The sequence below is a fragment of the Xanthomonas sp. NCPPB 3442 genome (assembly GCF_056725145.1).
Genome location: NZ_CM161514.1, coordinates 3556829 through 3614499 on the forward strand (window position 1 = coordinate 3556829; position 57671 = coordinate 3614499).

The 57671-nt window shown below is 63.4% G+C and carries 40 protein-coding genes and 1 pseudogene (1 of these 41 cut by a window edge); 10 read left to right on the plus strand and 31 right to left on the minus strand.

Features of this window, described 5'->3' with window-relative positions; genetic code table 11:
• Positions 1 to 12 precede the first annotated feature (12 nt).
• From AC1POX_RS15400 to rlmD, 7 genes are all read right to left on the minus strand, one after another.
• Complete coding sequence (locus AC1POX_RS15400) at positions 13 to 567, minus strand: hypoxanthine-guanine phosphoribosyltransferase (RefSeq protein WP_057680931.1); 555 nt, start codon at positions 565 to 567, stop codon at positions 13 to 15.
• Positions 567 to 1571, minus strand: a complete 1005-nt coding sequence (gene nagZ, locus AC1POX_RS15405; protein WP_008574267.1) for a beta-N-acetylhexosaminidase — start codon at positions 1569 to 1571, stop codon at positions 567 to 569. The genes AC1POX_RS15400 and nagZ overlap by 1 nt, the downstream gene beginning before the upstream one ends.
• Positions 1572 to 1677: 106 nt before the next feature.
• Complete coding sequence (locus tag AC1POX_RS15410; protein ID WP_372356356.1) at positions 1678 to 3318, minus strand: cryptochrome/photolyase family protein; 1641 nt, start codon at positions 3316 to 3318, stop codon at positions 1678 to 1680.
• Positions 3319 to 3435: 117 nt separating this feature from the next.
• On the minus strand, positions 3436 to 4470 hold the full coding sequence (locus tag AC1POX_RS15415) for an NAD(P)/FAD-dependent oxidoreductase (RefSeq protein WP_031421790.1): 1035 nt from the start codon (positions 4468 to 4470) through the stop codon (positions 3436 to 3438).
• A 16-nt stretch (positions 4471 to 4486) separates the two neighbouring features.
• Complete coding sequence (locus AC1POX_RS15420; protein ID WP_338334544.1) at positions 4487 to 5170, minus strand: DsbA family oxidoreductase; 684 nt, start codon at positions 5168 to 5170, stop codon at positions 4487 to 4489.
• A 220-nt stretch (positions 5171 to 5390) separates the two neighbouring features.
• A complete protein-coding gene (locus AC1POX_RS15425; protein ID WP_122273141.1) occupies positions 5391 to 5888 on the minus strand; it encodes a CYTH domain-containing protein in 498 nt (165 codons plus the stop codon).
• Positions 5889 to 5967: 79 nt separating this feature from the next.
• Entirely contained in the window at positions 5968 to 7302 is a 1335-nt protein-coding gene (gene rlmD / locus AC1POX_RS15430) for a 23S rRNA (uracil(1939)-C(5))-methyltransferase RlmD (protein WP_338334545.1), read from the minus strand.
• A 158-nt stretch (positions 7303 to 7460) separates the two neighbouring features.
• On the opposite strand from rlmD, the gene AC1POX_RS15435 reads away from it, so the two are divergent.
• Positions 7461 to 8183: an Hpt domain-containing response regulator gene (locus AC1POX_RS15435; RefSeq protein ID WP_008574276.1), complete on the plus strand. Its 723-nt coding sequence runs from the start codon at positions 7461 to 7463 to the stop codon at positions 8181 to 8183.
• 400 nt (positions 8184 to 8583) lie between these two features.
• On the opposite strand, the gene recO is transcribed toward AC1POX_RS15435, so the two are convergent.
• The 10 genes from recO to rpoE form a co-directional block, all read right to left on the minus strand.
• Positions 8584 to 9306: a DNA repair protein RecO gene (gene recO / locus AC1POX_RS15440; protein WP_014089687.1), complete on the minus strand. Its 723-nt coding sequence runs from the start codon at positions 9304 to 9306 to the stop codon at positions 8584 to 8586.
• A gap of 137 nt (positions 9307 to 9443) precedes the next feature.
• Positions 9444 to 9932 carry a hypothetical protein gene (locus tag AC1POX_RS15445; RefSeq protein WP_011346820.1) on the minus strand — a complete coding sequence of 163 codons (489 nt, stop codon included), beginning with the start codon at positions 9930 to 9932 and terminating at the stop codon, positions 9444 to 9446.
• Between the two features lie 314 nt (positions 9933 to 10246).
• Positions 10247 to 11149, minus strand: coding sequence for a GTPase Era (gene era / locus AC1POX_RS15450; protein ID WP_011346819.1), 903 nt, complete (start codon positions 11147 to 11149; stop codon positions 10247 to 10249).
• Positions 11146 to 11826: a ribonuclease III gene (rnc, locus tag AC1POX_RS15455; protein WP_031421783.1), complete on the minus strand. Its 681-nt coding sequence runs from the start codon at positions 11824 to 11826 to the stop codon at positions 11146 to 11148. Before rnc ends, era begins: the two co-directional genes overlap by 4 nt.
• Positions 11816 to 12223 carry a DUF4845 domain-containing protein gene (locus AC1POX_RS15460; protein WP_016850781.1) on the minus strand — a complete coding sequence of 136 codons (408 nt, stop codon included), beginning with the start codon at positions 12221 to 12223 and terminating at the stop codon, positions 11816 to 11818. Before AC1POX_RS15460 ends, rnc begins: the two co-directional genes overlap by 11 nt.
• The gene (lepB, locus tag AC1POX_RS15465; RefSeq protein ID WP_011346817.1) at positions 12224 to 13024 is read right to left on the minus strand and encodes a signal peptidase I; all 801 of its coding nucleotides are present in this window, start codon (positions 13022 to 13024) and stop codon (positions 12224 to 12226) included.
• A gap of 105 nt (positions 13025 to 13129) precedes the next feature.
• Positions 13130 to 14920 carry a translation elongation factor 4 gene (lepA, locus tag AC1POX_RS15470; RefSeq protein ID WP_011346816.1) on the minus strand — a complete coding sequence of 597 codons (1791 nt, stop codon included), beginning with the start codon at positions 14918 to 14920 and terminating at the stop codon, positions 13130 to 13132.
• A 184-nt stretch (positions 14921 to 15104) separates the two neighbouring features.
• Positions 15105 to 16682, minus strand: coding sequence for a DegQ family serine endoprotease (locus AC1POX_RS15475; RefSeq protein ID WP_277574037.1), 1578 nt, complete (start codon positions 16680 to 16682; stop codon positions 15105 to 15107).
• 109 nt (positions 16683 to 16791) lie between these two features.
• Positions 16792 to 17688: an RseA family anti-sigma factor gene (locus AC1POX_RS15480; RefSeq protein WP_372356357.1), complete on the minus strand. Its 897-nt coding sequence runs from the start codon at positions 17686 to 17688 to the stop codon at positions 16792 to 16794.
• Positions 17685 to 18305, minus strand: a complete 621-nt coding sequence (rpoE, locus tag AC1POX_RS15485; protein ID WP_003488227.1) for an RNA polymerase sigma factor RpoE — start codon at positions 18303 to 18305, stop codon at positions 17685 to 17687. The genes AC1POX_RS15480 and rpoE overlap by 4 nt, the downstream gene beginning before the upstream one ends.
• Before the next feature lie 236 nt (positions 18306 to 18541).
• Between rpoE and AC1POX_RS15490 the strand changes: the two genes are divergently transcribed.
• The gene (locus AC1POX_RS15490; RefSeq protein ID WP_109290629.1) at positions 18542 to 20623 is read left to right on the plus strand and encodes a 3-hydroxyacyl-CoA dehydrogenase NAD-binding domain-containing protein; all 2082 of its coding nucleotides are present in this window, start codon (positions 18542 to 18544) and stop codon (positions 20621 to 20623) included.
• A gap of 216 nt (positions 20624 to 20839) precedes the next feature.
• Here AC1POX_RS15490 and AC1POX_RS15495 read toward each other — a convergent pair whose 3' ends face one another.
• The 6 genes from AC1POX_RS15495 to AC1POX_RS15520 all read right to left on the minus strand — a co-directional run bounded on the left by AC1POX_RS15495 (position 20840) and on the right by AC1POX_RS15520 (position 27752).
• On the minus strand, positions 20840 to 21805 hold the full coding sequence (locus tag AC1POX_RS15495) for a cation diffusion facilitator family transporter (protein ID WP_008574302.1): 966 nt from the start codon (positions 21803 to 21805) through the stop codon (positions 20840 to 20842).
• 215 nt (positions 21806 to 22020) lie between these two features.
• A complete protein-coding gene (gene mmsB, locus AC1POX_RS15500) occupies positions 22021 to 22923 on the minus strand; it encodes a 3-hydroxyisobutyrate dehydrogenase (protein WP_170811189.1) in 903 nt (300 codons plus the stop codon).
• Between the two features lie 150 nt (positions 22924 to 23073).
• Positions 23074 to 24261, minus strand: coding sequence for an enoyl-CoA hydratase/isomerase family protein (locus AC1POX_RS15505; RefSeq protein ID WP_372356358.1), 1188 nt, complete (start codon positions 24259 to 24261; stop codon positions 23074 to 23076).
• Positions 24261 to 25058, minus strand: coding sequence for an enoyl-CoA hydratase (locus AC1POX_RS15510; protein ID WP_218551008.1), 798 nt, complete (start codon positions 25056 to 25058; stop codon positions 24261 to 24263). The genes AC1POX_RS15505 and AC1POX_RS15510 overlap by 1 nt, the downstream gene beginning before the upstream one ends.
• Positions 25055 to 26236, minus strand: coding sequence for an acyl-CoA dehydrogenase family protein (locus AC1POX_RS15515; RefSeq protein ID WP_031421777.1), 1182 nt, complete (start codon positions 26234 to 26236; stop codon positions 25055 to 25057). Before AC1POX_RS15515 ends, AC1POX_RS15510 begins: the two co-directional genes overlap by 4 nt.
• Positions 26237 to 26246: 10 nt before the next feature.
• A complete protein-coding gene (locus tag AC1POX_RS15520; RefSeq protein ID WP_372356359.1) occupies positions 26247 to 27752 on the minus strand; it encodes a CoA-acylating methylmalonate-semialdehyde dehydrogenase in 1506 nt (501 codons plus the stop codon).
• A gap of 138 nt (positions 27753 to 27890) precedes the next feature.
• Between AC1POX_RS15520 and AC1POX_RS15525 the strand changes: the two genes are divergently transcribed.
• From AC1POX_RS15525 to AC1POX_RS15545, 5 genes and pseudogenes are all read left to right on the plus strand, one after another.
• Positions 27891 to 29276 carry a helix-turn-helix domain-containing protein gene (locus AC1POX_RS15525; RefSeq protein WP_109290627.1) on the plus strand — a complete coding sequence of 462 codons (1386 nt, stop codon included), beginning with the start codon at positions 27891 to 27893 and terminating at the stop codon, positions 29274 to 29276.
• Between the two features lie 514 nt (positions 29277 to 29790).
• Positions 29791 to 32484, plus strand: a complete 2694-nt coding sequence (locus AC1POX_RS15530; RefSeq protein ID WP_372356360.1) for a TonB-dependent receptor — start codon at positions 29791 to 29793, stop codon at positions 32482 to 32484.
• Between the two features lie 184 nt (positions 32485 to 32668).
• Positions 32669 to 33880 carry a glycoside hydrolase family 53 protein gene (locus tag AC1POX_RS15535; protein ID WP_127165628.1) on the plus strand — a complete coding sequence of 404 codons (1212 nt, stop codon included), beginning with the start codon at positions 32669 to 32671 and terminating at the stop codon, positions 33878 to 33880.
• Positions 33877 to 36444 (plus strand): beta-galactosidase GalA, encoded by a 2568-nt coding sequence (gene galA / locus AC1POX_RS15540; protein ID WP_277574045.1) that lies wholly within the window; start codon positions 33877 to 33879, stop codon positions 36442 to 36444. Before AC1POX_RS15535 ends, galA begins: the two co-directional genes overlap by 4 nt.
• 172 nt (positions 36445 to 36616) lie before the next feature.
• Positions 36617 to 37724: pseudogene (locus tag AC1POX_RS15545) on the plus strand (IS3 family transposase).
• 154 nt (positions 37725 to 37878) lie between these two features.
• Here AC1POX_RS15545 and AC1POX_RS15550 read toward each other — a convergent pair.
• The 8 genes from AC1POX_RS15550 to AC1POX_RS15585 all read right to left on the minus strand — a co-directional run bounded on the left by AC1POX_RS15550 (position 37879) and on the right by AC1POX_RS15585 (position 50967).
• On the minus strand, positions 37879 to 38232 hold the full coding sequence (locus tag AC1POX_RS15550) for a hypothetical protein (protein ID WP_031421772.1): 354 nt from the start codon (positions 38230 to 38232) through the stop codon (positions 37879 to 37881).
• A 166-nt stretch (positions 38233 to 38398) separates the two neighbouring features.
• Positions 38399 to 40327, minus strand: coding sequence for an alpha-L-fucosidase (locus AC1POX_RS15555; protein WP_277574240.1), 1929 nt, complete (start codon positions 40325 to 40327; stop codon positions 38399 to 38401).
• Positions 40328 to 40745: 418 nt separating this feature from the next.
• Positions 40746 to 41848 (minus strand): IS3 family transposase gene (locus AC1POX_RS15560; RefSeq protein WP_481108586.1). Its coding sequence is split into 2 segments (ribosomal slippage): positions 40746 to 41590 and positions 41590 to 41848, totalling 1104 coding nucleotides; the frame shifts between segments, so codons are not numbered across the junction.
• A gap of 474 nt (positions 41849 to 42322) precedes the next feature.
• Positions 42323 to 42628 (minus strand): hypothetical protein, encoded by a 306-nt coding sequence (locus AC1POX_RS15565; protein ID WP_372356362.1) that lies wholly within the window; start codon positions 42626 to 42628, stop codon positions 42323 to 42325.
• Positions 42629 to 42653: 25 nt separating this feature from the next.
• Complete coding sequence (locus AC1POX_RS15570) at positions 42654 to 43808, minus strand: RHS repeat-associated core domain-containing protein (protein WP_277574242.1); 1155 nt, start codon at positions 43806 to 43808, stop codon at positions 42654 to 42656.
• A 249-nt stretch (positions 43809 to 44057) separates the two neighbouring features.
• Positions 44058 to 44549 (minus strand): hypothetical protein, encoded by a 492-nt coding sequence (locus AC1POX_RS15575; protein WP_372356363.1) that lies wholly within the window; start codon positions 44547 to 44549, stop codon positions 44058 to 44060.
• Between the two features lie 20 nt (positions 44550 to 44569).
• The gene (locus tag AC1POX_RS15580) at positions 44570 to 47668 is read right to left on the minus strand and encodes an RHS repeat domain-containing protein (RefSeq protein WP_277574243.1); all 3099 of its coding nucleotides are present in this window, start codon (positions 47666 to 47668) and stop codon (positions 44570 to 44572) included.
• A 524-nt stretch (positions 47669 to 48192) separates the two neighbouring features.
• Positions 48193 to 50967, minus strand: a complete 2775-nt coding sequence (locus AC1POX_RS15585) for an RHS repeat protein (protein ID WP_277574244.1) — start codon at positions 50965 to 50967, stop codon at positions 48193 to 48195.
• Positions 50968 to 52028: 1061 nt separating this feature from the next.
• Here AC1POX_RS15585 and mutS point away from each other — a divergent pair.
• The 3 genes from mutS to katG form a co-directional block, all read left to right on the plus strand.
• Positions 52029 to 54584 carry a DNA mismatch repair protein MutS gene (gene mutS / locus AC1POX_RS15590; protein WP_372356364.1) on the plus strand — a complete coding sequence of 852 codons (2556 nt, stop codon included), beginning with the start codon at positions 52029 to 52031 and terminating at the stop codon, positions 54582 to 54584.
• A gap of 287 nt (positions 54585 to 54871) precedes the next feature.
• On the plus strand, positions 54872 to 55486 hold the full coding sequence (locus AC1POX_RS15595) for a DUF937 domain-containing protein (protein WP_184422321.1): 615 nt from the start codon (positions 54872 to 54874) through the stop codon (positions 55484 to 55486).
• Between the two features lie 430 nt (positions 55487 to 55916).
• Positions 55917 to 57671: the 5' portion of a catalase/peroxidase HPI gene (gene katG, locus AC1POX_RS15600; RefSeq protein WP_372356365.1), read on the plus strand. Its footprint extends 492 nt past the window's final position; the window shows 1755 of its 2247 coding nt (coding positions 1-1755); the start codon lies at positions 55917 to 55919; its stop codon lies beyond the right edge, outside the window.

The window sequence follows — 57671 nt, forward strand, 5'->3', positions numbered from 1 at the left end:
GGATTTGCAGCGTTACTGCTTCATCGCATAGATGGCAGGAATGCCGCGCAACTGCTCGTTGACGTCCATGCCGAAGCCGAATACGTAACGGTCGGGCACTTCCACGCCCACGTAGTCGGCAGTCACGCCCGGCACGCACCGGTCGTGCCGCTTGACGGTCAACACCGCCACGCGCACGTCAGTGGCGCCCTGCTCCAGGCACCACTGGCGCACGCCCTGCAGCGTGTAACCCTCGTCGAGAATGTCGTCGACCAGGATCACGCGGCGGCCGAACAATGCGGTGGCCGGGCGGTGCTTCCACACCAGTTCGCCGCCGGTGGTTTCGCCGCGGTAACGGGTGGCATGCAGGTAATCGAACTGCACGTCCTGGCCACGTGCGCCCAGCTCCAGCGCCAGCTGGCCGGAGAACGGCAGCGCACCGTGCATGATGGTGAGGTACACCGGCACTTCGCCGGCGTAGTCGCGTGCGATCGCATCGGCGATGGTGGCAACGGCGGCATCGATGGCCGGACGGTCGACCAGCAGATCGGCTTGGGCCAGGGCCTGGGAAATGGTGAGCGTGGACATCAGGCAGTTGTTCCGAAATGGGCAGAAGGAGGAGTGGTAAATGAGGCGTCGGTGCCGGCGAGCAGGCCATCCCAGCCTAGTGCGCCGCGGCCGATCAGGCCGATCAATGCAGCGGTATTGAGGCTGCGGCCCTGCACGGCCTGCAGCGATTCGGCGACCAGCTCCGGATGGCACACCAGCACCACGTCGCAGCCGGCATCCAGATGCGCATGCACCCGGCCCGCCACACCGCCGGCACTGAACGAGGCAGCCATGCCGATGTCGTCGGAAAAGACCACGCCGCGGAAGCCCATCTGGCCGCGCAGGATCTGCTCGATCCAGCGCTGCGAATAGCCGGCCGGCTCCGGCGCGACCTGCGGGTAGACCACGTGCGCCATCATCACGGCGTCGGCGCCGGCCTCGATCCCCGCCACGAACGGCACCAGGTCTTCGGCCTGCAGCACCTCCAGCGGCCGCGGGTCGCTGGCGTGATCGACGTGGGTGTCTTCCAGCACCGTGCCGTGGCCGGGAAAATGCTTGAGCGTGGCGGCCATGCCGGCGCCGTGCAGCGCCTGCACATAAGCACGCGTGAAGGTGGCCACGATCTGCGGGTCGTCGCTGAAGGCGCGATCGCCGATGGCGCGGTTGCCGCGCCCCAGGTCCACCACCGGGGCAAAGCTCAGGTCCACGCCGCTGGCGCGGACCTCGCTGGCCATCAACTGCGCATGCGCGCGCGCGGCGGCCAGTGCAGACTCCGGGTCATGCGCGTACTGCGCACCGAAGCTTTGCAGCGGCGCCAGCGCGCTGAATCCTTCGCGAAACCGCTGCACGCGCCCGCCTTCCTGGTCCACGCAGACCAGCACCGGGCGTGGCGCGGCGGCGCGAATGGCAGCCGACAGCTCGGCCACCTGGGTGCGCGAGGCGAAGTTGCGCTTGAACAGCACCACGCCGGCAACCGCATCGTGCTGCAGCCAATCGCGTTCCTGCGCGCTGAGTTCGGTACCGGCAACGCCGATCAGAAGCATGTTGGGGACTCCCGGGCCAGGCGCCACGGTGGCGCAGCGCGGCATTGTCGCAGATGCGCGTGGCAGCGTCAGATCGCGCATTCAGCTGCGGGCGCTGCCGGCAGGCTTACAGCACCTCGAGGTGGGCGCGCCAATGCGCGGCCTGGGCCTGCACCTGTGCCAGCACTTCGGGGGCCATACCGTCGAGCTGGCGGTACGGCAGCGCCAGGCGTTCGTTGACGCCCAACAGCGGGCGCTGGCGCTGCAGAAAGTCCCAGTACAACGCATTGTACGGGCAGGCGTTCGGCCCGACCCGCAACTTGCGCTGATACCGGCAACCACCGCAGTAATCGCTCATGCGATCGATATAGGCCGCACCGCTGATATACGGCTTGCTGCCGAGCAGGCCGCCATCGGCGAACTGGCTCATGCCCACCGTATTGGGCAGCTCCACCCACTCGAAGGCGTCGATATACACGCCCAGGTACCAGCGATGCAGCGCCTGCGGGTCCAGCCCCGCCAGCAGCGCAAAATTACCGATCACCATCAGCCGCTGGATGTGATGCGCATGCGCATTGGCCAACGAATTGCCGATCGCATCTGCCAGGCAGCGCATGCCGATCTGCCCGTCCCAGAACCAGTGTGGCAGCGCTGCATGCTGATCGAGATGATTCGAGTCCGCATAGCCGGGCATCTGCGACCAATACACACCGCGCACGTACTCGCGCCAGCCCAGAATCTGCCGGATGAAGCCTTCCACCGCCGCCAACGGCGCATGCCCTTGCCGCCATGCCGCTTCGGCGCGCGCGATCACTTCGCGCGGGTGCAGCATCTTGACGTTGAGCGCGAACGAAAGCAGCGAATGGAACAGGCGCGGGCTACGCGTGCTCATCGCATCTTCGTAGCGGCCGAAATTGGGCAATGCATGCGCGATGAAAGCGTCCAGATGCTGCAAGGCTTCGTCGCGATCCAGCGGCCATGGCAGGGCGTGCGCATTCGGTGCGCCAAAACTGCGCACCCCGGCGGCTTCGATCGTGCGCCACAGCGCGCTGTGGTCGTGGGTCGTGCGCCAATCCTGTGGGGCAGGCGGGTCGCCCGGCCACGGCGCACGGTTGTCGTGATCGAAGTTCCAGCGCCCGCCTTCCGGCTCGCCCGCGGCATCGAGCAGGATGCCATGCTGGCGCCGCATGCGCCGATAAAACACTTCCATGCGCCACGGGCTGCCGGCGCGAAAACAGCCGGCGACTTCACTGCGTGCGGTCAAAAAATGTTCGCTGCCGAGCATGCGCGTGGCAAAGGGCTGCGCGGCGCTCCAGTGCTGTAGTGCTTCGTCCAGCCGCCATTCGTCCGGGGCCTGGTACTCCAGATGGCCGGCGCGGTAATGCGCCATCAACGCCTCGAGGTTGTGCGGGATCGACTGCCGGTTGCTGGCGTTGTCGATCGTCACATAGCGCACCCGATGCCCGGCACGCCGCAGGCCGGCAGCGAACGCGCGCATGGCCGCGAAGATCGCCAGGACCTTCTGCGCGTGATGCAGCACGTAGTCGGTTTCCTGCCGCACTTCCATCAATACATAGACCACGCCTGCATCGCGCGTCGCGAACCAGCTGTGTTGCGGATTGAGCTGGTCGCCCAGAACCAAACGCAGCGTATGGGCCGGCGTTTGTGGGGTGGTTTGCGCGACAAGTGCGCTGGAATCATGCATCAAAGTGACGCCCGATGATGCGGGGCGCATGGGCGCGTCCGTGCCGACGCGGCGCGTGGGCATGTCTTGGACCCGAAAAAAACACTCGAATCACCGGCAACGCATGCACCAACGACTGCCATGACCGCGGTATGGACTTGCATCGCACTGCCCTTTAGTTCTGCGCTGCCTGGCACAGCGTCAGTGGCCAGCGCTGTACAGCACATCGCCGGCAGACACGCGCCGGGCCAACGCCATTGCGCTCTGCCATGCGCCCTCCACCTTGCCGCCGGCCAGCCAGTCGCCGCACATGCCCAAGCCCAGCTGCGCATCCCAGACGCAGCCAAGCTGCAATGCCGGGTCGCTGCTGGCAACCTTCCAAAAAAAAGCATCGCAGGACTGCGGCACTGGCAACCCGAGCGCTGCAAGCTCCGGCACCAGGCTGGCGCTGACGTGCCCAGGCATGGCATCGCACTGCGCCTGGCTCCACTCGGCCGTTGCATGCGCCAGCCAGGTCTCCGCACCCGCACGCGCGGGCTTGCTGGAGTTGCGCGCCACCCAGCGTAACGCGCCGGCATTGACGAACAGCGCATCGTAGCCCGGATCGATGGGCGCATCGAAGTGCGCCATCACCGCCCACGCAGGCTGCATGCGCACCTGCTCGGCAATCGTCGCCAACGCAGGCGCAGCCTGCGCGAGTAACCCAGCCGCACTCGGCGCCGGGACGGCCAGCAACACCGTATCGAACAGATGCTCTGCAGCGGCTTGCGACACCGACAGGCGCCATCCCTGCCGGCTGCGCCGCAGCGCGCGCACCTCGGCACTCAGACGCACATCCAGCTGCGCGGCAAGCGTACGCGCCGGTGCGGTCATCTCGGGCACACCCACATAGCGCATCAGCGCGTGCTGGGATCGGCGCAACTGCGTGCCGTCCCAGCTTGCGATGCGCGCCTGCCAGGGCGCGGCAATACCGGCATCGATCCAGGCATCCACGACCGCTGCAAATGCAGGATCGCGCGCGGTGAAATACTGCGCTCCGTGATCGCATTGCCACTGCTCGGCGCTGTAGTGGCGCATGCGGCCGCCCGGGGTCTGCGCCTGATCGAACACCGTCACTGCATGGCCTTCCATCTGCAGTTGCTGCGCGCAGGCCAACCCCGCCAGCCCGGCGCCGATCACGGCGATCGTCTGTGCGCGGTCGGGCAGTGTCATGCCATCGCGCACGTGCCGGTGCATGCGGCAGGCATGCGGGTCACACCGGGCAGCCGTCAGGCCCGCAGGCATCGGGCCCGCCGACGGGCGTCGATTCGGCCGCCAACTGCAGCAGCGCCTGCGCAAAACTTTCCGGCGGTTGCGCGCCCTGGATCAGCGCACGGCCGTCGATCACGAAACTGGGCACTGCACGGATGCCCAACGCGGCGGCCTGCGCTAGCTGCGCTTGCACCTCGACGGTGCCTTCGTCCGATTCCAGCATCGCCTGCACACGCGCCGCCGTAAGGCCACCGGCCTCACCGGCACGCACCAGCGTGTCGGACGCGCCCACGTTTTGGCCTTCGGCAAAATGCGCATGGAACAGCGCTTCCATGACCGCATCCACATCGCCCTCGTGGCTGGCCAGCCAGATCAAACGATGCGCACGCAGGGTGCTGACCTGCACCTGCCCACGGCCGAAATCCAGCGGCAAGCCTTCCGCCTGCGCGGTGGTCTGGGTCTGCGCCAGGATCTGTTCGACGCGTGCCGTACCGCCGAACTTCGACGCCAGGGCCGCGCGCAATGGCGTGGGCTCCAGGCCGGCATCCGGATCAAGCTGGAACGCGTGGTAATGAATGTCCAAGGCCGGCGCCTGCGCGCCAAGTGCCGCAAGGGCGGCCTGGAAACGGCGTTTGCCGATCCAGCACCAGGGGCACACTACGTCGGACCAGATGTCGATGCGCATGAGCTGGGATTCGTTTGTGGGATTGGGATTGGGATTGGCAGAGCATAGACGGGATTCTGCAATCGCAAAGCGTTTGCCAATGCCGAACCGGGAAGCGATGATCAAGCAAGGCGGCCTGGCGCCGCGCACTCATCTGTTCTACGCATCAGCGATCCACCTCACGCATCAGGCCTCCAAGGCACCGGGCTGCGTGTCCGCCTTTGCGAGTCCAGATCCCGCATCACAAATCCTCTTTCCACTGCTTGAATGGATGCGAGGCCAGGGCCAGGTTGTAATAGCGCACGTCGTCGGTGACTTCGGCCCCAATCCATTCCGGCGTGGCGAATGCTTCGTCGGAGCGTTCGAGTTCGATCTCGGCCACGATCAGGCCGGCGTTGTCGCCGATGAATTCGTCCACTTCCCACACATGTCCCTGGTAGGCGACCAGATGCCGGCGTTTGTCGATCAGGCCGCCTATGCACAGCGCCAGCAATGCGCGTGCATCAGCCAGTGGAATCGGATATTCGAACTCCTGCCGCGTATGCCCTACCTCGCGCGATTTCAGATTGAGAAATGCGCTTTCGCCCTGAATCCGCACCCGTACCGAGGCATTTTGCGTGCCACTGCGCAGCGCCGCCTGGTCGTTGATATAGCCCTGCGCCATCGGAATCACCGCATGCGCGGCGTCGCGCCAGCCATCGCCGGTAACCAGGAATTTGCGTTCTATCTCTACAGGCATGGGAATCGGGAATCGAGAGTCGGGAATGGCAAAAGCATAAGCCGTTCGCCGTTACGATTCCCGATTGCCTCCTCCCGATTCACCGCCTCTCAAACACCGCGATGCTTTCCACGTGCGCGGTGTGCGGGAACATGTCCATCGCGCCTGCGCAGACCAGCGTGAAGCCCTGCTCGTTGACCAGATAGCCGGCGTCGCGCGCCAGCGAGCCCGGGTGGCAGCTCACATAGACGATGCGATCGAACGTTTTCAACGGCAGCTGCTGCAGCACTTCCAGGGCGCCGGAGCGCGGCGGGTCCAGCAGCAGCTTGTCGAAGCCCTGGCGCATCCAGGGTGCGCTGCGCTGATCCTGGGTCAGGTCGGCGGCGTGGAACTGCGCATTGTCCAGGCCATTGCGCTGGGCGTTCTCTTTGGCCCGTGCCACAAGTCCGGCGTCGCCTTCCACACCCACCACCTCACGCACCACGCGCGCCAGCGGCAGGGTGAAGTTGCCCAGGCCGCAGAACAGGTCCAGCACGCGGTCGTCGGGCTTGGTCTCCAGCAGCGCGACCGCATGGGCGATCATCTTCTGATTGAGCGACGCGTTGACTTGAATGAAATCCAGCGGCCGGAACGCCAGTTCCACCTCCCACTGCGGCAAGCGGAACGATAGCGGCACGTCCTGCGGCCACAGCGGATGCACGCTGTCCACCCCGCCGGGCTGCAGGAAAATCGCAAAGCCGTGCTCCTGGGCAAAGGCGACCCAGGCCTGGCGATCGCGCTCGCTGAGCGGCTGCATATGCCGAATGGTCAAGGCCACCGCATCGTCGCCGGCGATGAATTCGATCTGCGGAATGTCGCGCTTGCCGTCCATGCCTTCGATCAGCGCGGCAAGCAAGGGGATCTTCTCGCCGATCTGCGGAATCACCGTGTAGCAGATCGACAGATCGGCCACGAACCGCGGGTCCAGCTCACGAAAGCCGACCAAGGTCTTGTCCTTCTTCTCGACGCGACGCACCGAGAACCTGCCCTTGCGCCGATACCCCCAGTTGTCGCCGGTCAGCGCGGGCAGCACGGCTTGCGGAGTGACGTGACCGATACGTTCCAGGTTGTCCATCAGCACGCGCTGTTTGGCCACGATCTGCTGCGACTCCTCCAGATGCTGCAACACGCAGCCCGCGCAAACGCCAAAGTGCGGGCAGCGCGGGGTGACCCGCTGCGGCGAGGCCTCCAGCACCTCCACGGTCTTGGCCTCATCGAAATGCCGGCTACGGGCGGTGGGTTCGGCGCGCACCAACTCGCCCGGCAAGGCGCCGCTGATGAAGGTGACCTTGCCGCCCTCGCCGTCGCGGCGGGCGACCCCGCGGCCGTCATGGCTCAGGTCGGTGACCGCGGTCTGGAAGGGGGTACGGTCGAGACGGTTTCTGGTTCTGGCCACGTGGCGACAAGCTGCGGGCAAAAAGGGTGCGTATTGTCGCAGATGCGACCGACGGAGGCCGCGCCGGTCAGCGCAACAATTGTCGCGCCCCGCAAACACAGGCAAACTTCCGCTGCGCGCGACAAATCAGGACGCGGCATCGCTGACAAGGAGGCAGCATGAACATGGCCACACGCCAGGAACCCCACCCACGCCTACTGCTGGTGGAAGACGACCCGATCAGCCGCGGGTTCTTGCAGGCTGTGCTTGAAAGTCTTCCGGCCACGGTCGACTGTGCCGATTCCCTTTCTTCCGCACTCGACCGCGCGCGCGAACGTCGCCACGACCTCTGGCTGATCGACGTCAACCTCCCCGATGGCACCGGTAGCGGGCTACTGCGTGCATTGCGCCTGCTGCACCCGGACGTGCCGGCACTGGCGCACACCGCCGACGCGACCATGTCGATGCAGCACAGCCTGCAGTCCGACGGGTTCCTGGAAATGCTGGTCAAACCACTGACCTCCGAGCGCCTGCTGCAGGCGGTGCGGCGCGGCCTGGCACGCGGTCGCTATAGCGTGGCCCCGGTGGGCGTGCTGGACATCGCCGCCAGCGACTGGGACGAGACCGCTGCGCTGAGCGCGCTCAACGGCCAGCAGCATCATCTCAATGCCCTGCGCGAGCTGTTCCTGGCCGAGCTGCCGGGCACCCGGGATGCGGTGGATTCGGCCTTGCAGATCAGCGACGAACAGGCACTGCGCAGCCATCTTCATCGGTTGCAGGCCAGCTGTGGCTTCGTCGGCGCGGCGCGGCTTGCCGGCGCAGTGCGCCTGCTGCGTGGCGACCCGCACTCGCGGACCGCACGCACCCAATTCCACGCGGCGGTGGCTGCATTGCTGCATTGAGCGAATCGAGCGCAGCACCTCCTTGCCAGAGGAGGTGTGCCAGACGCCGGCGTCGGTGTGCTTCCGGCTCGCCGCCGCGGTCGATGCATCGTCATCCTGTCGATCGAGCTGCGTATGGCAGGTAGCACCGGCTCCAGTTGCTGGCGTTTGACTGCCTGGATGATCTACAGCTCGACGCAGGGCGTATGCAGTTGCTGCTCGCCCGGTCCATGTCGGTGACGAGAGTAGCGCTCGTGGTCGAGGGCAGGCGAAGGGCTTTCTAAACCGACGGGCACGGGTGCTGCCTGCCGGTTTTCCGAGCGCCCGCTTCGCTCAATTCGCTGCTGGCTCGTGGGATCGCCGGTCGCTGCTGAACTTTTGTCCAGCGCTATCACGCATGGGCCTCCAGCACTCCGCGCCATCAACGACGGCGCGCCAGGTCCTCGAGCATTTCCCAGGATTTCAGGCCACGCCCGCCCAGATGGTGCAGCAGTACCCCGCGCATGCTGCGCCGCAGGCCTGGCATGTCGTCGGCATCCGGCATGACGTCTTCGCCCAGCGCCAGCAGCGCCGCACCGGTGACGGTTTCGCGGCGGTCCTGGGCTAGCCGTTCGCTCAACACGCGCAAGGCGCCCTCCTGCGGATCCAGCCGATACCGCGCCGCCGGGTCGATCGGCTGCCCGTCGCTGTCATGCTGCAGATCGAAGGCGAACCCCAGCCCGTCCAGCACGTCGCGCTCGAACCGGCGCAGCCCCCACGCCAACGGCAGATCGGACGCCAGGTAGGTACGTGCCTGCGCATAACAGGCATAAAGTTCAGGCACCGGATCGTTACGCGGGGCCAGGCGCAGCAGCAATTCGCTGATATAAAAACCGGCCAGCATGGTGTCGCCGACCAGGCGCGGCGCGGTGTCCAGCGCTTCGGCCTGGCGCAGCTGGGCCAGCTCGCCGCGCTGCACGGCACTGAACTGGATGAGCTGCAAGGGCTGCAAGGCCGCGCGCAGCGCCTGCTTGCGCGGCCCCTGCACACCGCGCGCCAGCAGTCCCACCCGCCCGTGCTGCTCGGTCAGCACTTCCACCAGCAGGCTGGTCTCGCGCCAGGCCCGTACGTGCAAGACGAACCCGCGCTCGTGCTCGATCAGCATCTTAGGTCCATGCGTTGCAGCCCTCGATCAGCCGAAGCCGTGCAGGACCATCCCATTCCCAGGAACCAGGGTCCTCACGCAGCCGTACGTCCCACATGCCGAAGACGGTCAAGAAGGACACACGACACAGGATTCCGCTACGACATGCCATCTGCAGCAATACACTGCCTCAATCGATCTCTGGCTTGATGACCATCGTGCCACTCGATTTCGAACACCTGCTTTTTATCGATAAGTAACCTGTAATGCGCCTTGTCCTCTATCCCGCCAAGCAATCCCTCGGCACTGGGGACTGCGAACGCAATCGTGGCTAAATCCGTGCCTGGAGTGAGGTAGTGAAACGCGCGCACGGTTTGCGGCCTTCCGTCGCCATCGTCCAGAGTGACTTTGATCACACCGTCTTTCTTAGGCTGCGGTAACCCGGCTCCAGTGAACGCCATCGTTGCACGGCGATAGTCACCCGCAGGGCCGGCCAGGGTCACGAGGCCCTGCAGATTACCGTAGGCCGCAACGCAGTTATCGCCAGGTTTCGAACCTGCACGGGGCTCGAAATGCTGCCAATAGCCATCACGGAAACGCCGATAATTCGGATCGCTCGCGAGCTTGGCTTTCTCGCTCAATAGCATCTGAGCCATACCCAGGGCAGCGGTTGCCCGTGCCTTCAACGGATCAGGTTCTGGCTGCGCCGCAGCTGTTGAGGCGGCATCGTCACGAACACATAGAGGTGTAGGCGCGACACCAGGCCCACCCGGTGCCATCCCCACCCTTCGCTCACCTGATCCGGCCGAATTTGAGCATGGAAAGGTCTGTGCGTGACTGGCAAACGGCAGCAACAACAAAAACAGCGCCGCAAATAGCGTCCGACTCGCACCACAGGACTGCATACCGCAAAAGTTCGTCTTACTGCACCACATTGTGAACCTCCTTGTTTTTACCGAAATTATTCGCTGTAGCCGAACGCCTTCAGCGCAGCCTCGTCGTCCGACCAGCCTTCGCGCACGCGCACCCAGGTTTCCAGGAACACCTTGGCACCGAACAGGCGCTCCATCTGCAGGCGCGCCTTGCCGCCGATTTCTTTCAAACGGGTGCCGCCCTTGCCGATCACGATGGCCTTCTGGCCTTCGCGCTCGACCCAGATCACCGCACCGATGCGCAGCAGCGCCCCATCTTCGGCGAAGCGCTCGATCTCGACGGTGGTGGCGTACGGCAGCTCTTCGCCGAGCTGACGCATCAGCTGTTCCCGCACCAGTTCGCCAGCCAAAAAGCGCTGGCTGCGGTCGGTGATCTCGTCTTCGCCAAACATCGCCTCGGCTTCGGGCACGAGCTTGAGCAGGTCGCCGACCAACGCGTCCAGGCCCTTGCGCTTGAGCGCGGACACCGGATGCACGGCGGCGAAGGTGCGCCCCTCGCTGACCTGGGCCAGGAACGGGAACAGCGCGGTCTTGTCCTTGAGCCGGTCGACCTTGTTGACCACCAGCACCACCGGCACGCCGGCGTCGCTGAGCACGCGGAACGCCAGCGTGTCTTCCTCGTCCCAGCGGCCGGCTTCAATCACCAGGACCGCCGCGTCCACGCCCTCGAGCGAGCCGCGCGCAGCGCGATTCATCACCCGGTTCATTGCGCGCTTCTGCTCGCGGTGCAAGCCCGGTGTGTCGACCAGCACCAGCTGCCCTTCCGGGAAGGTGGCGATGCCCAGCAACCGATGACGCGTGGTCTGCGGCCGGTTGGAGACGATGCTGACCTTCGCGCCGACCAGGGCGTTGGTCAGGGTGGACTTGCCGACGTTGGGCCGGCCGATCACCGCAACGCTACCGCTGCGGTGGGGGGAAGAGGTTTCGCTCACGTGTTTGAATCCAGTTGTGCGATGACAAGAGTCGCCGCCTGTTGCTCTGCGAGGCGACGCGAAGTGCCCTGGCCCTCGGCGCGGGCGATGGGCTGCTCCAGAATGCAGGCGACGTGGAACTGCTTGGCATGCTCGTCGCCGCTCTCGCTGATCAGCGCGTAGGTGGGCAGCGGCAGTTGCCGTGCCTGCAGCCATTCCTGCAGCCGGGTCTTGGGATCCTTTTCTGCCTTGCCCACCGGCAATGCCGCCAGCGACGCTTCGAACCACGGCAGCACCACTGCACGGCAACGCTCGAAACCGCAGTCCAGATAGATGGCTGCGACGATCGCCTCGACCGCATCGGCCAGGATCGAATCGCGCCGGTGACCTCCGGATTTCAGCTCGCCTGGCCCCAGCGTGAGGCGCTCGCCGAGGTTTAACGTGCGTCCGATCACTGCCAGCGCACCTTCGCGCACGAGCTCGGCACGTGCACGGGTCAATGCGCCTTCGTCGGCCTTGGGCCACCGTTGATACAGCGCCTCGGCGATCAGCAGGTTGACGATGCCGTCGCCGAGAAATTCCAATCGCTCGTTATGCGGCGTCCCGGCGCTGCGATGCCGCAGCGCCTGGGCGAGCAGAGCCGGATCGGCGAATGCGTGCCCGATCGGATCACCGCGTTGGAAGGTTCTATTCGACACCGCGCTTCGTCAGATCCTGTGCCGTATCGAACTTGCCGACCACATCCAGATTGCCAACCAGCTCGCGGCGGACTTCGTAATTGACCTTCATGCGCCAGCCGCCTTCGATCCGCTCGAACTTGACGTCTTCCTTTTTGACATTTTCAGAATAGTTGATGTACAGGCGCTTGAAGAACATGTCCTGCAACTTGGACGGATCCATGTCGGAAGTGCCTGCTTCATTTGCCAAGCCCTTCATCGACGTACGCACTGCGTAATATTCCTGATACATCGGGAACAGCTTCATCCCGATGTACAAACCGAACCCCACTACCGCCAGCACCACCACGAACGACGTCAACGTCATACCGCTTTGCTTGCGCTTCATTGTGCTTCCCCTGGCACGCCGTGCGTGCATTTACTGGATTCCAGTCCCGATCCGCGATGGATCGAAACTCCCCTTGCAGAACCACCCTTCGCAATTGAGCCAGATCAGGAACGCCTTGCCGCGCAGATTGGCTTCCGGCAGAAAGTGCGTCTGGGTCCAGAACCGACTGTCCTCGCTGTTGTCGCGATTATCCCCCATCACGAAATAGCTGTCCGCCGGTACGGTCCAGTCGCCCTGCCCGGCCGGCATGTTGCGGTCCAGCCATTCCAGCACGGTGTGCGTGCGGCCCGGCAGGTCCTCGACCAGCAGCGTGGTGCCGGTCATCTCGGCGCCCTTGCCCTTGCCGATGTACTCGCCCTTGACCGTGTAATGCATCGGCTTGTCGTTGATGTACAGCGTATCGCCGTGGAAGCCGATCCTGTCGCCCGGCAGGCCAACCACGCGCTTGATCCAGTTCTGGTCCGGCGCGTGCGGCGGCTTGAACACCACCACGTCGCCGCGCTTGGGCTCGCCGGTGGGAATGAACTTGGTATTGGTGATCGGCAGACGGAAGCCGTAGGCGAACTTGTTGACCAGGATGAAATCGCCGATCAGCAGGTTGGGCATCATCGAACTGGACGGAATCTTGTACGGCTCGGCCACGAAGCTGCGCAGGATCAGCACCACCGCCAGCACCGGGAAAAAGGCGCGCGAGTAATCGATGATCGCCGGCTCGCTGTCCAGCAACCCGGCACGCGCCGCACGGCGCTTGGCCAGAAACAGCTTGTCCAGCAGCCAGATGAAGCCGCTGCCCAGCGTCAGGACAACCAGGATGATTTCAAACCATTTCATTGATGTTCCTTCGGAACGGGATTCGAGATTTGAGATTGGGGATTAGTAAGAGCAAGAGGATGGGCAAGCCGTTGCCAATCCCGAATGACGAATCCCGAATCCCTGCTACTTGTCCATCTGCAGGACGGCCAGGAAGGCTTCCTGTGGAATCTCCACGCGGCCGACCTGCTTCATGCGTTTCTTGCCTTCCTTCTGCTTCTCCAGCAGCTTTTTCTTGCGCGAAACGTCGCCACCATAGCACTTGGCCAGCACGTTCTTGCGCATCGCCTTGACCGTGGAGCGCGAGATGATCTGCGAGCCGATCGCGGCCTGAATCGCCACGTCGAACATCTGCCGGGGAATCAGGTCTTTCATCTTTTCGCACAGCTCGCGGCCGCGACGATCGGCGTGGCTGCGGTGCACGATCAACGACAACGCGTCGACCTTGTCGCCGTTGATCAGCACGTCCACGCGCACGAACGGGCCGGCATCGAACCGCACGAAGTGGTAATCCAGCGAGGCATAGCCACGGCTGACCGACTTGAGCTTGTCGAAGAAGTCCAGCACCACTTCGGCCATCGGCAGCTCATAGCTGATCTGTACCTGGCTGCCCAGGTAGTTGATGCCGATCTGGGTGCCGCGCTTTTCCTCGCACAACTTGATGATGTTGCCGATGTACTCCTCGGGCGTGAGGACGTTGGCGCGAATGATGGGCTCGCGGATTTCCTGCACCAGGTTCAACTGCGGCAACTTGGCCGGGTTGTCCATGTTGATGACCGTGCCATCGGTCTTGAGCACTTCATACACCACGGTGGGGGCGGTGCTGATCAGGTCCAGGTTGTACTCGCGCTCCAGGCGCTCCTGCACGATTTCCATGTGCAGCATGCCCAAAAAGCCGCAGCGGAAGCCGAAGCCCATCGCTTCGGAGCTTTCCGGCTCGAAGCGCAGCGCGGCATCGTTCAAGCGCAACTTGTCCAACGCTTCGCGCAGATCCGGGTAATCCTCGGCATCGACCGGGAACAGGCCGGCGAACACGCGCGGCTGCATTTCCTGGAAGCCGGGCAAGGCATGCGGCGCCGGATCGCCGGCCAGGGTCAGGGTGTCGCCGACCGGGGCGCCGTGCACGTCCTTGATGGACGCGTTGATCCAGCCCACTTCGCCGGCGCCCAGCGCGGGCAGTTCCTTACGCTTGGGGGTGAACACGCCAACCTTGTCGACCAGATGAGTGCGCCCGGTAGACATCACCAGGATCTTGCTGCCGGGCTTGATTTCGCCCTGCATCACGCGCACCAGCGAGACCACGCCCAGGTAGTTGTCGAACCAGGAATCGATGATCAACGCCTGCAGCTTGTCGGTCTCGCGCGGCTTCGGCGGCGGGATGCGATGCACGATCGCTTCCAGCACCAGATCGATGTTCAGACCGGTCTTGGCGCTGACAGCGACCGCGTCTTCGGCATCGATGCCGATCACCGCTTCGATCTCGGCCTTGGCGCGGTCGACATCGGCGGTGGGCAGGTCGATCTTGTTCAGCACCGGCACCACTTCCAGCCCCTGCTCCACCGCGGTATAGCAGTTGGCCACCGACTGCGCTTCCACGCCCTGCGCGGCATCCACCACCAGCAGCGCACCTTCGCATGCAGCCAGCGAGCGGCTGACTTCGTAGGAGAAGTCGACGTGCCCGGGGGTGTCGATGAAATTCAGGTGGTAGGTCTGCCCGTCCTTTGCCGTGTACGGCAGGGACACCGACTGCGCCTTGATGGTGATGCCGCGTTCGCGCTCGATCGGGTTGGAGTCGAGCACCTGGGCTTCCATCTCGCGCGCCTGCAAGCCGCCGCACAGCTGGATGATGCGGTCGGCCAGGGTGGATTTGCCGTGGTCGACGTGGGCAATGATGGAGAAGTTGCGGATATTCCGCATTGAATCAGAGGACATTGAGGTGGGCGCCGGCGCAGCCGTCGTCAGGGTAACGCAGCATTATCGCACGGCCGACCCCTTTGGGGCCGGGGATTGGGGAATCGGGATTCGGGAATCGCAAAAGCAGGACGGGCCGCGTAGCGCGGACCCGCTGCTGCCAATCCCAAATCCCCAATCCCGGCCGCCCTTAGCCGCCGGCCTTCAAGGCCACGTAGCTGGTCGCCTTGCCGTCAGTCACCAGCAGCATGACCACGTCGCCCTTCTTGTAGCTGGACAGGGCGCGGTTGAGTTCGGCGACGCTGCCGACCTTGGTGCGGCCGACGCGGGCGATGACCAGGCCCGGCGACAGCGGCGGCTGGGTGCTGCGCGCCGCCGCGCCAGTGACCGCCGCAATGCGCACGCCCTCGCCCGCCTCCAGGCCCAGGCGGCTGCGCTCGGCGGCGGTCAGGTCGGCAACTTGCAGGCCGAGCAATTCCACGCTGGCCGGGGCGCTGGGCTTGGCCTCATCGGCGGCGGTGCGCGATGCGGCGTTCTCGCCGCCGTCCTGCAGCGGTGCAAGGGTGACCGTCACCTTGCGCGGTTTGCCGTCGCGCAAGACGTCCAGGGTTACCTTGGTGCCAGGCGCCATCAGCCCGATCATTGGCGGCAGATCGCTGGCGACGTCGATCGACTTGCCATTCACTGCACGGATCACGTCGCCCACCTCAATGCCGGCCTTGGCTGCCGGGCTGCCGGCCGGGATGTCGTTGACCAAGGCACCACGGCTGTCCGGCAAGCCCAGGCCCTGGGCCTTGAGCGAGTCGATCGGGCCGACCGCCACGCCCAGCATGCCGCGACTCACGTGGCCGGTGGCCTTGATCTGCTCGGCCGCGCTGAAGGCCAGGTCGATCGGGATCGCGAAACTGATGCCCATGTAGCCGCCCGACGCGGAGAAGATCTGCGAATTGATGCCGACCACCTCGCCACGCGTATTGAGCAGCGGGCCGCCGGAATTGCCCTGGTTGATCGCCACGTCGGTCTGGATGAAGGGCACGTAGCGCTGGTCGGCGTAGGGATTGCTACGGCCGGTGGCGCTGACGATGCCGGCGGTGACCGAGTGATCCAGACCGAACGGCGAGCCGATCGCCACCACCCACTGCCCCGGCTTGAGCGTGTTGGAATCGCCCAGGCGCACGGTCGGCAGGCCCTTGGCCTCGATCTTCAGCAGCGCCACGTCGTATTGCTCGTCGCTCCCCACCACCTTGGCCTTGAATTCGCGGCGGTCGGTGAGCTTGACGGTCACCTCGCTGGCGCCATCGACCACGTGGTGATTGGTCAGCACATAGCCATCGGCCGAGATGATGAAGCCCGAGCCCATCGACTTGCCGGCGATGCCGCCGTCGTCATCGCCGCCACCCGGCCCCTGCCGCGGACCGCCCGGCATCTGGAAATCCGGCCCGAAGAAGCGGCGGAAGAATTCCGGCATCTGATCGTCATCGGGCATCGCGCCACCACCGCGACCACCCGGGCCGCTGCGCTGCTGACGCGCCATGGCGTCCTTGCGGGTGATGGTGGTTTCGATATTGACCACGCCCGGGCCGACCTGCTCGACCAGATTGGTGAAGTCCGGCAGCCCCGCCACCAGCTGCGGCGCCGGCGTGGCACTGCGGTTGGCGGCAATCGGGGCGAGGTCCTTGGCAGCAGGTGCGGGCTGCTGCGCGCAGGCGGCCAGCGGCAGGGTCATGGCGATCAGGCCGAACATCTGGGTGCGGATGCGATGGTTCATCAGGTTGCCTCCGATGGCAGGGCGACAGGGGCCAGAACCCGCGTAGCAACACGGGCCCGGCACGATAACGGGAGGGAGATTGCCGAACGGATGAAGGCCGGCGACAGGGTCAGTCCTGCGGGGCCTGCGCCGGCGCCGGCCGGTTCGGCGCCGGGCTGGTCACGGCCTGTGGCGCGGGTTCGAACGGATAGAACGCCGTGCCGGGCTGGCTCTGGCGGAAACTGGCATTGAGCGAGCTTTCGCCAGCCCCGGACAGGGCCGCGCGCGGCCACGGGCGTGCCTGCAGCGTGGTATCCGGATGCGTGAACGGGTTGGACGGCGTCGCCGCAACCGTAGATGCGGTGCCCGTGGATGCCGGTGCTGCCGCAGCGACCATACGGGTCGGCGCCTGCTGCTGACGCGCAGCCGCACTGCGTGCGACTTGCTGATTGCGCGTTGCCGCGCCGCGCCGGGTAGACGCCAGCGCAGCGGCAGGCACGGCTGCAGCAAGCGCAGCCACCTCATCCGGCGCCCCAGGAGCCGGTGCGGCCGGCACCTTCGGTGCCTCAGGTCCCTGCGGCGCTTGCGAGGCGGGCGGAAGCTGCGCGGCGGTGGCATAGACGGGGGTTGTTTCAGCACCCGGCGCGGCGGTGTCTGGCAGGCGCTCGCGCGCCAGGAACAAGGCAATCGCCGCGACCGAGGCGGCAATCGCTGCACCGCCGCCCCAGCGCCAACGTGCACCAGGGCGGGTCGCCGGTTGCGCTTGCGGTGCCGGCTCCTCGGCAATGGCGCTGCGCACACGCGCCGCAAAATCCAGCGGCGCCGGCGCACTGGCCGCACCGCGCAGCACATCGCCGCACAACTGCCAGCGCTCGTGGCAGCCGGCCAATTCTTCGTCGTGGGCCAGACGGCGCAGCAGGAAGCGCGACTCGTCGGCGCTCAACTCGCCGTCGACCAGCGCAGACAGCTGCTGGCGATAGTGAAGCTCGAATTTGTCGGTGGTGGACATGGCAGGGTTCTGGTTCATACGCGGTGTCGCTCACGGGTAGCGCTTTCGGTCTCCAGCAGAGGCCGCAGCTCGATGTCGATGGCCTCGCGCGCCCGGAAGATGCGCGAGCGCACCGTTCCGATCGGGCAATCCATCTTTTGCGCGATTTCGTCGTAGCTCAGGCCCTCCACCTCGCGCAGGGTGATGGCCAACCGAAGTTCTTCCGGTAGCGCTTGGACCGCGCGCATCACCGTTTGTTCCAGCTCCTGTCGCATCAATTCACGCTCCGGGGTATCGGTGTCGCGCAACCGGGTCGCTCCATCGAATTGCTCGGCATCGCTGATCTCGATGTCGTCGGTGGGCGGGCGGCGGTTGTGCGCAACCAGATGGTTCTTGGCAGTGTTGACGGCAATGCGGTGCAGCCAGGTGTAGAACTGGGCGTCGCCACGAAAACTGTTGATCGCGCGGTAGGCGCGCACGAACGTGTCCTGGGCAACGTCCTGGCATTCGCTCCAGTCGGCGATGTAGCGCCCGATCAAGGCAACGATCCGATGCTGGTATTTGCGCACCAGCACATCGAACGCCGCGCTTTCGCCGCGCTGCACGCGCCGGACCAGTTCCAGGTCCAGCTCCTGAGGTGTATCGACTTCGGCCATGTCGGGCCGCACTCCTGTCAGCCCACCGAAGTCGGGCAATGAGACCGCCGTTGAAAAGAAAAGTTCATACCGATCCGTACGACCGTCACGCATCAGGGTAGCGGCAGCGATGCACCGCTGGCGACGCCGCGCGCAACGCGCGGATCTCCCCTGTCGACAGGTATGGGTATTTGACGTGAAGGAAACAACCTCTGGATGATAACGACCTTTCCTTCTATTGCCGGACGGCCAGACGCATGCTTCCAGGTTTCGACGGGCTCCGATTCAGCCATTGGCAGGCCGATCTGCGCGAGGACGGCGTGGTGGTGCTCAGCCTTGATCGGCAGGGCGCACCGGTCAACGCATTTTCGCAGGAGGTGCTGCTGGAGCTGGGCGCCGTGGTCGAGCGGCTGGCACTGGATCCGCCAAAGGGCGTGGTGCTGCGCTCGGGCAAGCCCAACGGCTTCATCGCCGGCGCCGATCTGAAGGAATTCCAGGAATTCGATCGCAAGGGTACGGTCAACGATGCCATCCATCGCGGGCAGCAGGTCTTCCAGAAGCTGGCCGAACTGCCCTGCCCGACCGTCGCGGCGATTCATGGCTTCTGCATGGGCGGCGGTACCGAAATCGCGCTGGCCTGCCGCTACCGCGTGGCTTCCGATGACGGTAGCACCCGCATCGGGCTGCCGGAAACCAAGCTGGGCATCTTCCCCGGCTGGGGCGGCAGCGCCCGCTTGCCGCGCCTGATCGGTGCGCCGGCCGCGATGGATCTGATGCTCACCGGCCGCACGGTATCGGCCAAGGCTGCGCGCGCGATGGGGCTGGTCGACAAGGTCGCCGCGCCTGCCGTGCTGGTGGATGTGGCAGCCAGCCTGGCGCTCGCCGGCACCACGCGTGCGTTCAAGCAGCGCGCCACTGCGTGGGCCACCAATACCTTGCTCGCGCGCAAACTACTGGCGCCGCAGATGCGCAAGCAGGTGGCGCGCAAGGCGCGCAAGGAGCATTACCCGGCGCCCTACGCCCTGATCAACGTCTGGGAGCGGGCGGGCGGCAGCGGCATCCAGGCGCGCCTGGCGGCCGAGCGCAAGGCGGTGGTCAAACTTGCCAGCACGCCGACCGCGCGCAACCTGATCCGCATCTTCTTCCTGACCGAGCGCCTGAAAGCGCTGGGCGGCAAGGACGCAGCCGGTGCGGCGGCGGCCCCGATTCGCCATGTGCATGTGATCGGCGCAGGCGTCATGGGCGGCGATATCGCGGCCTGGGCGGCTTACAAGGGCTTCGAGGTCACGTTGCAGGACCGCGAGCAGCGTTTTATCGATACGGCGCTGACACGTGGTGGCGAGCTGTTCGCCAAGCGCGTCAAGGACGATGCCAAGAGGCCGGCAGTGGCAGCGCGGCTGCGCGGCGACCTGGCCGGCGCGGGCGTGACCCAGGCCGACCTGGTGATCGAGGCGATCATCGAAAACCCGCAGGCAAAGCGCGATCTTTACCAATCGATCGAGCCGCAACTCAAGCCGGATGCCTTGCTGACGACCAATACCTCGTCGATTCCGCTGACCGAATTGCGTGGCCACATCCAGCGCCCGGCGCAATTTGCCGGCCTGCACTACTTCAACCCGGTGGCGATGATGCCGCTGGTGGAAATCGTGCAGCACGATGGTCTGGATCCGGCCAACGTCGCGCGCCTGGCTGCGTTCTGCAAGGCCTTGGACAAGTTCCCGGTGCCGGTGGCCGGCACGCCGGGATTCCTGGTCAACCGGGTGCTGTTCCCCTACCTGCTCGAGGCGGCCACCGCGTATGCCGAAGGCATTCCTGGCCCGGTGCTGGACAAGACGGCGGTGAAGTTCGGCATGCCGATGGGGCCGATCGAACTGATCGACACCGTGGGCCTGGATGTGGCGGCGGGCGTAGGCGCGGAGCTGGCGCCGTTCCTGCGTTTGCCCATCCCGGCGGCACTGGCGACCGTGGAAGCCGGCAAGCGCGGCAAGAAGGACGGCCAGGGCCTGTACAAGTGGGAGAACGGACGCGCCGTCAAACCCGAGGTTGCCAGCGGCTACACCGCACCGGCGGATCTGGAAGACCGCCTGATCCTGCCGCTGCTCAACGAAGCGGTGGCCTGCCTGCACGATGGCGTGGTGGCCGACGCAGACCTGCTGGACGCCGGGGTCATCTTCGGCACAGGTTTCGCACCTTTCCGTGGCGGCCCGATCCAGTACATCCGCAGCGTCGGCGCAGACGCGCTGCTGGAGCGCCTGCACGCGCTGCATGCACGCTATGGCGAACGCTTCGCGCCGCGCCCGGGTTGGGACTCGCCGTTGTTGCGGGAAGCGGTGGCCTGAGGCCGGCAGGCATCTATCGACAAGTCTGATTTGCAAGAAGGCTGCCGTTGGCAGCCTTCTTTTTTGCGCCAAGACCGCAGCGTGCAGATGCTGGCACCGATTACCTGGCAGTCGGAGTCGATCTGGATATGTCGCGCCAGGGCCGGACAGGTGCGGTGGATTGCGCAGGTCGAAACGCGCTGATTCGATGACCTGCCGACCTGCTGCTACCAGAGGTTAATGATGGGAATGCCCATGCGCATGCCTGTGCCCATGGTGCGCGTCATGGCCAGCGTCTGCAGCCGGCTTTGGTGTGCCGCAGGGTTCAGTGCCGCAGTGGCCGCTTTCCACCTGCAAGGTGACGTGGGCGATGTCGAAGCGGTCGTGCAACAGGGCGCCGAGCGCATCACGCAGGCGGTCGCGGTCGGTGGCCTCATTGACCACCACGTGCGCTGTGAGCGCGGGCGTGCTGGAGGCCAGCGCCCAGACGTGTAGGTCATGCACGTCTTCGACGCCGGGATGGCTGGTGAGTGCCTGCTGCACCTGGGCCAGGTCGATCCCCTTGGGCACGCCTTCGAGCAACACGTTGATCGCCTCGCGCAGCAACACCCAGGTGCGCGGCAATACCCACAGGCCGATCAGCACGGCCAGCACCGGGTCGATCCATTGCCAGCCGGTCCAGCGGATCAGCAGGGCACCGATGATCACTGCCACCGAGCCGAGCATGTCGCTCCAGACCTCCAGATAGGCACCCTTGACGTTAAGGCTTTCGCCGCTGCCGGCGTGCAGCAGCTTCATGGCGACCAGATTGATCACCAGGCCGAAGCCGGCGATCAGCAGCATGCCGCTGTACGCGATGTCCTGCGGAGCGCGGAAGCGTTGCGCGGCCTCCCACAGGATGTAGCCACCCACTACGAACAACAGCGCGCCATTGGCCAGTGCGCCGAGCGCTTCGAGCCGCACATAGCCATAGGTGCGACGCGCGTCGGCCGGACGACGGCTCAGGCGCACCGCGACCAGCGCGATCATCAGGCCGACGGTGTCGGTGGCCATATGCGCAGCGTCGGACAGCAGCGCCAGGCTGTTGGTCACGAATGCGCCGATGATCTCTGCCAGCAGGAAGGTGGCGGTCAACCCCAGTGCCCACCACAAGGGGGCTTCGTGACGGATTTCGCTGGGTGCGTGGTTGTGGTCGTGTCCCATGGGTGTCGTGGCCTGCTGCAATGCGCGCACCTTAGGCGCACGCGATGGCGGAGACTATTACACCTGCGCGTAATGACATCACATCACGCGAGCCGTGCGGCGGGCCGCACAAGGCGCAGTGGTTGCGCTATTTGCGGGGCGAAAGAAGTCACGCTCTGGAAGCACGCCCCCTCGCACCGCCAATCCAATACTCTGCGGCGCGAGCGGATCGCCCGTTATATCTTGGCGACCAGCTTGACCACGCTGGAAAAATCCAGCGCCCCATTGCCTGCCTGGCTGTTCATCGCATACAGGTTGCGCGCCAGCTCACCGAGCGGAATCGAGACGCCGGCCTGCACCGCCGATTCGGCAACCAGGCCCAGATCCTTGAGCATCAGGTCGTTGCCGAAGCCGCCGCTATACCCACGCGACGCCGGCGCATTGGGCAGCACGCCGGGCCACGGGTTGCACACCTCGGTAGCCCAACTGCGGCCGGTACTGACCGCCATCATCTGCGACAGCACCACAGGGTCCAGGCCCTGCGCGACGCCGAGCGCCAGCGCTTCACCGGTGGCGGCCATGATCACGCCCAGGGCCATGTTGTTGCATAGCTTGGCGACCTGCCCTGCCCCGTTGTCGCCGACATGGAAGATGTTCTTGCCCATGGCCTGCAGCACCGGGCGGGCGCGCTCCAGCGCATCGGCAGCGCCGCCGACGATGAAGGTCAGCGTGCCGGCTGCAGCCCCGGCCGTGCCACCGGAGACCGGGGCGTCGAGCATCGTCAGGCCACGCGCCTTGGCCGCATCGGCCACCCTGCGCGCAGACACCGGCGCGATGGTGCTGCAGTCGATGACTAGGGCGCCATCCGGGATCTGCGCCAGGATGCCGGATTCGCCCAGGTACACACCTTCGACGTGGCGGCTTGCAGGCAGCATCGAGATCACGACCTCGGCATCGGCCAGCGTGTCCTGCGCGGAGCTGGCAGCATGCGCACCAGCCGCCGAGGCAGCCTCCAGGGCGGCCGGTGCGAGATCGAATACCCGCAGCTGATGCCCGGCCTTGATCAGATTGGCAGCCATTGGCCCGCCCATATTGCCCAGGCCGATAAAAGCGATCTTGCTCATGGTGTCGGTTTCCAAAATAGGACCATCTTCAACAGATGGCCGGGATCATCGCGGATTGCGCGCGCGGAGCCACCGCCGGTTTTCAGCTGCGATGACGCAGGTCAGAGATGGCAACCGCACTGCAATCCGGCGTGAGCCGAACGCGCTTCGCAAGTTGCCAGCCACTCACTGCACACCCAGCTCGCCTGCCCCCAGATCGGCAAGCGGATGCGATGTAGGCGACCAGGGCGCAACAAAGAAGGCTGCGGCCCACTGCGCATCGGCTGCTTCCAGCGACGCCGGTTGCCAGTGCGGTTGACGATCCTTGTCGATCAACAGCGCGCGGATGCCTTCGGCAAAATCGCCGTGCGCCGCCGCATGCAATGCGACCACGTATTCGGTACGGAAGGTGTCGGCCAGCGTCGTGGTGCCCGCATGGCGATGCAGCTCCCAGGCAAGGCGTGCCGAGCCCGGAGCACCCGCGGCCAAGGTGGCACGTGCAGCCTGCAGCCAGCCGTCTTCGCTTTGCAGCGCCAGGATCGCAGCGACAACGTGCTCCAGTGATTCGCCGGCCACCAACTGTTCGATCAACTGTGCGTGGACTTGTAGCGGGCCCGGCTCGGTCGGTTGCGCGATGCCATGCAGAAATGCACTGAGCTGGGTGCGGTCGTTGTCCGCATTGCCTGTCCATGCGTGCGCGCTCAGCGCATCCAGCACTGCTGCGTACTGCGCATGCTCCAGGCGCACATCTGCCAGCCCCGCGTAAATGGCATCACTGGCATCCAGCGGCGCGCCAGTCAGCGCCAGAAACAGGCCGGCCCCCTGGGGCACGCGGCGTAACAGCCAGCTGCCACCCACATCGGGAAACAGCCCCACGCTGATCTCCGGCATGGCAAGTCGCGAGCGTTCGGTGACCACGCGATGGCTGGCGCCGGACATCAAGCCGATGCCACCGCCCATCACGATGCCGTGGCCCCAGCACAGCAGTGGCTTCGGATAGGTATGGATGCGGTAGTCGAGCCGGTATTCCTCTTCGAAAAATGCGGCCGCATGCGCGTTGGCCTGCGGCGCTGCGCGTCGCGTTGCACTGTCGGGCACTGCATCGCGGTGCGCACGCATGCTCTGGTACAGGCCATGCAGATCGCCACCAGCACAGAACGCTTTTTCGCCGGCGCCACGCAACACCACGCACGCGATCTGCGCGTCGTCGGCCCACGCGCGCAACTGCGTCTCCAGTTGCCGGGTCATCTGCAGCGACAGGCCGTTGAGCGTCTTGGGCGCATTCAAGGTGGCAATGCCGATGCGATGCCCATCGGCACACGCACGCTGCTCGAACAGCACCGGTGCCTCGTCGGTTGCGCTGACCTGCACCATCAGCGGTGACTCCACTGGGGCGCGCGCTTGTCCAGAAACGCAGCCACACCTTCGGCCTGATCGGCGTGCTCGAACAGATCGACGAAGGCTTCGCGCTCGGCAATCAACGCCGCTGCGTGGGTGCCATGGCGCGTGGACTGCACCAGCTGCTTGCACGCCGCCACACTGACCGGGCTCTGCTTGCCGGCGCGCTGCGCCCAGGCAATCGCCAGCGCGCGCGACTCGCCCTTGCCGACCACCTCTTCCACCAGGCCGATGCGCTGCGCGGTTGCCGCATCGATACGTTCGCCCAACAGGATCATGCGCTTGGCCCAGCCCTCGCCCACCAGACGCGGCAGGTTCTGGGTGCCACCGGCACACGGCAGCAAGCCAACGCTGGCTTCGGGCAACGCGAGCTGTGCATGCTGCTCGGCAATGCGCAGATCGCAAGCCAATGCGCACTCCAGCCCGCCGCCCATCGCATAGCCGTTGATGGCGGCAATCGACACGCCGCGGAACGCACTCAAGGCTTCGAATGCTTCGCCGAACCGGCGCGCGGCCTGGCGTGCATTGGCCTTGTCGCCATCGGCGAACTGCTTGAGATCGGCCCCGGCGCTGAAGAACTTCTCGCCTTCGCCGGTGATCACCAGCGCATAGATGCTGCGGTCGGCATCCAGTGCGCGCACCAGGTCGCGCAGGGCCGCCAGGCTGTGCACGGTCCAGGTGTTGGCCGGTGGGTTGCTCAAGGTCACGATGGCCACGTGCCCATCGCGCTCGACCTGCAGACCGGTATGGAGACGTCCTTCCCAATCGCTCATCGCAATTCCTCCTCGCCATTGAGCAGGTGACGCGCCACGATCATGCGCATCACCTCGTTGGTGCCTTCCAGAATGCGGTGCACGCGGCTATCGCGCAGCAAACGCTCGATCGGGTATTCGCGGATATAGCCGTAGCCGCCATGGATCTGCAAGGCATCGTCGCAGATGGCAAAGCCGGCATCGGTGGCGAAGCGCTTAGCCATCGCACACCACACGGTGGCGTCGTGGCTGCCGGCATCGAGCTTGCGCGCGGCGGTGTGCACCATCTGCCGCGCGGCCACCAGCTGCGTGGCCATGTCGGCCAACTTGAACTGCAATGCCTGGAAATCGGCCAGTTTCTTGCCGAACTGGCGCCGCTCGCCCATGTAGCGACGTGCGGCATCCAGCGCGCCTTGCGCGGCGCCCAACGAACATGCGGCGATATTGATGCGGCCACCATCCAGCGCCTTCATCGCCATCTTGAAACCTTCGCCTTCCCTGCCCAGCAGGTTCTCGGCCGGAATACGCACGTTTTCGAAGCTCACACCGCGCGTCGGCTGGCTGTTCCAGCCCATTTTCTCTTCCTTGCGACCGTAGCTGATGCCAGGCGCATCGGCCGGCACCACGAAGGCGCTGATGCCACGCGCACCGTCTTCGCCGGTGCGTGCCATCACCACCAGCACGTTGGTTGCGCCAGCGCCGGAAATGAAGGCTTTGCTGCCATTGAGCACATAGCTGTCGCCGTCGCGCTGGGCGCGCGATTTCAGCGATGCCGCATCCGAGCCGCTGCCCGGTTCGGTCAGGCAGTACGAGCCCAGCTTGGCGCCGCTGGTCATCGCCTGGCCCCACTGCGCGCGCACCGTCTCGGTGCCGTAGCTGGCGATCAACCAGGTGGCCATGTTGTGGATGCTGATGAACGCCGAGGTGGATGGATCCACCGTGGCCAGTTCTTCGAACACCACTGCGGCATCGAGGCGGCGCATGCCCAGGCCGCCCACGCCTTCGTCGGTGTAGAGACCGCAAAAGCCGAGCTCGGCGGCCTTGGCGATGGCCTCGCGCGGGAAGTGACCTTCTGCGTCCCACTGCGCTGCATGCGGGGCGAGTTCCTTGTCGGCGAAGTCGCGCGCGGCAGCGCGGAAGGCTTCCTGCTCATCGTTCAAATCGGCCGCGTTGGGGTGGAGCTGGATGGCTGCATTCATGGCGATCGGGTCACTTGAGGGAGATGGTGGTGTTGACGCCATGGGCCAGCGTCTGATCGTCGAACCAGCGCGCGGTCACGGTCTTGGTCTGGGTGTAGAACATCACCACCTGCTTGCCGTACGGGCCCAGGTCGCCGAGCTTGGAAGCGCGCGAGCCGGTGAAGGAAAACAATGGCACAGGCACCGGAATCGGCACGTTGATGCCGACCTGGCCCACATCGATGTCTTCCTGGAAACGCCGCGCAGCCGCGCCGGATTGGGTGAACAGCGCCGTGCCGTTACCGTTGGGGTTGGCGTTGACCAAGGCGATGGCCTCGTCCAGCGTGGCGGCTTCCAGAATCACCAGCACCGGCCCGAAGATCTCTTCGTCGTAGATCCGCATGCCGGGTTTGACGCCGGAAAAGATGGTCGGGCCAACAAAGTTGCCCTGCTCGAAACCCGGCACCAGTGGCGCGCGGCCATCCAGTTCCAGGGTGGCGCCCTGCTCCACGCCGGAGGCGATCAAGCCTTCCACCCGCTCGCGTGCGGCGCAGGAAATCAGCGGACCGACCTCGGTGCCCGGCGCGTTGCCGGCGCCGATCTTCAAACTCTTGGCCTTGGCCACCAACTCTGGAATCCAGGTACGGGCGTCACCGACCAAGACCAGCGTGGAGGCGGCCATGCAGCGCTGCCCGGCGGCGCCGAACGCGGCACCGACCATCGCATTGAGCGTCTGCTCGCGGTTGGCGTCGGGCAGCACCACGGCGTGATTCTTGGCGCCCATCATGCATTGCACGCGTTTGCCGGCCAGCGAGGCACGTCGATAAACGTGCGTGCCCACCTTGGTGGAACCGACAAACGACAACGCCTTGATGTCGGGGTGATCGCACAGCGCATTGACCACTTCCTCGCCGCCATGCACGACGTTGAGCACGCCCTTGGGAATGCCGGCTTCCAGCGCAAGTTCCACCAGCCGCATGGTCACCATCGGGTCTTGCTCGGAGGGCTTGAGCACGAAGGTGTTGCCGGTCGCAATCGCCATCGGAAACATCCACAGCGGGATCATGGCCGGGAAGTTGAACGGGGTGATGCCCGCGCACACGCCCAACGGCTGCAGCAGGCTGTAAGTGTCCACGCCGTTGGCGACGTTGTTGGCCAGCTCGCCCAGTTGCAGGTTGCCGATCGCCGCGGCGTGCTCCACCACTTCCAGGCCACGGAACACATCGCCTTCGGCATCGGCCAGGGTCTTGCCCTGCTCGGCGCTGAGCAGCGCAGCCAGTTCGGGCATGTTTTCCCGAATCAGCTGCTGGTATTTGAGAAAAATACGCGCCCGGGTGCCAATTGGCGTCTTGCGCCAGGTCACGAAGGCGCGGCTGGCCGCCGCCACTGCGGCATCCACTTCGGCAGTGGTGGCGAACGGCACCTGGGCCAGCACCGATTGGTCGGCCGGGTTGACCACGTCCTGCCACTGCGTGCTGGCGGACACCACCAACTCGCCATCGATCAGCAGGGAGACGCGGGGGACGGATTGGCTCATTGCAGGGCTCGCTTGTTGAGAAGGACATCGGGCCATTGCAGGCCAATACTTCGCATTGTTTGCATCGACACCCTCCATTCCCAGCCCGCTATTGCTTAATCGCGCTAAGCTGACGACACAATTTTGCGAATCTTGCGAATGCCCCAGTCGCACGCTCAACTCCGCCACCAGCTTGGGCTGCGCCTGCAGCGGCTGCGCCAGCGCCATGGCCTGACCCAGGCCGAGCTGGCGCGCCGGCTCGAGCTGTCGCCGAGCTATCTCAACCAGATCGAGCGCAATCAGCGCCCGCTCACCCTGGCCATCCAGCAGCGGCTCAAGAGCGCGCTGGGCGACCTGGACGGCCTGCTGGACCTGGACGACCCGGCCGCACTGGTCGAGCCGCTGGACGCATCGCTGCGCAGCCTGGGCCATACGCTGTTGCCGGCCGAGCTGCGTGCGCTGACCGGCAATCTGCCGCAGGTAGCGCAGGCGCTGCTGGACCTGCACCGCGCCCATCAGCATCTGCTCGAACGCAACGCGGCGCTGGAACTGCAGATCGGGGTCGAGCACGCGGCAATCCCATCGCTATCGCCCGGCGAGCAGGTACGCGACTATTTCAACCGCGCGCACAACTATCTGCCGGAACTGGACGAGCGCGCCGAAGCGCTTTACGCCGAACTTGGGTTGACCCCGGAAAATCTGCCGCTGCGGCTGCGCCAACGCCTCGCTGATCGCCACGGCCTGCTGGTGCAGGACGCTCCCGACCTGCACAGCGACAAACGCAGCATGGATGCGCAGGCGCGTGTGCTGTGGCTGCCGGCGCACTTGCGGCCGGGCCAGCAGGCATTCCAGATGGCCGCACAGCTGGCCTTGCTGGAATGCGCGCCGCTGCTGGACGCGCGCATTGCCGATGCCGGTTTCGAGGACGCCGAGCGCATCGCGCTGTCGCGGATTGGCCTGTCGAACTATTTCGCCGGCGCGCTGGTGATGCCCTACAGCGCGTTCCTGCACAGCGCGCAAACCTCGCGCTACGACATCGAATGGCTGGCCGACCGCTTCGACGTGGGCTTCGAAGCGGTGTGTCACCGGCTCAGCACCTTGCAGCGGCGCGGGGCAGCCGGTTTGCCGATCTTCTTCCTGCGGGTGGACCGCGCCGGCAATGTCTCCAAGCGCCACTCGGCCACCGATTTCCATTTCTCGCATGTCGGCGGCGCCTGCCCGCTGTGGATCGTGTACGAGGCGTTCAACCAGCCTGACCGCATCCTCACCCAGATCGCGCGCATGCCCGACGGCCGGCGCTATTTCTGGCTGGCCCGCCAGGTCAGCAGCGGTCCGCCCGGGTATGGCCGCCCGCGCAAGACCTTTGCCCTGGCAATGGGCTGCGACCTGCGCCACGCCGATCAGTTGGTGTATGCGCGGGGTTGGGATCTGAACGCGGTCGACGATGCGGTACCGATCGGCCCGGGCTGCCTGACCTGCGAACGCAGCGACTGCGTGCAGCGCGCGTTTCCTGCGCTGCCGCGCCTGCCGGCACGCGCGCGTTAGCGAGTTGGCGGAAGTGGATCTGGTTGTCGGACGTAGCCGTGCGTCGCCCGCGATCGCAACGACAGACACACTGCACCTGGGCTGATTGCATTGGCCACTCTGGCGCTCCCGCCGCGTGCACAAGCGGCAACAGCCTTGGGCAATCGCATCAGTCCACGTCAGCCAAGCACCCGCCCCGATGCCAACGCCTCTGCCGCATCACCGCCTTAGCTTCAGGGGCCAAGCAAGCGCGAGTGCCGCAGCGCAGCATTCCAAGCCGAGATAGCTGCCGCAAAATGCTTCATTGGAATGGAATGGCTTGCGCTTCTACCCTGAAGCGGACACATGCAAGACAGGGGGGACGCCAGCGCGCCGCAGCGCGCGTGCGGCGTCACGCACCGAACGACCAACAGCGATCACGCAGCACAGCACCACTGGCCACACCCGCGCAGATGCGCCCGCCCCGCTCCATGCGGCTGGCCGCACCCGCAGCTACCACCGTATTCGGTCACTTTGTCCTGGGAGGGATCAACCGATGCCTGTTCACCATACCGGCCACCCGGCCAGTCGGCGCCTGCGCCGCACGCCCGTTCGCGCCATCCTGTGCACCACCATCGCTTGCGTGCTGGCCACCGCGTTCGGCGCGCATGCACAGGACACTGCACCCGCCGCGCCGCCGGCCAACGACACCAGCAGCGCCGCCAGCAATGGCCAGGCGCCGGTCACGTTGGACAACATCACCGTGATCGGCCAGCGCGCCAGCCTGAATCAGGCGGTGCAAGCCAAGCAGATGTCCGATCATGTCGTGGAAGTGATTTCCGCAGACAACATGGGCCAGATGCCCAACGTCACCGTGGCCGAGGCGCTGGTGCGGCTGCCCGGCGTCAATGGCACCCGCGACCGCGGCAACGAGAGCCTGGCCACCGTGCGCGGGCTGGGCCCGCGCATGACCATGGGCACCGTCAACGGGCGCGAAATCGCCTCGTCCGAGCCCAACCGCGCAGTGCGTTGGGAGGTGTTCCCCACCGAGATCGTTTCCACCGTCAAGGTCTACAAGACCCAGTCGGCGGATCTGGTCGCCGGCGGTCTTGCCGCCACCGTGGACATTTCCACCATCAGCCCGCTCGACTACACCGGTCCGGGATTCGTCGGCACCGCCGGCCCGGTGTTCTACGACCACGCCAAGGATGTGGACGGCTACAGCCCGTGGGGCAGCCGCTTCGGCGCCAGCTGGGTGCACAAGCTCAACGACAACCTGGCGGTCGCCTTCGGCGCCACGTACCAAAAGCAGAAGAACGCCAGCTCGTCGATCGGCAGCTGGGGCTATACCGATGCCACCACCTCCCGCGATGTGGATGGCGATGGCACCGTGGACCCGACCCCGTGGGGCGCGGCCGACCAGCTCAAGCTGATCGACCAGACCCGCACTGGCGCGATGGGCACCGTGCAGTGGCGCTCGGGCAATGTCGAATTGAAGTTCGACGGCCTGTATTCGCGCATCGAAATCGACGAAGACCAATTGCAGAACTGGTTCAACGGGCTGGCCTTCAGCACCTTCTCCGGCAGCACCAATCCATACACCACGCCGGGCTCGTCCTACACCATCGTCGATGGCGATGTGGTGGCCGGCACGCTGGCCAATTCGAACCTGCAGGTCGACCATGTGGTCAGCCACTACAACGAGGTCAAGACACTCACCGCCGGCGGTTTGAACGCCAAGTGGAGCGGCGATGTATGGACCTTGGGCAGCGACCTGTCGTTCTCGCAGGCCAAGCGCGACAACACCTGGCAGGCGGTGCGTTTCGGCAGCAACCCGGACACCATCTCGTTCGATTTCCGTCGCAGCGTCACCCCCACCATCAGCACCAGCTCGGACACGCCCGAATACGGCATTGCCGGGCAGACCGAGCCGCAGGCGCTGCGCGACAAGATCGCTGCGCTGGCACTCAACGCCAGCCGCGCCGTGGATGCCGGCCCGTTCACGTCGCTGGAACTGGGCGCACGCGCCGCGCGTCGCGAAAAACAGAACCGTCGCTTTCTCAGCAACCAGTCCGGCTACGATCAGCCGATCTCGGCGTATCAGGACCTGATCTACCCGGTCACCATGCCCGACTTGAACGTGCCTACGCTGACCGGCGGCAACATGGCCGAGATCGCACGCATCGGCTTTGGCGGGTTCGATCCGAGCACGCTCGACGAACAACTGCTCGACCATTGGAACGTCAAGGAAGACGTGCGCGAAGCCTTCGCCAAGGCGGTCTTCAGCTCGCAGCTGTTCGGCACCGATGTCACCGGCAATGTCGGCGTGCGCCTGGTCAACACCAGGACCACCAGCGAGGGTTTCGATTCGGTCGGCAGCACCATCCAGCCCAGCACCGGCAGCAAGGAATACACCGACGTGCTGCCCAGTGCCACGCTCAATTTCCTGATCGACGACCAGCGCATCCTGCGCTTTGCGGTGGCCAAGGTCATCGCGCGTCCGCCGCTGGACGAACTGCGCACCGGCCGCCGTCTGGACGACCCCAGCGTGACCGTTGGCCAGCTCACCGGCAGCGGCGGCAACCCGCAGCTGGACCCGTTCAAGGCCACCCAGGTCGATGTCTCTTACGAGTGGTACTTCCACACCGAAGCGCTCGCCGCCCTGGCGGTGTATCGCAAGGAAGTGGATTCGAGCATCGGCTACCGCACCGACCGCGAAACGATCAACGGCCTGGATTACCTGGTGAGCGCCCCTTTCAATGGCGGTGGCGGCTACATCAATGGCGTGGAGCTCACCTTCCAGACGCCGTTCTACTTCATCCCGCACATGGAAAACTTCGGCGTCTACTCGAACTATTCGCTGGTCGATTCCAACCTCAAGGAATTCTCGCCGGAAGACAACCCGCTGCCGTTGAGCGGGCTGGCACGCAAGACCGGCACCTTCGACCTGTGGTACAGCAACGGCACCTTCGAAGCGCGCGTGGGCTACAAGTACCACAGCCCCTACACGGTGGTGTACGGCTGGAATGCCGCACGGCTGGCGCGCCTGCAGAGCGAAGGCACGGTGGATCTGAGCTTGAACTGGCAGTACAGCAAGCAGCTCGGCTTCCGTTTCCAGGCCAGCAATCTCACCAACGAGCCGTTGCGCGCCTATACCGACAACAAGCCCAACCGGCTGGCCAATCAGGACGATGGCGGCTACCAGGTATTCGGTCGCCGTTACCAGTTGGAAGCAACCTACAAGTTCTAGGCGTCGCTTGATCGGCTGCACATGCTGCTGCGCAGCCGATCTGATTGCACCTGCATAACACCGCAGCTACTAGGTGGAATCCAATCTGCAAGCCACGTTTGGACTCTACACAGCGGCCGTGCAGCAGCACGGCCGCCTGCGGCATGCTGCCACCCGCTCCACGTTGTCTCTGTCGAGGAATTGCATGCGCTCACCACGCCGTCTCTGGACACCCGCGCTCCTTGCGCTGGCCATTTCCACCTTCGCACACGCCGCCCCGGCTCCCGCCACGTTGTATCTCGGCGCGGACCTGTCCTACGTCAACGAGATGGAAGAATGCGGTGTGCAATACCGCGAGAACGGCGTGGTCAAAGATCCGTTCGAACTGTTCCATGCGCACGGGGCCAATCTGGTGCGCGTACGCTTGTGGAACGATGCGCGCTGGACCCGCTACAGCGACCTGGCGGACGTCAAGAAGACCATTGCACGTGCACGCGCGCAAGGCATGCAGGTGCTGCTGGATCTGCACTACTCCGACGATTGGGCCGACGGCGAAAAGCAATTGATCCCCAAGGCCTGGGCCAGCATCACCGACACCGATGAACTGGCACGCACGCTGTACGGCTTCACCTATGACACACTCAGCGCGCTCGACCGTGCCGGTCTGATGCCCGAGCTCGTGCAAGTGGGCAACGAAAGCAATTCCGACCTGATGGACAGCACGCCCTGGGACAAAAAGCGCCCCATCAACTGGCAGCGCAATGCCAAGCTGTTCAACGCCGGCATCAAGGCGGTGCGCGACATGAGCGTACGCTCGGCGATCAAACCGCGGGTGATGCTGCATATCGCCCAACCGGAAAATGTGGAGCCGTGGTTCGCCGATGCCACCAAGGCCGGCGTCACCGATTTCGATCTGATCGGCATCAGCTACTACCGTAAATGGTCCACGCAATCGATGGCCGAGCTGGGCAAGACCATCAGGCGTTTGCGCGGCCGCTACGATGCCGATGTGGTGGTAGTGGAAACCGCGTACCCGTGGACGCTGGACTCCGGCGACACCTCGCACAATCTGCTCGGCGAGGATTCGCTGATTTCCGGCTACCCGGCCACGCCGCAAGGCCAGGCGCGCTACATGGTAGACCTCACCCAACTGGTCATCGATACCGGCGGCGCCGGCGTGGTGTATTGGGAGCCGGCATGGACCAGCAGCCATTGCAAAACGCGTTGGGGCACCGGCTCGTCGTGGGAAAACGCCAGCTTCTTCGACTTCAAGCACGGCAACGAGGTGTTGCCGGCGATCGACTTCATGCGCCACCCGTATACCGGTGTGCCTGCATCGCGTACATCCGACGCGGGCAAGCATGATGCGAGCGCGCCAGAGAGTTCGGTAGATGCCGGCAAAAGGACGCAGCCATGAGTGGTATCAATCGACGCGAGTTGCTGCGCGGCATGCTGGCCAGTGGCGTGAGCGCCGCGTTGCCGGTGGGGGCAGCCGGTGCTTTGGTCTCGGCGGGCACCGCAGCTGCATCGGCTACGCCTAAAAGCAGCGCAACGACAGCAGCGCTAGGCGATGCAGCACTGGCGCTGCGGGAGCGTCTGCTGTTCGACTTCGGTTGGCGCTTCCACCTGGGCCATGCCAGCGATGCCGCGCGCGATTTCGAGTTCGGCACCTTCCAGCGCACCTTCGCCAAGGCCGGCAAGGACACCGCGACCGCCGCGCAACTGGCATTCGACGATAGCGCCTGGCAGCAGGTGGACTTGCCGCACGACTGGGCCGTCGGTTTGCCATTTCGGCAGGAGCCGATCTCGGCCTTCATGACCGAGGAAGACCCGGCCGCTGCACACGGCTACAAGCCGCTGGGCACGAGTTTCCCGCAGAACAGCGTGGGCTGGTACCGGCGCACGCTGCAGATTCCGGCAAGCGATCTGGGCAAGCGCATCAGCCTGGTGTTCGATGGCGTGTTTCGCGAGTGCATCGTGTTCTGCAATGGCCACATCGTCGGCCGTCACGCGAGCGGCTACTGCGGCTTCGAGGTCGACCTCAGCGAAGTGCTCGACTACGGCAAGCCCAACATCATCGCCATCCGCGTGGATGCCACGCTGGGCGAAGGCTGGTTTTACGAAGGCGCCGGCATCTACCGGCATGTGTGGCTACAGAAGACCGACCCCCTCCACATTCCGCAAGACGGTGTGTTCGTACGCGGCAGCGTGCAGGACGGCAACGCCACTGCGCAGCTCTCCACCGAAGTGCGCAACGACGGCACCGCGCCACGCCAGTGCGTGGTGCAGGCGCGCATTGCCGCACCGGATGGACGCACCGTGGCGCAGGCGGCCAGCGCAGCGATCACGGTCGCGCCCGGCCAGGTGCAGGTGGTCGAACAGACCCTGCCGCTCGGGCAGGCGGCGCTGTGGTCGATCGACACCCCGCAGCTCTACAGCCTGACCACCAGCGTGCACAGCGACGGCACCGCGCTCGATGCGCTGGTGACGCCGTTCGGCGTGCGCAGCATCGCCTTCGATGCGCAACGCGGTTTCCTGTTGAACGGCGCACCGCTCAAGCTGCATGGCACCAACAATCACCAGGATCATGCCGGTGTCGGCACCGCTATTCCGGACGCCTTGCACGCCTGGCGCCTGCGCCAGCTCAAGTCGATGGGCTGCAACGCGTATCGCAGCTCGCATAATCCGGCCACGCCGGAATTGCTCGCGCTGTGCGACCGCCTCGGCATGTTGGTGATCGAAGAAACCCGCCGCATGTCGACCGACCCCGAAGCGATGGGCGAACTGGAAACGATGGTGCGGCGTGGCCGCAATCATCCCAGCGTCATCCTGTGGTCGCTCGGCAACGAAGAGCCGCAGCAAGTGACCGAGCGCGGTGCACGCATCGTGACCCGCATGCAACAACGCGTGCGCCAGCTCGACCCCACCCGCCCCACCACCTTCGCGATGGACAAGGGCTTCGGTGATGGCGTGGGCCAGGTGGTGGATGTGGTCGGCTTCAACTACCGCACCAGCCAGATGGATGGCTTCCATGCGCAATATCCTCACATCCCGATCTACGGCAGCGAAACCGGCAGCACCGTGTCAGTGCGCGGCAACTATCAGCGCGACGACCAACGCGGCTATACCCGTGCCTACGACCTGGACCACCCCTGGTGGGCCAGCACCGCCGAAGCCTGGTGGAGCTATGTCGCGCAACGCCCATACATTGCCGGCGGCTTCATCTGGACCGGCTTCGACTATCGCGGCGAGCCCACGCCCTACAACCGCTGGCCGAATGTGGCTTCGCAATTCGGCGTACTCGATAGCTGCGGTTTTCCGAAAGACAACTACTGGTACTACCGCGCGCAGTGGACCAGTGAACCGGTACTGCATCTGTTCCCGCACTGGAACTGGGACGGCTTGCTGCAGCCCGACGACAACGGCCGCATCGCGGTCTGGTGCCACAGCAATCTCGAGGCGGTGGAACTGCTGGTCAACGGCGTCAGCCAGGGCACGCAGCAGGTGCCGGCCTACGGCCATGTCGAATGGCGTGTGCTCTATGCGCCCGGCATGATCGAAGCGCGCGGCTATCGCGGCGGCAAGCTGGTGCTGAGCGAGCGTCGCCAAACCACGGGCAAGCCGGCGGCGATTCGCTTGAGCTGCGATCGCAACACGCTACGTGCCGATGCCGAAGACGTCGCAGTGGTCAAGGTGGAAATCGTCGACGCACAAGGCCGCCTGGTACCGACTGCCGACAACCTGGTGCAGTTCGCGCTGCGCGGACCTGCACGGCTGATTGGGGTCGGCAATGGCGATCCCAGCAGCCACGAAGACGACAAGGCGCCGCGGCGCAAGGCATTCAACGGCCTGTGTGCGGCGCTGCTGCAAACCACGCGCAGCAGCGGCGACATCGTGCTGCAGGCCACCGCGCCTGGCCTGACCGCATCCACGTTGCGCCTGCCTGCCGAGCCCACCCGAGCGCGCGCGTCGGTGGCTTGAAACGCAGTCGCTGCGTACGACAACGGAACGTGCTGCGTTACCTGGGGCCAGTGATGGCCTCGGTAGCGTCGCGATGCCATACGCGAGTCGAAGGCCATCTGTCAGTCTCCCGTAAAATTGATCCAGCCATAACTAGAGGTCTCCAGCACACTAGCCACCAAGGAGACCAACAATGCGCAAGAGCAAGTTCACCGAGAGCCAGATCGTCGCCACGCTGAAACAGGTCGAGGGCGGCCGCCAGGTCAAGGATGTCTGTCGCGAGCTGGGCATTTCCGAGGCGACCTACTACGTCTGGAAGTCCAAGTACGGCGGCATGGAGGCCGCTGACGTGCAACGCCTCCGCGACCTGGAGACCGAGCACAGCAAGCTCAAGCGCATGTACGCCGAGCTCGCGATGGAAAACCATGCATTGAAGGATGTCATCGCAAAAAAGCTGTAGACCCGACGCACAAACGCCCGCTTCTGGCCTGGCTCGTCGAGCGGCATGGCTGGAGCGAGCGCCGGGCCTGTTCAGTAGTTGGCGTGGCTCGCTCGACAGCGCGCTATCGGCGCCGTCCCGATCGCGACGAGGAGGTCATTGCGCTGTTGTCCGAGTTGGCCGAGCGTTTTCCCGAGCGTGGATTTGGAAGCTCTTTCAGATCATCCGCCGTCGCGGACATGTGTGGAATCACAAAAGGGTCTGGCGCGTGTACTGCTTGATGAAACTCAATCAACGACGTCGCAGCAGGCGCCGGGTCCCGACGCGCTATCCAAAGCCGCTGGCATGCGGCGATCGACCCAATGCTGGATGGTCGATCGATTTCATGTCCGATGCGTTATGGGATGGTCGGCGGTTCCGCACGTTCAATGTCATCGACGATTTCAGTCGGGAAGCCTTGGCCATCGATGTGGACCTGAATCTTCCGGCCGCCCGCGTCATCCGCACGTTGGAACGCATCGCAGCCTGGCGCGGCTATCCGAACAAGTTGCGTTTGGACAATGGCCCGGAATTTGTTGCATTGGCCTTGGCCGAGTGGGCTGAGCGCAAGGGTATCGCGTTGGATTTCATCGAGCCGGGGCGTCCGATGCAAAACGGTTTCATCGAACGCTTCAACGGCAGTTATCGGCGTGGCGTATTGGACATGCACATCTTCCGCACGCTAAGCGAGGTCCGCGAACAGACCGAACAGTGGCTCGCCGACTACAACCAACAGATCCCGCACGACAGCCTGGGCGGGCTAACGCCCGTCGAGTTCCGTGATCAACATCAACCGCAGACCTCTAGTTTTAGCTGGCATTGAATTACGGGGAGTCGACACATCCATCGGTGCTGACGGCGATGGCCGAGCAGGTGATCCCAGGTAGAAAGATCGCATGCGGGCGTTGGCCGCTGCCAGAACATCGTCGGCAGTGCTGACCGGTCAGCTCGCGACCGTTCGCGTGATACCGGCAACCTCAGGTCTGTGCACTTCCGGCAGCCGGGTCGCGCGGAAAATAGCGGTTGAGTTTTTCTTCCCACGCGCGAAATTGCTCCAAGGTCTGGGCATCCATCGGACGCGGGTCGTCGGCCAGGGCCTTCTTCTGCGCCACATAGGCGATGCGCTGGGACGACAGTTCATCCCACGCCTTCCTGAGCATGACCGGATCCGGATGCGAGACCAGCATCGCCTCCAGCAGCGTGGCCTGGGCCACGCGCGCGGCCAGCAGATCGCTGAGCGCCTCGGTCACGGCCTGCATCCACTCGTGTTGTTTCTGTTCCATATCCAGCCAACTCGCTTGCGTCATGCGCCGCGCACCATAGCGCCTGATCTGGAACGGCGGCGTGCAAGGCAGGTTGAAGATTCAGATCACCGCGTGGTGCGACTGCGGCCAGCGCCCTCTCCATCGCTTCGCTTGACGTATTTCGACGCACGAAACTGTCGCCACCCAGCAATCCCCTCCCACGCGACGCACGGCCGCGCGGGAGTGCAGGCTCTCATCGCAAGCGTGAGAACGCGCCGATCCCTGCGATCGCCAGCCGCTCGGCGGGCACGGCCGTCTCCGCGAACGACAGCCGCAGATAGCGGATCTGGCGGACTTCGGGGAAATTCAGCCGCTGGGTCGAGAGCGCATAGGCGATGTTGGAGAGCTCGCCCGCGCCGGCCGGCTGCCAGTGCTGGCCATCTTCGCTGGTTTCTGCGCGATAGCCCTTCGGCGGCGCCGCACCGGTCATCACTGCGCGCGAGGGCGTGAGGCTGAACCCGGCAACCTGACGCGAGCCGCCGAGGTCGATGGTTACCTGCACGGGATGGCCCGGCGTCGGTGCGGGCGTGATCCAGATCGTGCTGGCATCGTCGTCGAGCAACGTCTCCGCCCCTGGCGCGCTCGCCTCGACGATGCGCCAGCCGGCGGTGGACAGCACATCCGGCGCTGTCGCCATCGGACGTGCGACCGGCACCGGCGCAACGGCGCGGAACAGGGCAAATTCGCTGATCGCCGGGCAGACCGGCGCCTCGAGCACGACCAGGCGCACCCGGCGTGCGGCGATCGGGCGCTCCAGACGCACGATCCGCTGTGCACCGATGCACTGCGCCTCGGCCAGCCGCCGCCACTGCCCATCGACCTCGGCTTCGACCGCGAAGCGGGTGACGCGCACGCCCAGCGGCAGATACTCCCGCAACCGGATCAGGTCGAAGCTGTGCGCGCTCGACAGTTCCAGCGTCAGCGTCGGCGTGGTGACCTCGTCCGGCGTGGACCAGTAGCTGTCCGGCTGGCGATCGAGTACGCGCGCCGGCTCGAACCCGGCACCGCGCGAGGCGCTGGCGCTGGCCTTGGCGCCCTTGGCCAGGTCGATGGCAAAGCTGGCGCGGATCGCGTCGCCGAAACTCTGCAGCACCGTCACGTCGTGGTCGGGGATGCGGCCGCGCCGGTCGGGCGGCAGATTCAGGTTCATGTTGGTACCGCGCGCCACCGAGGTGTCGAAATAGCGCACCAGATTCTCCGGGCTCCGCACCTTGCCGTCTTCGTCGGCGTGATAGAACCAGCCCGGACGGATCGACGTATTGGTTTCGGCCGGCCACCACAACGCCCCTCCGCGCACGCCGGAATTGCCGTTTTCCTGGGTGTACGGCGCATTGGGCATGGTCGGCCAGGACGGATCGCCGGCGATGCCATCTTCGTTGCCGCCCCACCGGATATCGGCGCCAAGCGGATCGAAGGTGCATGCCATCGGCTGATGCTGATGCACCAGCTCGATCATCCGTGGCCAGTTGTAGTACGCAGGCGCATCGATCTTGCGCGATTCGCGCGCCCCACCGTAATAACCATCGCCGCCATTGGCACCGTCGAACCAGAACTCGAACAGATCCCCGTAGCCTGTGCAGAGTTCGACGATCTGCTTGCGGAAATAGTCCAGATAGCCAGGGCGGCCATATTCGGCGTGGTTGCGATCCCAGGGAGACAGATAGATGCCGAAGGCCAGGCCGGCGCGTCGACACGCCGCGGCCATCTCGCCGACGATGTCACCCTTGCCGTCTTTGTAGGGCGAATTGCGGATGCAATGCTCGGTCAGGCGTGTCGGCCAAAGACAGAATCCATCGTGATGCTTGGCAGTGAAAATAAGCCCTTTCAGATTGCCGGCCTTCGCAGCAGCGACGATCTGGTCGGCTGAAAAATCGCTGGGATCGAATTTGCGCGGATCCTCGTCGCCGTAGCCCCATTCCTTGTCGGTGAAGGTGTTCATCGCAAAATGCACGAAGGCATATTGCTCCCACCGATGCCAGCGCAGCTGGCGCGGGCTGGGCACCGCACCCCACGGCGCCGGCCCGCTGGCACGCGGCGTCTGCGCGATGCGCGCTGCCGACGCGCCGAAGCTGGCGGCAGCGGCCACCACACCCGTGGCAAGAAAGGTACGACGATCGATCATTGGCGACTTCCGACTTTGCACAAGTTTCGATCTTAGCTTTTCCGACGGCGAAGAGTCCCAAAACAACAGCCGGTGTGTGCAATGCGCCGCGCACACGCAGGCATTTGCGCGACGAGCGCCGAATAACGTGCCAAGCAAGTCGAGCAAGCGCCGTTTGACGACTGATGGCCGCGCCGCACGCTGCGTTGTTGGTGCTCGCATGGCCGCATCTTGCGTACGCGAAGCAAGTTCCGCGAACAGAACGAACAGTGGCTGGCCGACGACAACCAATAAGGACCACACGACAGCGTCGGCGTGCCAACACCTGCCAAGTTTTGTCATCAACATTGACCGTAGAGGTCTGATCTTGACCGGTACTGATTTGCGGGAAGTCCACAGGTTGACCCCGACGTCCCCCCGCTCTGAGTAGCGGCCGGGTTTAGAGTCCGGAGTTGATGATATCGGTGTTGGCCAGCTGTTGGGCATACGCAGATGGCGTCATGCCGCCAATGGCCTTCTTGGGTCGCTCCTCGTTGTATTCGCGTCGCCAGCGTTCGATCTCGGTACGCGCATGCAGCAGGGTTGGGAACCAGTGCTCGTTGAGGCATTCGTCGCGCAGCCGGCCATTGAACGATTCGACGTAGGCGTTCTGGTTTGGCTTGCCAGGCTGGATCAGCCGTAACTGCACGCCACGCGCATGTGCCCAGGCCACCATCGCTTTGCCGCAAAACTCCTTGCCGTTATCTGTGCGGATCACCTGTGGCAAGCCGCGACTGTGCGCCAGCCGATCCAGCACGCGTGTCACGCCATGGCCCGAGATTGCGCGCTCCACCTCGATGGCGATCGCTTCGTGGGTTGCATCGTCCACGATCACCAGACACTTGATCACTCGGCCTTCGGCGCTGCGGTCGAACACGAAATCCATCGACCACACCTGATTGGCCTGCGATGGCCGCAGCAGCGGCTGACGCTCTCCTATCAGCACCTTTTTGCGCTTGCGGCGCCGGACCTGCAGCTGCTGCTCGCGGTACAACCGCTCCATACGCTTGTAGTTCACGATGCGTCCTTCCTGTCGTAATTTGAGATAGATCATCCCCACACCATAACGGCGATGGCGATGCGCCAACGCACAGATGCGTTCGCGCAGTTCGACGTTGCGATCTTCGCGCGGGCAATATCGCAGCGCACTGGCGCTCATGCCGATCACTGCCAACGCACGACGCTCGCTGGCACCACGCCCGATCCACTCGCGCACCAGCATGCGACGCGCCGGTGCGCTCACCACTTTTTTCGCAGTGCATCCTTGATCAGGTCGTTCTCGAACAGCTGCTCGGCCAGCAACTTCTTCAGCCGCGCGTTCTCGGACTCAAGGTCCTTGAGCCGCTTGGCATCGGGCACGCTCATCCCGCCGAACTTGCTGCGCCACAGATAATAGGAAGCCTCGCTGAAGCCATGCCGCCGGCACAGGTCCTTGATCGCCACACCGGCATCAGCTTCGCGCAGGAAGCCGATGATCTGTTCTTCAGAAAAACGCTTCTTCACGTCCAATCTCCTCGAGTTAGGGAATTGGACTCCAAACTGAGGTGCTACTCAAAATCGGGGGGGCGTCGACCCACCCCCAATAAACCGGGCCACTGTAAAGTAGAGATTTCGCCGCGCTTGGGCTCCCGTGGATGACGAGGATCAGGCGATGAAGTTCTAGCGAAATTGGTTCATGCAAAAAATGAGGGCAGTAAGCCTGCTTATCACGGCCACCCTCAGCTTCTCAAAACGCACATCCCAAACTATTTAAAGAGGCGGCCAATCAATAATTTATGGGGACACCATGGCCTTTGACGGGAATTTAAAAATCGGCAGATCTTTACATTCAACGGACGCTCCAACACTCTTGCAACCCCGAAAATTTTCTACAAACTCCTTCGCAAGAGCCAGGTTTGCATCAGTTACACCCCTGACAATTAAATGTGTTGAGTTTACAGCTCTTGCCTTAGAATATACAGCCTCGACTATCCCGCCCTAAAAATCAATAAATTTACAAACCCCATCATCTTCAGTGCAATCCTCAAATTTTCGGTCAAGAATCTTACTCTGAATGTCAGGATTTCCCCCGGAATAAACTGAGGCACTTAAACCACCAGCCATCTCGACCTCATATACAAAAAAATCAGAAGCCAAACTAATTTTCACTTTCTCGCCGGACGCCACACCAAAACAGGAGTTATCAGTATAGATATTGCAGTACAAATAATTAATTCTTTTACTCTCAGCTGAAGCGCCCGTAAAGCTCATAAGGACAACCAACCCCAAAGCCAATTTAGGCATGAAATTAAAATTTCCCATAATCAAACTATTTCTCCTCTATATAAATATTCTTTCTACTTGAAAGTATCTCACCCATATTCCTATCGTCAGGAGGATTGCCAAGCTCACCCATGAGGTTCTTATCATATCCAGCTTCAGGAGTGCTCACGCGGTTCCCACTCGCGTCAACAGTAGCCAAATAGTGATCGTCCGCCCTCATCAAATGTCCTGCTTCATGAGCTGCCTCCCCGTACGGCATTCCGCGAGAGGTTATATTCCACTCCCCAGTCTTACCATCCTTGACAAAGGACGCGCCTTGAGACGCTTTGTCTGACGTAGGCCCAGTAGTCAACGTTATTGTATTTTGCACTTTCCTGGGAGTGTCTTTAGTAACAGGAATAACCTGAACACTTACTTGCACGGAACTCCCTTTTACATTATACGCCCTACTCCATCGAGCTGATATATCACCCTTTACTGAGTCTATATTGGCCTGAGTAGCCCCCGGGCCAACAAAATTAATTGGAATGTCTATACTTATTGAACCATCCTTCGCAGTAGTTATAACTGAATTGCGTCCATCCGGGTCGGTGAACCGATACGGATTGTTGTTTGCATACCAGTAGCGATTGAAGTTCGCTGCAAGCACCGAATCCGCAGCTACCGGGTCCACGCTCAGGAACCGCCCCAGGTCCTGGTCGTAGTAGCGCTGCTGCATGTAGGTCAGCCCGGTCGCCCCGTCCATGGCGTGCCCGGTGTAACCGATGCCATCGACCGTCTTGCCGATGGGGCTGCCGTAGGGCTGATAGTCGGTGCGCTCTACCACATGCCCCGCCGTGTCCGTCACAGCGATAGGGCTGCCCAGCGCATCGGTGTGCTGGAATTTGATGGTTCCTGAGTTACGGGTGGCAAGCAGGCTCCCATTGAGATAGACGTATTCCATGTTGCCCTTGCCCGACGCCCCTGTGTAGAACAGCTGGCCAGCCTGGGTATAGACCTGAACGGTCCGCGTCGTGGGTCGGCCAGCTATCGTGCGACGGCCGTAGGCATCGTAGGCATAGCTTTCCTTGCCGGTGACATCTCGCAGACGATTTCCGTAGTCAAAGGTATAGGCTTGACCGTTCTTGTTCTTGAGGTTGCCCTGCGGGTCGTAGCTCAGCCCGACGGTGGTGGCGCCCGCATTGTTCTGGACATTGGTCAAGCGGTTCTTGGCGTCATACTAGTAATTGTTCTCGCGCACACCTGCTTGAGAAGAGGACTCATTATTCTGGGCAGCTCCAGCTAGCGCCTGAATCGCATTTACATACGCAATTGCCGAATCAAGCACGGCCGTCCGCATTGTAATCAATGTGTATTTTGGAGCATCAACAGCCAAAAACTCATAAACGTTTCTTCGGATAACGAATCAAGCAGACAACAAAATCCCTCATTAGCTTAACATATACCCAGACTACAACACCTTTAACAACGGCCTGTTACACAAACCTTTCGCGCAGAGGTAAATTCTATTTTTCGCAAGCTGCACTGCTTCGAGCGCCGATTCCGTGCCCGCGGCCAGATACTTAACCTTTAGCACGCAAGCCTTATCAGATGTAATGTAAAATTCCATCACATTATATATTTCACCAGAGGAAGAACGCTCCTCTCTTTCATAATTCTTTCTTGGCTGTATATCAGTAGGCGTGTCGCAAGCTTTGCTTTCCCTAATAACTACAAGCTCTTTCGAACTATCCGGCGCAGTCAGCCTCCAGATGCGGTCCCTCCCAGACTCAATCATATTGAGACCAGCATCGGCCTGAATAATACACCAGTGATTCATTTTAACAGTGCACGTAACTACTGGTGCTGCTGTCGGCTTCGGCCCAACACGAGAAGAAACGTCACCATCTGATGCCACCGCTTGTAGACCGACGCCACCTGCGGCAAAAATAATAAGGCTCAAAAATCCCGCTCGATAGCATCTCATTTACAGGAACTCCCTTGCATCGATGAGCAATTAAATACTTTATTACCAGGCTGTGTTGAATTATTTTCAATCTCGTCCCTGGTTTGCTGACTGGCCGGCTGTCCACCATAGTCTCTCATGATCGCACCTTGCGTTCCAGGAACATCATTACTCAGTTGTGCTCCGCCAGCGTCAACACCACCTTTATATTGATCGCCCGCCCCCAAGGTGTGGCCCATTTCATGGCCTACAGTGATCGACCCAACCGCATCTGGCGCCATCTCCACATTTCTACCATTAATTTTATCGACATGAGATCGATTATTTGACCCAGGCGCATCGCTTAATGCATTATTAGTTGAAATCTTTACCGTATCAGCTCCAGAACCTTGTCGGAATAGAACAACCATATTTTTACCGCCTGATGTTGGACCATTGAACTTTGACGCCTGAACTTCTATTTGAGCGTTGGAGAACTGACTTTTGTTATCGTAGCTCTGTATGACAACCATCACCCCATTGGGAAAATTGTAATATTCAGCCCTTCCATCTGGATCTTTGAAACTATACGGATTGTTTGACGCGTATCTATAGCGATTGAAGTTAGCCGCCAACACCGAGTCCGCGGCCACCGGGTCCACGCTCAAGAACCGCCCAAGGTCCTGGTCGTAGTAACGCTGCTGCATGTAGGTCAGTCCGGTCGCCCCATCCATGGCATGACCGGTGTAACCGATGCCATCGACCGTTTTGCCAATGGGGCTGCCGTAGGGCTGATAGTCGGTGCGCTCTACCACATGCCCCGCCGTGTCCGTCACAGCGATAGGGCTGCCTAGCGCATCGGTGTGCTGGAATTTGATGGTTCCTGAGTTACGGGTGGCAAGTAGGCTCCCATTGAGATAGACGTATTCCATGTTGCCCTTGCCCGACGCCTCTGTGTAGAACAGCTGGCCAGCATTGCTATAGACCTGAACGGTCCGCGTCGTGGGGCGCCCAGCTATCGTGCGACGGCCGTAGGCATCGTAGGCGTAGCTTTCCTTGCCGGTGACATCTCGCAGACGATTTCCGTAGTCGAACGTGTAGGCTTGACCGTTCTTGTTTTTGAGGTTGCCCTGCGGGTCGTAGCTCAGCCCGACGGTGGTGGCGCCCGCATTGTTCTGGACATTGGTCAAGCGGTTCTTGGCGTCATACCAGTAATTGTTCTCGCGCACACCTGGAAGCTTGGCGGTGAGGATGTTGTCCAACACGTCGTAGGTATAGCGGTTCCAGTTGTCGCCGCCGAACCGCTCCGAGCCCGCCTCCATCAGGCGATCCAGTCCGTCATACCCCATGTAGCGGTTGTAGGCCGTCCCCCGCTGCTGATCGATGATGGCGCCGACGTTTCCATTGGCGTCGTATTGATACTCGAACGAAGCGACATTGTTGTCCCGCACCTGCTGGGGCATCTGACGCCCGTTGAGCACGAGCGAGTGGCTCACGCCATTGCCATAGGTGAACTGCCGCGCGGCTCCATTCGGGTAGTAGCCAATCCCCGTAGCGTAATTGCCCCCCGCCTGGTCACGGACAGCAGTCGGCTGTCCTAATGCATTCGGTGTGTAGCTGATGACCAAGCCGGTCGGATACGTCTGATTCGCCAACGCTCCGTTCGCGTCATAGCCGTAGCCGATGGACCAGGTATACCAACCGGTTTGACCAGACGATTCGGATGTCGGCATCCGACGTTTGTTGTAGCTGTAAGCATTGACGACAGATGAGCTACCGGCATCGTTCCATGTCGTGACCTGTGCAGGCAGGCCGTCCGGCGTGTAGGACCAGTCTTGGTTGCCATTCTTGTCAGGGAACCGCAGGGTCTTGAGGCGATTGCGAGTGTCGTAGGTGCGCACCACCTGGCGGCCACTGGCAGCCGCGGCTTCCAGGTCGCAGCTGGTCGTGCTGGGAAGATCAAGGCCACTGGCCGACCAAGCCAGATTGCCAGCCGCGTCGTAGGCCATGACGGTCGACCCGCTCTCGGGCTCAATCACTTTGCACAGCTGCTGGTTCGCATCGTAGACGTAGCTACGGGCCGCCAGGCCAACGCCATGCTCCACCGGTGGCGGTGCTACCACCTGCACCACCTGATTGCTGGATTCATTACCGAAATCACCGGCACCATCGCGCATTCGCCAACGCAGGTTGTAGCCGCCCGCACCAAGGGGGGCGCGGAGGCTGAAGTTGAAGTCCACACTTCCGCCAGGCGGAACATCGGATGGCAGGCCCACTTCGCCTGGCGACCATCCTCGCGTATCGCCAACCAACACAGCCCGATAGCCCTGCCCCTGGCGCCAAGTGACATTTCCCGTGTTCGTGAACCGCACCGACCCGGTGACAGAACGTCCGGTTGGGAGCTGCGCGGGCATGTTCTGAGACACGAAAGCAGCATTACGCTGCATAGCAGGAATCGAGAGTGCACCCGACCCATCAATGAGGGAGTTGTCCCGACCGACCGGAGAAATGCCATGGATATAGAACGGCTTGCCGCCTTGGCTTCGAATCAGGTCTTCGGTCACTGGAATTGAGAAGCGGTAGTTGCTTCCTGACGATGAGCAAGCGCTGGCAACGCCCGGTTCGCTGGCAAGGTTCGCACTGGCGATGGCCGCAATCGTGCCGCTGCCGGCGGGCCCGCCCGCATACATATGGACGTCGATCGATCGGCGTAGTCCTGCAGAACACGCCCAGCCGACAATCGCCTTGTTGTCCTGGATACCCTCGATCCGCCCTTTGATCACCGATGCAGGCACGGCCACTGCGCCCGACCCGGAAATAGTGTCGTTTGAGGCACCTACCGGAGACAGGCCATGGATATAAATGGCCTTACCGCCGTTCTGGATGATGAAGTTCTCATCGATGGGGAACGAGAATCGGTAGTTGCTGCCCGAAGCACTACAAGCGCTAGCAATGCCGGCATCACTTGGTAACGTAGCTGCGGTAGCCGCGGCAAAGGTGCCTGAGCCAGCAGGCCCGCCTAAATACATGTGCACGTCGACAGAACGATTCAGATTCGTCGAGCACGCCCAGCCTGAAATGGAACCGTAAGTGACGCTGTCGATGTTGCCTTTGATAAGGGATGGGAGAACGTTCACGTAAGTTGGAGAACCTACTCCACCAAACCAGGCAACCCCATCCCTCACCATCCGCCATTGGAAAAGGGTGGATCCCGCCGTGAGAGGCGCACGGACCGTGAAGTTAAAAGTAGTGCTTGATGGATAGGCCACACTTGAGGCCAGTTCAACACGCGAGGTTCCCCACGTCGTGTTATCTGTCGGCCCTAGACTACCCAACCGATATCCTTCTTGCGGCGTCCACGTCTTCCATCCGGTGTTCTGAAAAGTGATGCTCGCCGTATACGATTGACCAACCACCATTGTCGTTGGGACTGACCCGCCGATGTATTTTGAGTCGTTCTCCTTGAGCTCCACAGGTGAAGGGCACTCATTGGCCGATCCTGCGGTCGAGCCATCAGGACATTTCCGTGCAGCTTCGGACGGCCCAGCCAAGACGCTGAGCACTAGCAGAGCGGCAATGGTCCAGCGCACCTTTAGCCTACCGCTCTGTCGTCTAAAAACATTTATTTCCGACGCTCTCATCGAAGATTCCTTTCGACCGATCATTGCGCGCCTCGCTCTATCCTGATTGCCTTACCAAAGACGTCCCGAGCAATCGATGTTCGTGCAGATTCGGGAAGCTGCACCCACACGGGCGCGTCATAGACCGGTTGATCGAACACCTGGTAACCCGTGCGCGTCTGAGCACCTCGCGGGTTCGTGACTAGGGTTTGTGCGCCAGGCAGATACTGCGTGATCGTGGTCAGCAATCCCTGCTCGCTGTCCTGCGATACCGCAGTGGGCCTGCCCACCACGTCGAATTCGGTCCAGATCCCAGTGCTCGCCGCTTCGGTGCTGCTCGGGTAAGACGCAAAGACGGCTCGTCCCTCATGGTCGTAGGCGAAGCGCTTGGTCCGCAGCGTTCCCGCCAAGTTTGCCGCGTCGTATTCCCGCGTCAACAGCGGCTGCCACAGCGCATCAAAGTAAGTGATCTTCTGCGCGTTCCCGGTAGTCACGGTCTGGCGCCAGTGGCCAGCGCCGATGCCATATTCGTCGCTCCCCACCCGCTCGAACGTCTGTGCAGTCGAGTTCCACGCTGTGCTGTCGCCCGATGGGTAGTTCGTGGCATTCAGCCGCCCCATCGCGTCATAACCATACGTGGTCGCAAATCCATTCTCGTCGGTGGTCTGACGAATCCACCCGTTGTCGTCCACCGAGGCGGACTTGGCCGTGCCATCGGCATTTGCAACCGTTTGGGGAATGCCACGCTTCCAACCGGACAGGGTCGTTGCATTTCCCAGGCCATCCTTGACCTGGGCCAAGGTCCCATCGGGATTGTAGGTGTAGCTTGCGACCAGCCTCCCGTTGCTCCACTCCGTTCGGGGCAATGCATTGCTGCCGTAATCGACCTGAGAGGTGACGATGCCGGTGTTGATGTTGCGAGCAATGGCAGTTTGCCCTAAGACCCAAGCGCCGCGTTCGTCGTAATACGTGGTCTCGTCAGTGCGGCTGTGCCAGGGACTGAAGCGTTCGATCCGCAACGGACGGGCGAACTCATCGAAACACGGCTGGCCACTGCAATCGGCCACACGCCAAACGAACTGATCGCCATTGTCTATGGTCGTCACTTGACGGGCTGGCCGATGCTCTGCTGCTACAGTGTTATCACCCCAATCGCCCGCTGGATACATAGTGCGGGCTGCATAAGGCGAGGTGGACGCCGCTGCGTAGTCCGTCAGTTTGCTTCGCGTTGCACCCGAGCCGTTCCATCCAAAGTCTTGCTGAAGCAGCAATCCCTCGTTAGCCCGATAGCGATTACCAAACCGGTAGCGGGTGGTTTGGCCCGCAGGATCCTTGACCGTGATGTCTCGGGTGATGGGCGAACCGGCATTGCACTCGACGTATCTGGAAGGGTCGAGTGGCTTCGGGTTTGGACTTGGCTGCCAGCAATTGTTTGGTGTTCCATAGTTGTAAGACCACGTCAGGCCTTGGGATGGCAATCCCGGGCCGGAGATACGCCGACTGGTCACTGCCATGACATAGAACTGGTAAGGGATGTCTGAGTAGGCTTCCTGGATATGACAGACTCGAGGCACCCAGGACCGACCCATTAACATGGAATTGAGCGTGTAGTCGCTGCGAGCACCGGTGGGGGCAGTGATGCTTCCTACAACATTGTTGCGAGACCAAGGACGAATGTTGTCGCAGTCTGGCGGCTGGCTATAAGTCACGCGCGCACGAGACAAGGCAAGCAAATCGAATGTCCAGCCGCTGCCGTCAGGCAGCGTCACTGTATCCAGGGTGTCGCTGTAGCCGTAAGACCAGGTTCGCCCGCCTGTGGTCACGGAGGTGATGGTTTTGCCATCCCCTCCAGCATACGACAGGTCAATGCGACGCCCATCGCTGGCAACAATGCTTAGAAGCTGCCACGGAGCACTGGGATTCCAGTTATAGGTCACCGTGTTGCCAAAGCGATCCGTCACCCGAGTCGGATAGATCAGGACCTCTTCCCTCACCAAGTTGTAGTTGAGGCCAACCATGGGGACAATTCCGCCGACGGCGGCAGTTTGCATCGCACTTCCCGCGGAAATCGACTGAGGAGCTGGTGACGACTTGTGCAGTGCTGGGTAGCTGCGTGACACCAAGTGATTGAACGAATACATCGAGCCTTGGGTGTCCACTAACTCAAACCCTTCACCGCGAGCACCGGCTTCACTTGCACCATCCAGTGAGGCTAAGCATCGGATTGCAGACCCATCTTTTAGGACAATGGGATACGTCCTTCCATCTGCTGGCCTCAGGGCTCCAGCAGACGCTTGAAGAAGCTCTTGGTCGCCAGCACCTGGGCGGTATGCAAAGCTTCCCCGCCAATACTCCGGGGCATCGAAGAAACCGCCCTGGACCTCGATGACTGGAGGCCGACCGTAGAGGCTGCAACGGTTGTTGACGAGATCACGCGCGGCTTCAACAGTCCACCCGCTGCCAGAAAAGACCCCGTGCATGTAAGGAATGTCCAAGTCCCAAAGCTTGAAGTGCCCTTTTGTAGGACTTCCGACTGAGAAGCGACGACCGATGCGCACCTGGAGGGCGTTGTTGCCCTTCAGATCCACGTCGGTTTGGACGATCTCCATCGACCCGGTGTAGAGGTTGATGTTCTCCCCAAAGAGCTGGTCGCCAGGACTCCTCACCACTGCGCCCGATTGGATCAACTTGCCATAGTCGTCGTAGACATCCTCGGCCGCACCCAGTGCAGGCGACAGTCCAACCAAAGCAGTCAGCGCCAATCCAAACACGCGTCTCTGACGCGAGGTCCTGCCCGATTCCATAGCATCTTCCAAGTTGACGACTGACCAAGGCCAGCACGAAGCTCATCGGTATCCATAGGCAGGCCAATGCTCCCCACAGCAAGCAGCGGCGCTCGCTCACGCAGGCAATGGCCAGCCCTAGGTAGAAGGTTTCGAGAGCGCGCGAAGCGCGACAGCAGTCATTCCCCAATGCTCTCGCGCAGACGAAAGTTGCGCACAGGGATTGGCTTGTCAACGCGCTACAGAGAGCTAACGCGGCCCAGCCCACGGCTTCGGCAATGCCAAGATGTTGACGGCGCAAGAGTTCGGGTTCGCAAAACCTTGAACTAGAGCGCTTGGCCTACATTGCAATCAGATAATTCTGACGAAGTTATTAGTGCTTTTCAGACAAGCGAAGCTAGCAGTCTCCCGCTGAAGCCGTGTGCGATGGGCGCCAGATGCGCGGCAATGCGAATGACGAATCGCCCCAAGCTGCCCGCGCAGGTGAATCACTGTGACCGCCCTCAGCTTGTTCGCTGGCGTTCCAAACTTGCTGATGGGTAAATCGTCGCCGGCTCTTGCATCAGCGCAAGCCGCTGCGGCGCTGCGACACGAGCCTGTACCAGGCTGATCACGGTGACGCTGCCCGATTAGAGGCGACGCACCGATTCGTAGGTTGTTGCCCGCTTTTCCACGTAGAAGCAGGCCCCGGCAAGGGCTTCCGCTTGTCGTCCAGAAGCCAGCCGGCCTTCCGTTCTCCGCCCGGACGCTTGGACATGACAGCCAATCGCCTACTGAGACGCATGTCAGCCCTTCCCTATACCGAACTGCCAAGGATTTTTTGGTGGGTGGGCTTAAACTTGGAGCCCGCGCTGACGCGGGCGGTTCATGGTCCCTCACCACATGCTGTATGACTTCAGCTCCCCGTCCGTCTGGCCGCGACACGGATTTCGTCCCGCTGAGAGGGTCGTCGCAATCGCCGTGCTACAAGGCATCGCGAATCGTCGAAATCGCCCCTGATTGACTGCCACATCCCGGAAGAATATTTCTTGCAAAGCACTGATACAAAAGAAAAAAACAAGAACGCCAGCGGAGCCGTCGAGCACACGCCGCTGATGAAGCAATTCTTCGCAGCCAAATCGGATTACCCCGACCTGCTGCTGTTCTTCCGCATGGGCGATTTCTACGAGCTGTTCTACGACGACGCGCGCAAGGCCGCGCGGCTGCTCGACATCACCCTGACCCAGCGCGGTAGCTCCGGCGGTGCGCCGATTCCCATGGCCGGGGTGCCGGTGCATGCGTATGAAGGCTATCTGGCGCGCTTGGTGGCACTGGGCGAGTCGGTGGCGATCTGCGAGCAGATCGGCGATCCGGCGCTGGCCAAGGGGCTGGTCGAGCGCAAGGTGGTGCGCATCGTCACGCCGGGCACGGTCACCGACGAGGCGCTGCTGGACGAACGTCGCGACACCTTGTTGATGGCCATTTCGCGCAGTAAACACGGCTACGGCCTGGCCTGGGCCGATTTGGCCGGCGGGCGCTTCTTGGTCAACGAAGTGGACAGCGTCGATGCGCTGGAAGCGGAAATCGCGCGCCTGGAACCGGCCGAGCTGTTGGTGCCCGACGAAGACAACTGGCCGGACTTCCTGCGCGGACGCATCGGCGTGCGGCGCCGGCCGCCGTGGTTGTTCGATGCCGACAGCGGGCGCCGACAGCTGCTGGCGTTCTTCAAACTGCACGATCTGTCCGGCTTCGGCATCGACGACAAACCCTGTGCCACGGCCGCCGCCGGCGCGCTGCTGGGCTATGTCGAAGAGACCCAGAAACAGCGCCTGCCGCATCTGACCTCGATCGCGATGGAAGTGGCCAGCGAGGCCATCTCGATGAACGCGGCCACGCGCCGGCATCTGGAGCTGGACACGCGTGTGGATGGCGATACGCGCAACACCTTGCTCGGCGTGCTGGACAGCACCGTCACGCCGATGGGTGGGCGTCTGCTCCGGCGCTGGCTGCACCGTCCGCTGCGCCTGCGCGATGTGCTGTTGCAGCGCCACCATGCGGTCGGCACGCTGATCGATGCAGGTGCCGATGCCGATCTGCGCGAAGCCTTCCGTGCGCTCGGCGATCTGGAACGCATCCTCACCCGCGTAGCGCTGCGCTCGGCGCGGCCGCGCGATTTTTCCACCTTGCGCGATGGCCTGGCGCTGTTGCCGAAGGTGCGCACGATCCTGGCACCGTTGGATTCGCCGCGCCTGCAGACGCTGCATGCCGAACTCGGCGAGCACGATGCCACCGCGCATCTGTTGATCAGCGCCGTGGCCGAGACGCCGCCGCTCAAGCTCAGCGACGGCGGCGTCATCGCCACCGGCTACGACGACGAGCTGGATGAGTTGCGCCGCCTATCCACCAATGCAGATCAATTCCTGATCGACCTGGAACAACGCGAGCGCGCCAGCAGCGGCATCGCCACGCTCAAGGTCGGCTACAACCGCGTGCACGGCTACTACATCGAGATAAGCAAGGGCCAGGCCGAGAAAGCCCCGTTGCACTACAGCCGCCGGCAGACGCTGACCAACGCCGAACGCTACATCACCGAAGAACTCAAGAGTTTCGAAGACAAGGTGCTGTCCGCGCGCGAGCGTTCGCTATCGCGCGAAAAACTGCTGTACGAAGGTCTGCTCGACGCACTCGGCACCGAGCTGGAGGGTCTCAAACGCTGCGCGGGTGCCTTGAGCGAACTGGATGTCCTGGCCGGCTTTGCCGAACGCGCGCAGGCGCTGGATTGGTCGCAGCCGGAACTCGATCATGCGCCGTGCCTGCGCATCGAGCGCGGCCGTCACCCGGTCGTGGAGGCGGTACGCGAGCAACCATTCGAGCCCAACGATCTGGACCTGCACAGCGATCGCCGCATGCTGGTGATCACCGGCCCGAACATGGGCGGTAAATCGACCTACATGCGGCAGAACGCGCTGATCGTGTTGTTGGCGCATATCGGCAGCTATGTGCCGGCCAGCCGTGCGGTGATCGGGCCGATCGACCGCATCCTCACCCGCATCGGCGCCGGCGACGACCTGGCGCGCGGGCAATCCACCTTCATGGTGGAAATGGCAGAAACCAGCTACATTCTGCATCACGCCACGCCGCAATCGTTGGTGCTGATGGACGAGATCGGCCGCGGCACCTCCACCTACGATGGCCTGGCACTGGCCGATGCCGTCGCGCGCCATCTGGCGCAGACCAACCGCTGCTACACGCTGTTTGCCACGCATTATTTCGAGCTCACCGCACTGGCCGACGAATCGCATGCCGGTGGCGCCAGCGGCATCGCCAACGTGCATCTGGATGCGGTCGAACATGGCGAGCGTCTGGTGTTCATGCATGCAGTGAAAGATGGCCCGGCCAATCGCAGTTTCGGCCTGCAGGTGGCGGCGCTGGCCGGCCTGCCCAAGGCGGCGGTGACGCAGGCGCGGCGGCGGCTAGTGGAACTGGAACAACGCGGCGGCGAAAGCCACAGCGCGCAGATGGCACCCACCGCGCTGGATGCGCCACAACAGTTCGGGCTGTTCACCGCACCCTCCTCCGCTGCACAGGAAGCCTTGCAGGCGCTGGACCCGGATGAGCTCACTCCCAAGCAGGCGCTGGAGGCGCTGTATCGGTTGAAGGCGTTGCTTTGAGGTGCCGGGATTGGGGAGTCGGGATTTGGGATTCGTAGGAGCGGGGCTGCATGGCTGACGTTTGCTGCGCGTGCGGATGCTTTGCCATGCGGGAATTGGTGATCGGCTTGATGCTGTTTTGCGGAGGTTTGTTAGCAGAATTTGGAAGCCGTCGAGGCATGGTTGCGTGATTGCGATGTCCTGCATCGCGCCGTGCGTAACGCGCGGCGTGTGCTTGCCGCCGGATTGATCTGTCGGCGCGACGGGCGCACCCTGCCGCAACGCTTCGCCAGACAGGAAACCTTCCGATGACCATGTCCGCTTCGTTGACCGATCAACTTGCCGCGCAATTGCAGGGCCCGCAGCTGCAGCAACTCGCCGGCCGCCTGGGCATTGCGCCTGAGCAGGCGCAGTCGGCAGTGCAGGCCGCGCTGCCGTTGCTGATGGGTGCGCTGGGCCGCAATAGCCAGCAGGCCGGTGGCACCGACGCGTTGCTGGGCGCACTGCAACGCGACCATGCCGCCAGCCCGGACCTGGGCAGCTTGCTCGGCTCGTTGTTGGGCGGCTCGGCCACCGGTGCGCAGGGCAACGGTGCCGGCATTGTCGGCCATCTGTTCGGCGACAAGGCGCCGCAGGCCGCTGCCGGCCTGGGCCAGGCCACCGGGCTGGAGACCAGCAAGGCCAGTCAGTTGTTGCAGTTGCTTGCCCCGATCGTGATGGCATATCTGGCCAAGCGCTTTCTGGGCGGCGATGCCACAGCCAGCAGCCAGCTCGGGCCTGCGCTGGCACAGGAACATCAGCAGGTGCGCAGCCATCCCGGCGCCGGCGGGTTACTGACCAGCGTGCTGGACCAGGACGGCGACGGGCAGCTGGGCCTGGGCGACGTCATGAAGCTGGGCGGCAGCCTGTTCGGCAAACGCTGAGCCGGCAGGCCAACCGGGCGGCCGCCTCTGTTGCAGATGCGGATGACGGCCTGCAACCCCATGCAATGGGCGTGCGGCACGCCGGTCGGGCACCGGCGTGCTATCCATAGTGGCACGCTATCGATATGGTTGAATAATTCGAATTCACCAAATCATCGATGGTCCTTATCGTGTCCGGACGCCACCATGATGAGTCCGCCTGATGCATGTCCCTGCGATCTCCGCCCGCTCCCGGCCGACGTATTCCGGGCCTTCCAGGCAGGCGCTAGCATCGACGAACGCGGCGGCCACGTCAGACCGGTATCGCTCGTACCTTCCCGCAATCCCGATGACCCAGCCTTAAGCCCCGTCCGCCACTTCGACTCCAACAGCACGTGTCTGCAACCTTCGGCACGCAGCTCCCCAAGTGCTCCCGCACACAGGTATTGCCATGACCACCGAAGCAAAGTGCCCGTTCAACCACGCCGTCGTCGGTACCGGAACCACCAATCGCGATTGGTGGCCCAAGCAGCTGCGCGTGGATCTGCTCAGCCAGCATTCGAGCAAATCCAACCCGCTGGGCCAGTCGTTCAACTATGCCGACGCATTCAAGCGCCTGGACCTGCAGGCGCTCAAGCGGGACCTGCATGCGTTGATGACCGATTCGCAGGACTGGTGGCCGGCCGACTTCGGCCATTACGGCCCGCTGTTCGTGCGCATGGCCTGGCATAGCGCCGGCACCTATCGCATCGGCGATGGACGTGGCGGTGGCGGACGTGGGCAGCAACGCTTCGCCCCGCTCAACAGCTGGCCGGACAACGTCAGCCTGGACAAGGCGCGTCGCCTGCTGTGGCCGATCAAGCAGAAGTACGGCCAGGCCATTTCCTGGGCCGACCTGATGATTCTCACCGGCAACGTCGCGCTGGAATCGATGGGCTTGAAGACCTTCGGTTTCGCCGGTGGCCGCGAAGATACCTGGGAGCCGGATCAGGACCTGTACTGGGGTCGCGAAACCAAGTGGCTGGGTGGCGACGACCGCTACTCGCGCGGTTCGCCGGGCGTGGACGAAGCGCACGGGGTGCTGGTGAAGGACGACGACAGCCAGGTGCCGCATACCCGCGACCTGGAAAACCCGCTGGCCGCGGTGCAGATGGGCCTGATCTACGTCAATCCGGAAGGCCCGGACGGCAACCCCGACCCGATCGCCTCCGCGCGCGACATCCGCGACACCTTCGCGCGCATGGCCATGAACGATGAAGAGACCGTGGCGCTGATCGCCGGCGGCCACACCTTCGGCAAGACCCACGGTGCCGGCCCGGCCGACAACGTGGGTGCCGAACCCGAAGCCGGCGAGCTGGAAAGCCAGGGCTTGGGCTGGCACAACCGCTATGGAAGCGGCAAGGGCGCCGACACCATCACCAGCGGCCTGGAAGTGACCTGGACCACCACGCCGGCGCAGTGGAGCAACGATTACTTCGACCATCTGTTCGGTTTCGAGTGGGAGCTGAGCAAGAGCCCGGCCGGCGCGCACCAATGGGTGGCCAAGAACGCCGACTCCATCATTCCCGACGCGCACGACGCCTCCAGGAAGCATCGCCCGACGATGCTGACCACCGATCTGGCGCTGCGCTTCGACCCGGCGTACGAAGCCATCTCGCGGCGTTTCCAGCAGCATCCCGAACAATTCGCCGATGCCTTCGCACGCGCCTGGTTCAAGCTCACCCACCGCGACATGGGCCCGCGCTCGCGCTACCTGGGCGCTGACGTGCCTGCTGAAGAGTTGGTGTGGCAGGACCCGGTGCCGGCGGTCGATCACCCACTGGTCGATGCGCAGGACGCCGCCGCGCTCAAGCAGGCCATCCTGGCCTCGGGCCTGAGCGTGGCGCACCTGGTATCCACTGCGTGGGCGTCGGCCTCCACGTTCCGCGGCTCGGACAAGCGTGGCGGCGCCAACGGTGCGCGCATCCGCCTGGCCCCGCAGAAGGATTGGCAGGCCAATCAGCCCGAGCAACTGGCCAAGGTGCTCGCGACGCTGGAACGCATCCAGGCCGACTTCAACGCTGCGCAATCGGGTGGCAAGAAGATCTCGCTGGCCGACCTGATCGTGCTGGCCGGTAACGCCGCAGTGGAACATGCAGCGCAAGCCGCCGGCCACCAGGTCACCGTGCCGTTCGCACCCGGCCGTACCGATGCGTCGCAGCAACAG

Excerpts from the sequence above, each read along its gene's own strand:
- AC1POX_RS15400 (WP_057680931.1), bottom strand. The coding sequence starts at position 567 with ATGTCCACGCTCACCATTTCCCAGGCCCTGGCCCAAGCCGATCTGCTG.
- nagZ (WP_008574267.1), bottom strand. The coding sequence starts at position 1,571 with ATGCTTCTGATCGGCGTTGCCGGTACCGAACTCAGCGCGCAGGAACGC.
- AC1POX_RS15410 (WP_372356356.1), bottom strand. The coding sequence starts at position 3,318 with ATGCCCACGCGCCGCGTCGGCACGGACGCGCCCATGCGCCCCGCATCA.
- AC1POX_RS15415 (WP_031421790.1), bottom strand. The coding sequence starts at position 4,470 with ATGCACCGGCACGTGCGCGATGGCATGACACTGCCCGACCGCGCACAG.
- AC1POX_RS15420 (WP_338334544.1), bottom strand. The coding sequence starts at position 5,170 with ATGCGCATCGACATCTGGTCCGACGTAGTGTGCCCCTGGTGCTGGATC.
- AC1POX_RS15425 (WP_122273141.1), bottom strand. The coding sequence starts at position 5,888 with ATGCCTGTAGAGATAGAACGCAAATTCCTGGTTACCGGCGATGGCTGG.
- AC1POX_RS15435 (WP_008574276.1), top strand. The coding sequence starts at position 7,461 with ATGAACATGGCCACACGCCAGGAACCCCACCCACGCCTACTGCTGGTG.
- recO (WP_014089687.1), bottom strand. The coding sequence starts at position 9,306 with ATGCTGATCGAGCACGAGCGCGGGTTCGTCTTGCACGTACGGGCCTGG.
- AC1POX_RS15445 (WP_011346820.1), bottom strand. The coding sequence starts at position 9,932 with ATGCTATTGAGCGAGAAAGCCAAGCTCGCGAGCGATCCGAATTATCGG.
- AC1POX_RS15460 (WP_016850781.1), bottom strand. The coding sequence starts at position 12,223 with ATGCACGCACGGCGTGCCAGGGGAAGCACAATGAAGCGCAAGCAAAGC.
- lepB (WP_011346817.1), bottom strand. The coding sequence starts at position 13,024 with ATGAAATGGTTTGAAATCATCCTGGTTGTCCTGACGCTGGGCAGCGGC.
- lepA (WP_011346816.1), bottom strand. The coding sequence starts at position 14,920 with ATGCGGAATATCCGCAACTTCTCCATCATTGCCCACGTCGACCACGGC.
- AC1POX_RS15475 (WP_277574037.1), bottom strand. The coding sequence starts at position 16,682 with ATGAACCATCGCATCCGCACCCAGATGTTCGGCCTGATCGCCATGACC.
- AC1POX_RS15480 (WP_372356357.1), bottom strand. The coding sequence starts at position 17,688 with ATGAACCAGAACCCTGCCATGTCCACCACCGACAAATTCGAGCTTCAC.
- rpoE (WP_003488227.1), bottom strand. The coding sequence starts at position 18,305 with ATGGCCGAAGTCGATACACCTCAGGAGCTGGACCTGGAACTGGTCCGG.
- AC1POX_RS15490 (WP_109290629.1), top strand. The coding sequence starts at position 18,542 with ATGCTTCCAGGTTTCGACGGGCTCCGATTCAGCCATTGGCAGGCCGAT.
- AC1POX_RS15495 (WP_008574302.1), bottom strand. The coding sequence starts at position 21,805 with ATGGGACACGACCACAACCACGCACCCAGCGAAATCCGTCACGAAGCC.
- AC1POX_RS15505 (WP_372356358.1), bottom strand. The coding sequence starts at position 24,261 with ATGGTGCAGGTCAGCGCAACCGACGAGGCACCGGTGCTGTTCGAGCAG.
- AC1POX_RS15510 (WP_218551008.1), bottom strand. The coding sequence starts at position 25,058 with ATGAGCGATTGGGAAGGACGTCTCCATACCGGTCTGCAGGTCGAGCGC.
- AC1POX_RS15515 (WP_031421777.1), bottom strand. The coding sequence starts at position 26,236 with ATGAATGCAGCCATCCAGCTCCACCCCAACGCGGCCGATTTGAACGAT.
- AC1POX_RS15520 (WP_372356359.1), bottom strand. The coding sequence starts at position 27,752 with ATGAGCCAATCCGTCCCCCGCGTCTCCCTGCTGATCGATGGCGAGTTG.
- AC1POX_RS15525 (WP_109290627.1), top strand. The coding sequence starts at position 27,891 with ATGCCCCAGTCGCACGCTCAACTCCGCCACCAGCTTGGGCTGCGCCTG.
- AC1POX_RS15530 (WP_372356360.1), top strand. The coding sequence starts at position 29,791 with ATGCCTGTTCACCATACCGGCCACCCGGCCAGTCGGCGCCTGCGCCGC.
- AC1POX_RS15535 (WP_127165628.1), top strand. The coding sequence starts at position 32,669 with ATGCGCTCACCACGCCGTCTCTGGACACCCGCGCTCCTTGCGCTGGCC.
- galA (WP_277574045.1), top strand. The coding sequence starts at position 33,877 with ATGAGTGGTATCAATCGACGCGAGTTGCTGCGCGGCATGCTGGCCAGT.
- AC1POX_RS15555 (WP_277574240.1), bottom strand. The coding sequence starts at position 40,327 with ATGATCGATCGTCGTACCTTTCTTGCCACGGGTGTGGTGGCCGCTGCC.
- AC1POX_RS15565 (WP_372356362.1), bottom strand. The coding sequence starts at position 42,628 with ATGCCTAAATTGGCTTTGGGGTTGGTTGTCCTTATGAGCTTTACGGGC.
- mutS (WP_372356364.1), top strand. The coding sequence starts at position 52,029 with ATGAAGCAATTCTTCGCAGCCAAATCGGATTACCCCGACCTGCTGCTG.
- AC1POX_RS15595 (WP_184422321.1), top strand. The coding sequence starts at position 54,872 with ATGACCATGTCCGCTTCGTTGACCGATCAACTTGCCGCGCAATTGCAG.